The organism is Undibacterium sp. Jales W-56, from assembly GCF_025548535.1.
In the GTDB taxonomy this organism is placed as follows: Bacteria; Pseudomonadota; Gammaproteobacteria; order Burkholderiales; family Burkholderiaceae_D; genus Undibacterium.
In genome coordinates, this window is sequence record NZ_JAJLQW010000010.1 from 1 (window position 1) to 56673 (window position 56673).

General features: G+C 58.3%; 55 protein-coding genes and 1 pseudogene (1 of these 56 only partly in view). 26 read left to right on the plus strand and 30 right to left on the minus strand.

Annotated features, from left to right (window positions below):
• The coding region (locus tag LPB67_RS18620; RefSeq protein ID WP_262838823.1) for a hypothetical protein at nucleotides 1–181 on the plus strand (181 nt) is incomplete at its 5' end.
• A 59-nt stretch (nucleotides 182–240) separates the two neighbouring features.
• The gene (locus LPB67_RS18625; protein ID WP_262838825.1) at nucleotides 241–1209 is read left to right on the plus strand and encodes a DNA-binding protein; all 969 of its coding nucleotides are present in this window, start codon (nucleotides 241–243) and stop codon (nucleotides 1207–1209) included.
• Between the two features lie 46 nt (nucleotides 1210–1255).
• On the opposite strand, the gene LPB67_RS18630 is transcribed toward LPB67_RS18625, so the two are convergent.
• Entirely contained in the window at nucleotides 1256–1897 is a 642-nt protein-coding gene (locus LPB67_RS18630) for an ArsR/SmtB family transcription factor (protein ID WP_262838826.1), read from the minus strand.
• Between the two features lie 132 nt (nucleotides 1898–2029).
• Here LPB67_RS18630 and LPB67_RS18635 point away from each other — a divergent pair, with 132 nt between their 5' ends.
• From LPB67_RS18635 to LPB67_RS18675, 9 genes are all read left to right on the plus strand, one after another.
• Nucleotides 2030–2383 (plus strand): DsrE/DsrF/TusD sulfur relay family protein, encoded by a 354-nt coding sequence (locus tag LPB67_RS18635; RefSeq protein WP_262838827.1) that lies wholly within the window; start codon nucleotides 2030–2032, stop codon nucleotides 2381–2383.
• Nucleotides 2384–2392: 9 nt separating this feature from the next.
• Nucleotides 2393–3136: an MBL fold metallo-hydrolase gene (locus LPB67_RS18640; protein WP_262838828.1), complete on the plus strand. Its 744-nt coding sequence runs from the start codon at nucleotides 2393–2395 to the stop codon at nucleotides 3134–3136.
• Nucleotides 3133–4398 (plus strand): MFS transporter, encoded by a 1266-nt coding sequence (locus LPB67_RS18645; protein ID WP_262838829.1) that lies wholly within the window; start codon nucleotides 3133–3135, stop codon nucleotides 4396–4398. Before LPB67_RS18640 ends, LPB67_RS18645 begins: the two co-directional genes overlap by 4 nt.
• A gap of 374 nt (nucleotides 4399–4772) precedes the next feature.
• Nucleotides 4773–5591, plus strand: a complete 819-nt coding sequence (gene phnC / locus LPB67_RS18650) for a phosphonate ABC transporter ATP-binding protein (RefSeq protein WP_186886026.1) — start codon at nucleotides 4773–4775, stop codon at nucleotides 5589–5591.
• Nucleotides 5588–6445, plus strand: a complete 858-nt coding sequence (gene phnD, locus LPB67_RS18655; protein WP_262838831.1) for a phosphate/phosphite/phosphonate ABC transporter substrate-binding protein — start codon at nucleotides 5588–5590, stop codon at nucleotides 6443–6445. The genes phnC (LPB67_RS18650) and phnD overlap by 4 nt, the downstream gene beginning before the upstream one ends.
• Nucleotides 6446–6520: 75 nt before the next feature.
• Nucleotides 6521–7297: a phosphonate ABC transporter, permease protein PhnE gene (gene phnE / locus LPB67_RS18660; RefSeq protein WP_308925953.1), complete on the plus strand. Its 777-nt coding sequence runs from the start codon at nucleotides 6521–6523 to the stop codon at nucleotides 7295–7297.
• 19 nt (nucleotides 7298–7316) lie between these two features.
• Nucleotides 7317–8336 (plus strand): phosphonate dehydrogenase, encoded by a 1020-nt coding sequence (locus LPB67_RS18665; protein ID WP_262838832.1) that lies wholly within the window; start codon nucleotides 7317–7319, stop codon nucleotides 8334–8336.
• Nucleotides 8330–9205 (plus strand): LysR family transcriptional regulator, encoded by an 876-nt coding sequence (locus tag LPB67_RS18670; RefSeq protein WP_186886029.1) that lies wholly within the window; start codon nucleotides 8330–8332, stop codon nucleotides 9203–9205. The genes LPB67_RS18665 and LPB67_RS18670 overlap by 7 nt, the downstream gene beginning before the upstream one ends.
• Before the next feature lie 106 nt (nucleotides 9206–9311).
• A complete protein-coding gene (locus tag LPB67_RS18675) occupies nucleotides 9312–12278 on the plus strand; it encodes a Tn3 family transposase (RefSeq protein ID WP_262838833.1) in 2967 nt (988 codons plus the stop codon).
• Here the strand turns inward: LPB67_RS18675 and LPB67_RS18680 are convergent.
• The 5 genes from LPB67_RS18680 to LPB67_RS18700 all read right to left on the minus strand — a co-directional run bounded on the left by LPB67_RS18680 (nucleotide 12265) and on the right by LPB67_RS18700 (nucleotide 15737).
• Nucleotides 12265–12660: a PepSY-associated TM helix domain-containing protein gene (locus LPB67_RS18680; RefSeq protein ID WP_262838834.1), complete on the minus strand. Its 396-nt coding sequence runs from the start codon at nucleotides 12658–12660 to the stop codon at nucleotides 12265–12267. The genes LPB67_RS18675 and LPB67_RS18680 overlap by 14 nt on opposite strands.
• An 11-nt stretch (nucleotides 12661–12671) precedes the next feature.
• The gene (locus tag LPB67_RS18685; protein WP_262838835.1) at nucleotides 12672–13142 is read right to left on the minus strand and encodes a DUF2271 domain-containing protein; all 471 of its coding nucleotides are present in this window, start codon (nucleotides 13140–13142) and stop codon (nucleotides 12672–12674) included.
• A complete protein-coding gene (locus LPB67_RS18690; protein ID WP_262838836.1) occupies nucleotides 13139–13504 on the minus strand; it encodes a PepSY domain-containing protein in 366 nt (121 codons plus the stop codon). The genes LPB67_RS18685 and LPB67_RS18690 overlap by 4 nt, the downstream gene beginning before the upstream one ends.
• A gap of 182 nt (nucleotides 13505–13686) precedes the next feature.
• Nucleotides 13687–15063, minus strand: a complete 1377-nt coding sequence (locus LPB67_RS18695) for an ATP-binding protein (protein ID WP_262838837.1) — start codon at nucleotides 15061–15063, stop codon at nucleotides 13687–13689.
• The gene (locus tag LPB67_RS18700; RefSeq protein ID WP_262838838.1) at nucleotides 15060–15737 is read right to left on the minus strand and encodes a response regulator transcription factor; all 678 of its coding nucleotides are present in this window, start codon (nucleotides 15735–15737) and stop codon (nucleotides 15060–15062) included. Before LPB67_RS18700 ends, LPB67_RS18695 begins: the two co-directional genes overlap by 4 nt.
• Before the next feature lie 112 nt (nucleotides 15738–15849).
• Here LPB67_RS18700 and LPB67_RS18705 point away from each other — a divergent pair, with 112 nt between their 5' ends.
• The 8 genes from LPB67_RS18705 to LPB67_RS18740 all read left to right on the plus strand — a co-directional run bounded on the left by LPB67_RS18705 (nucleotide 15850) and on the right by LPB67_RS18740 (nucleotide 27512).
• The gene (locus tag LPB67_RS18705) at nucleotides 15850–17028 is read left to right on the plus strand and encodes an efflux RND transporter periplasmic adaptor subunit (protein ID WP_262838840.1); all 1179 of its coding nucleotides are present in this window, start codon (nucleotides 15850–15852) and stop codon (nucleotides 17026–17028) included.
• A complete protein-coding gene (locus LPB67_RS18710) occupies nucleotides 17028–20114 on the plus strand; it encodes an efflux RND transporter permease subunit (RefSeq protein WP_262838841.1) in 3087 nt (1028 codons plus the stop codon). The genes LPB67_RS18705 and LPB67_RS18710 overlap by 1 nt, the downstream gene beginning before the upstream one ends.
• Nucleotides 20108–20428 carry a DUF3240 family protein gene (locus LPB67_RS18715; protein WP_262838843.1) on the plus strand — a complete coding sequence of 107 codons (321 nt, stop codon included), beginning with the start codon at nucleotides 20108–20110 and terminating at the stop codon, nucleotides 20426–20428. Before LPB67_RS18710 ends, LPB67_RS18715 begins: the two co-directional genes overlap by 7 nt.
• The gene (locus LPB67_RS18720; protein WP_262838844.1) at nucleotides 20425–21687 is read left to right on the plus strand and encodes a TolC family protein; all 1263 of its coding nucleotides are present in this window, start codon (nucleotides 20425–20427) and stop codon (nucleotides 21685–21687) included. Before LPB67_RS18715 ends, LPB67_RS18720 begins: the two co-directional genes overlap by 4 nt.
• Before the next feature lie 730 nt (nucleotides 21688–22417).
• Complete coding sequence (locus LPB67_RS18725) at nucleotides 22418–23380, plus strand: cation diffusion facilitator family transporter (protein WP_262838846.1); 963 nt, start codon at nucleotides 22418–22420, stop codon at nucleotides 23378–23380.
• A 10-nt stretch (nucleotides 23381–23390) separates the two neighbouring features.
• Nucleotides 23391–25940, plus strand: coding sequence for a cation-translocating P-type ATPase (locus LPB67_RS18730; protein ID WP_262838847.1), 2550 nt, complete (start codon nucleotides 23391–23393; stop codon nucleotides 25938–25940).
• A 45-nt stretch (nucleotides 25941–25985) separates the two neighbouring features.
• Nucleotides 25986–26543, plus strand: a complete 558-nt coding sequence (locus tag LPB67_RS18735; protein ID WP_262838848.1) for a cytochrome b — start codon at nucleotides 25986–25988, stop codon at nucleotides 26541–26543.
• A gap of 204 nt (nucleotides 26544–26747) precedes the next feature.
• Nucleotides 26748–27512 (plus strand): histidine kinase dimerization/phospho-acceptor domain-containing protein, encoded by a 765-nt coding sequence (locus LPB67_RS18740; RefSeq protein ID WP_262838849.1) that lies wholly within the window; start codon nucleotides 26748–26750, stop codon nucleotides 27510–27512.
• 187 nt (nucleotides 27513–27699) lie between these two features.
• Here the strand turns inward: LPB67_RS18740 and istB (LPB67_RS18745) are convergent, their stop codons facing one another.
• The 16 genes from istB (LPB67_RS18745) to phnF form a co-directional block, all read right to left on the minus strand.
• Nucleotides 27700–28503: an IS21-like element helper ATPase IstB gene (gene istB, locus LPB67_RS18745; protein ID WP_262838851.1), complete on the minus strand. Its 804-nt coding sequence runs from the start codon at nucleotides 28501–28503 to the stop codon at nucleotides 27700–27702.
• Nucleotides 28496–30007, minus strand: a complete 1512-nt coding sequence (gene istA, locus LPB67_RS18750) for an IS21 family transposase (protein WP_262838852.1) — start codon at nucleotides 30005–30007, stop codon at nucleotides 28496–28498. Before istA ends, istB (LPB67_RS18745) begins: the two co-directional genes overlap by 8 nt.
• A gap of 145 nt (nucleotides 30008–30152) precedes the next feature.
• Entirely contained in the window at nucleotides 30153–31010 is an 858-nt protein-coding gene (locus LPB67_RS18755; RefSeq protein ID WP_262838853.1) for an EamA family transporter, read from the minus strand.
• Nucleotides 31010–31786, minus strand: a complete 777-nt coding sequence (gene phnP, locus LPB67_RS18760) for a phosphonate metabolism protein PhnP (protein ID WP_262838854.1) — start codon at nucleotides 31784–31786, stop codon at nucleotides 31010–31012. Before phnP ends, LPB67_RS18755 begins: the two co-directional genes overlap by 1 nt.
• Entirely contained in the window at nucleotides 31777–32349 is a 573-nt protein-coding gene (phnN, locus tag LPB67_RS18765; RefSeq protein WP_262838855.1) for a phosphonate metabolism protein/1,5-bisphosphokinase (PRPP-forming) PhnN, read from the minus strand. The genes phnP and phnN overlap by 10 nt, the downstream gene beginning before the upstream one ends.
• Before the next feature lie 10 nt (nucleotides 32350–32359).
• Nucleotides 32360–33514, minus strand: coding sequence for an alpha-D-ribose 1-methylphosphonate 5-triphosphate diphosphatase (locus LPB67_RS18770; protein ID WP_262838856.1), 1155 nt, complete (start codon nucleotides 33512–33514; stop codon nucleotides 32360–32362).
• Nucleotides 33511–34233: a phosphonate C-P lyase system protein PhnL gene (gene phnL / locus LPB67_RS18775; protein ID WP_262838858.1), complete on the minus strand. Its 723-nt coding sequence runs from the start codon at nucleotides 34231–34233 to the stop codon at nucleotides 33511–33513. Before phnL ends, LPB67_RS18770 begins: the two co-directional genes overlap by 4 nt.
• A gap of 11 nt (nucleotides 34234–34244) precedes the next feature.
• Nucleotides 34245–35084, minus strand: coding sequence for an ATP-binding cassette domain-containing protein (locus LPB67_RS18780; RefSeq protein WP_262838859.1), 840 nt, complete (start codon nucleotides 35082–35084; stop codon nucleotides 34245–34247).
• Nucleotides 35081–35998 carry an alpha-D-ribose 1-methylphosphonate 5-phosphate C-P-lyase PhnJ gene (locus LPB67_RS18785; protein ID WP_262838861.1) on the minus strand — a complete coding sequence of 306 codons (918 nt, stop codon included), beginning with the start codon at nucleotides 35996–35998 and terminating at the stop codon, nucleotides 35081–35083. Before LPB67_RS18785 ends, LPB67_RS18780 begins: the two co-directional genes overlap by 4 nt.
• The gene (locus LPB67_RS18790; protein WP_262838862.1) at nucleotides 35995–37122 is read right to left on the minus strand and encodes a carbon-phosphorus lyase complex subunit PhnI; all 1128 of its coding nucleotides are present in this window, start codon (nucleotides 37120–37122) and stop codon (nucleotides 35995–35997) included. Before LPB67_RS18790 ends, LPB67_RS18785 begins: the two co-directional genes overlap by 4 nt.
• Complete coding sequence (phnH, locus tag LPB67_RS18795; RefSeq protein WP_262838864.1) at nucleotides 37110–37691, minus strand: phosphonate C-P lyase system protein PhnH; 582 nt, start codon at nucleotides 37689–37691, stop codon at nucleotides 37110–37112. The genes LPB67_RS18790 and phnH overlap by 13 nt, the downstream gene beginning before the upstream one ends.
• A 4-nt stretch (nucleotides 37692–37695) precedes the next feature.
• Nucleotides 37696–38190, minus strand: a complete 495-nt coding sequence (phnG, locus tag LPB67_RS18800; protein ID WP_262838865.1) for a phosphonate C-P lyase system protein PhnG — start codon at nucleotides 38188–38190, stop codon at nucleotides 37696–37698.
• An 86-nt stretch (nucleotides 38191–38276) separates the two neighbouring features.
• Nucleotides 38277–39296, minus strand: a complete 1020-nt coding sequence (gene phnE / locus LPB67_RS18805; RefSeq protein ID WP_262838866.1) for a phosphonate ABC transporter, permease protein PhnE — start codon at nucleotides 39294–39296, stop codon at nucleotides 38277–38279.
• Between the two features lie 15 nt (nucleotides 39297–39311).
• Nucleotides 39312–40127: a phosphonate ABC transporter ATP-binding protein gene (phnC, locus tag LPB67_RS18810; protein WP_262838868.1), complete on the minus strand. Its 816-nt coding sequence runs from the start codon at nucleotides 40125–40127 to the stop codon at nucleotides 39312–39314.
• Nucleotides 40128–40193: 66 nt separating this feature from the next.
• Nucleotides 40194–41141, minus strand: coding sequence for a phosphate/phosphite/phosphonate ABC transporter substrate-binding protein (locus LPB67_RS18815; RefSeq protein ID WP_262838870.1), 948 nt, complete (start codon nucleotides 41139–41141; stop codon nucleotides 40194–40196).
• Nucleotides 41142–41189: 48 nt separating this feature from the next.
• Nucleotides 41190–41918 (minus strand): phosphonate metabolism transcriptional regulator PhnF, encoded by a 729-nt coding sequence (phnF, locus tag LPB67_RS18820; RefSeq protein WP_262838872.1) that lies wholly within the window; start codon nucleotides 41916–41918, stop codon nucleotides 41190–41192.
• Between the two features lie 457 nt (nucleotides 41919–42375).
• Here phnF and LPB67_RS18825 point away from each other — a divergent pair, with 457 nt between their 5' ends.
• From LPB67_RS18825 to istB (LPB67_RS18840), 5 genes and pseudogenes are all read left to right on the plus strand, one after another.
• A complete protein-coding gene (locus LPB67_RS18825) occupies nucleotides 42376–43170 on the plus strand; it encodes an EamA family transporter (RefSeq protein WP_262838873.1) in 795 nt (264 codons plus the stop codon).
• A 79-nt stretch (nucleotides 43171–43249) separates the two neighbouring features.
• Nucleotides 43250–44356, plus strand: a complete 1107-nt coding sequence (locus tag LPB67_RS19220; RefSeq protein WP_410482762.1) for a hypothetical protein — start codon at nucleotides 43250–43252, stop codon at nucleotides 44354–44356.
• A 47-nt stretch (nucleotides 44357–44403) separates the two neighbouring features.
• Nucleotides 44404–44583 carry a hypothetical protein gene (locus tag LPB67_RS18830; protein ID WP_262838874.1) on the plus strand — a complete coding sequence of 60 codons (180 nt, stop codon included), beginning with the start codon at nucleotides 44404–44406 and terminating at the stop codon, nucleotides 44581–44583.
• Nucleotides 44584–44639: 56 nt separating this feature from the next.
• On the plus strand, nucleotides 44640–47627 hold the full coding sequence (locus LPB67_RS18835; RefSeq protein ID WP_034396199.1) for a Tn3 family transposase: 2988 nt from the start codon (nucleotides 44640–44642) through the stop codon (nucleotides 47625–47627).
• 56 nt (nucleotides 47628–47683) lie between these two features.
• Nucleotides 47684–48316 (plus strand): annotated as a pseudogene (istB, locus tag LPB67_RS18840) (IS21-like element helper ATPase IstB); the annotation flags it as partial.
• Between the two features lie 43 nt (nucleotides 48317–48359).
• Here the strand turns inward: istB (LPB67_RS18840) and LPB67_RS18845 are convergent.
• From LPB67_RS18845 to LPB67_RS18870, 6 genes are all read right to left on the minus strand, one after another.
• Nucleotides 48360–48725: a LysR family transcriptional regulator gene (locus LPB67_RS18845; RefSeq protein WP_262838876.1), complete on the minus strand. Its 366-nt coding sequence runs from the start codon at nucleotides 48723–48725 to the stop codon at nucleotides 48360–48362.
• Nucleotides 48726–48729: 4 nt separating this feature from the next.
• The gene (locus LPB67_RS18850; RefSeq protein WP_026485313.1) at nucleotides 48730–49731 is read right to left on the minus strand and encodes a phosphonate dehydrogenase; all 1002 of its coding nucleotides are present in this window, start codon (nucleotides 49729–49731) and stop codon (nucleotides 48730–48732) included.
• Nucleotides 49732–49750: 19 nt separating this feature from the next.
• A complete protein-coding gene (phnC, locus tag LPB67_RS18855; RefSeq protein WP_041682765.1) occupies nucleotides 49751–50551 on the minus strand; it encodes a phosphonate ABC transporter ATP-binding protein in 801 nt (266 codons plus the stop codon).
• A 33-nt stretch (nucleotides 50552–50584) separates the two neighbouring features.
• Nucleotides 50585–51433 carry a phosphonate ABC transporter, permease protein PhnE gene (gene phnE, locus LPB67_RS18860; protein ID WP_013743895.1) on the minus strand — a complete coding sequence of 283 codons (849 nt, stop codon included), beginning with the start codon at nucleotides 51431–51433 and terminating at the stop codon, nucleotides 50585–50587.
• 123 nt (nucleotides 51434–51556) lie between these two features.
• Complete coding sequence (locus tag LPB67_RS18865) at nucleotides 51557–52453, minus strand: phosphate/phosphite/phosphonate ABC transporter substrate-binding protein (RefSeq protein WP_262838877.1); 897 nt, start codon at nucleotides 52451–52453, stop codon at nucleotides 51557–51559.
• Between the two features lie 24 nt (nucleotides 52454–52477).
• Complete coding sequence (locus LPB67_RS18870) at nucleotides 52478–53338, minus strand: phytanoyl-CoA dioxygenase family protein (protein ID WP_003118418.1); 861 nt, start codon at nucleotides 53336–53338, stop codon at nucleotides 52478–52480.
• 317 nt (nucleotides 53339–53655) lie between these two features.
• On the opposite strand from LPB67_RS18870, the gene LPB67_RS18875 reads away from it, so the two are divergent.
• Nucleotides 53656–53883, plus strand: a complete 228-nt coding sequence (locus tag LPB67_RS18875) for an SRPBCC domain-containing protein (protein ID WP_121739573.1) — start codon at nucleotides 53656–53658, stop codon at nucleotides 53881–53883.
• A 496-nt stretch (nucleotides 53884–54379) separates the two neighbouring features.
• On the opposite strand, the gene LPB67_RS18880 is transcribed toward LPB67_RS18875, so the two are convergent.
• Together LPB67_RS18880 and LPB67_RS18885 are read right to left on the minus strand one after the other, a co-directional pair.
• The gene (locus tag LPB67_RS18880; RefSeq protein WP_262838879.1) at nucleotides 54380–55108 is read right to left on the minus strand and encodes an ATP-binding cassette domain-containing protein; all 729 of its coding nucleotides are present in this window, start codon (nucleotides 55106–55108) and stop codon (nucleotides 54380–54382) included.
• 12 nt (nucleotides 55109–55120) lie between these two features.
• Nucleotides 55121–56287 carry a Bug family tripartite tricarboxylate transporter substrate binding protein gene (locus LPB67_RS18885; RefSeq protein WP_262838881.1) on the minus strand — a complete coding sequence of 389 codons (1167 nt, stop codon included), beginning with the start codon at nucleotides 56285–56287 and terminating at the stop codon, nucleotides 55121–55123.
• Nucleotides 56288–56329: 42 nt separating this feature from the next.
• Here LPB67_RS18885 and LPB67_RS18890 point away from each other — a divergent pair, with 42 nt between their 5' ends.
• Nucleotides 56330–56673: the 5' portion of a hypothetical protein gene (locus tag LPB67_RS18890; RefSeq protein ID WP_262838882.1), read on the plus strand. The gene runs 274 nt beyond the window's last position; 344 of the gene's 618 nt are visible here — the first part of the coding sequence; it begins with the start codon at nucleotides 56330–56332; the stop codon falls past the right edge of the window.

The following is a 56673-nucleotide window of genomic DNA, read 5'->3' on the forward strand; positions in this document are numbered from 1 at the left end:
TTGGGTGCGCATCGTGGATTTCGGCGCCGTTGTCGGCGGGTTCGGGGGTGGCCATGGCTGTGTCGCTCGCGGTCGGGCTTGTAACGGGGGTTACGGCAAGATAGCACGCTGCGGCCGGGCATGGCTGGCGATAAGCTCGATTATCGGCACTAAATGTGCATCCTTCATTGATCAGCTTTAACTGTAATTTAAGATACTATTACGTATTACATAGCACGTTATCTTATTTAAGGATCGATCATGGCCAGAGCCGGTGTCCTGTACTCTCATGTCGCGAAGGCGGCCGCCCAGCTGGCAGCCGCGGGCAAGAACCCCACCGTCGACACCGTGCGTGAGGCCATAGGCGGCACCGGCAGCAAAAGCACCATCGCGCCCATGCTCAAGCAATGGAAGGCGCAACATGGGGGCGAGGTCGCAGCTGCCGGCGCCGGCCTGCCGGCCGATCTGCTGGAGGCCGTCCAGGGGGTGTACGAGCGCGTGCAGGAGGGTGCGAAAGCCCAGGTCGAGCAACTGCGCGCCGAGCATCAGCAGGCGGCGCAAGAGGCCGCGCGCGTGTTAGAGGCGCTGTACGCCGAAGGGCGGAAACTTGGCGCCGAGCGCGAAGCGCTTGCGGACGAACTGGCAAACGTGAAGGCAATGCTCGCGCGCGAGCAGGTGGCACGGCAAAAAGACGCCGTGGCAATCGTCGCCCTCGAATCCGAAAAAGACGGGCAGGCCCAACGCTTGGCCGATCGCGCGGCGGAGATCAGATCGCTGGCGGACCAGCTGGCTCAGGCCCGGCGGCAGTTCGAGCACTTCCAGGATGCGAGCGCGACCCAGCGCCAGGAAGACAAGAGCGCGTATGAGGCGCGCATTGCCCGTACCGAGCAGGAGGCGGGCACGCTGCGCACCTACCTCCAGGACAGCCGCGAGGCGCTGGCCGTGCTGCGCAGCGAGAAGGTCCATCTTGAGCATACCTTGGCCGAACAGCTAGATGCAGCCAGAGAGCAGGCCCGGAAGCTGTACGAAGGGACGGAGGCAGTGAATGCCGCGCGCGAAATGGCAAGTAGCAGGCAGTTCGAGATGGAAATGGCCGAGGAGCGCCTGGACCACTCCCAGCAAGCAAATGCGCGGCTGGAGGCGCGCCTGGCTGAGCTGGAGGGCGAGAATGTGCTGTTGAAAGCGAAGGCGATGGTATCTGTACCCAAGGCCCGCGGGCGTAAAACGTAAGGCTACTTACCGATAAAAACAGCAATCTGGATGCAGCGAAATAGCATCAACTATTCCACTCAACAACGCCCTCTCGCATCTGTAGCGCGTCGATGCCTTGGTCGCGGAGCAGCCTGACTGCATCGGACGACATCAAGCAGAACGGACCGCGACAATATGCGATCACGGGCCTGTCCTTTGGCAATTCGGCCAGACGGTTCTTCAACTCGGCCAGTGGCATCGAACGTGCAAACGGCACGTGGCCAACCGCGTATTCCTCTCCCGGACGTACGTCGATCACGATCACTTCCCCGGATTTCGCCTTGTTCAGCAGTTCTTCGCGACTATTGCCGACCCACTCATGGGTGGCAGCAGAGAGCTGGCGCAGAGCGTCCTGCAATTCGAACAGCCGGTCCTCGGCCAGAACCCGGAGTGTCACCCATAGCTGGCCCACCTCTGCGCTGGCCAGCCGGTAAATGATGTACTTCCCCTGGCGTTCAGCCTCGACAAGGCGCGCGGACTTCAATTCTTTCAAGTGCGCGCTGACCAGCTTCGCACTAATGCCCGCTTCCAGCGCCAAGGCCTCAACGGTCTTGGGGGACTGCCCCAGCAATTCAATCAGCTCCAGCCGCTTCGGGCTGGCCGATGCCTTGGCGATACGTGCTACTTGCTCGTACAGGGCGTCCTTGATGGTTCTATTCGTTGTCATAGGAGGAGTGTCAGCATTTCGTAGTCTCAGGTCAAGGCCACCGGCAATTTAGTCTTGCAGGAAAAACAAAGATCCATTATATTCCAATGATCGTTAGATTGTTGGTTATTTTACTTTAAGAGGCAAATTCCCATGCAGGCACTGTTCATTCTGAACGCCGCGCCATACGGCAGCGAGCTGACCCACAACGGCTTACGGCTGGCCGCAGCACTGGCCAAGCGTGAACACAATACGGTGCGCATCTATCTGATGGGCGACGCGGTTGGCACCGCAAAAAGCGGTCAGAAGGTGACGGAAGGGCAGCCCAATCTGCAAACAATACTGGGGCGGATTAGCGCCACCAACCAAGACAACATCGGCGTATGCGGTGGCTGCATGGATTCACGCGCGCTACAGGACAGTGACCTGATCGAAGGGACATATCGCGGCACGCTTGAGCAACTGGCGGACTGGTCCGAATGGGCGGACAAGGTTTTCGTATTTTAGGAGGCTGCAATGTTTTTCAAGCAAAGAACAAATGACGATGCATCGATCTCGTACTTCTTCGGTTGCGGCGGGCAAGGCAAGGGAATCGCACTCGACGTGCTGGCCGGCGACGAAGCCTGGTATATGGACCAGGCACGCATGCTGGGTGTTGAGATTTCCTATGTGTTTGATTCACATATCCATGCCGACCACCTGTCCGGCGGCCGAACGCTTGCCGAACTTAGCGGCGCGGCTTACTCGCTACACGAAAGCAATATCGGCAAGGCCGCCTTCCCGTTCACCCCGGTGACCGACAAGCAGACCATAGATGCCGGCAATACTCGCATTCAGGTCATACATACGCCGGGTCACACAGAAGATAGCATTTGCCTGCTGGTCTCGGACCGCCGGCGCGCAGAAGCGCCATGGTTCATTCTGACTGGTGACACATTGTTCGTCGGTTCGGTCGGCCGACCGGACCTCGCGGGACGCGAACAAGAAATGGCGGCCCAGCTGTGGGACAGCCTGCAAGGCCGGCTGCTGAACTTGCCGGATGAGCTGGAAGTTTTTCCAGGGCACCAAGCTGGAAGCGCATGCGGCGCGGATATCTCTGGAAAGCCGTCGTCGACGATCGGTTTCGAAAAGCGCTGGAATTCTTTGCTATCCCTGGAGAAGGCGGCATTTATAACGGCCCTCACGACCACGATCCTACCGCGCCCCGCTGAGATGGAAAGGCTTGTCGCCGCCAATCTCGGCCAAGTTGAGGTTGCATGAGCAAGGAACGGGCTATGCCACCGGCGGCACATTCCCCGGCCACCCCCACTGGCCTACAACTTGGACTGCGCGCGAACTGGCGCCAATTTAGCTTGCTTGTTGTCGTCAATGCATTTGTTGGCGCCATGGTCGGGATGGAGCGCAGCATCTTGCCCGCCATTGCCGAACAGGAATTCAAGCTGGTCGCCCACACGGCGATTCTGGCTTTCATTGTTGTCTTCGGTGTTGCCAAGGCCATCACTAATTATTTTGCCGGCCGCTTTTCCGACGCCTACGGACGCAAGGTAGTGCTAGTGATTGGCTGGCTGATCGCCACGCCGGTCCCCTTTTTGCTGATGTGGGCGCCGTCATGGAACTGGATTTTGCTGGCCAACGTTTTTCTGGGCGTGAGCCAAGGGCTGACCTGGTCGACCACGGTAATCATGAAGATCGATCTTGCCGGTCCCAAAAATCGGGGCACGGCGATGGGCATCAATGAATTCGCGGGCTATTTCGCCGTCGGCGCAGCGGCGCTGGCGACCGGCTGGATTGCAACCAATTATGGCTTGCGACCGCAGCCGTTCTACCTTGGCGTGGCGTTTGCAGTGATCGGCTTGCTGCTATCGGTTTTGGTTGTGCGCGAGACGCGCGGCCACGCGCAAATGGAAGCCGCAATGACCGCCACGCGCGGCGCGGCCATCGTGCCGCCGCAGCGCGCGATTTTCTGGCAGACCAGCGTACGTGACCCCAACTTGTCGTCGATTAGTCAGGCCGGACTTGTGAATAATCTCAACGATGGCATGGCATGGGGGTTGTTCCCCTTTGTGTTCGCCGGCGCCGGCATGACCCTCACCCAAATCGGCACGCTTGCCGCGATCTACCCGACCGTATGGGGAGTATGCCAACTCTTCACCGGCGCGCTGTCGGATCGTATTGGTCGTAAGGGATTGATCGTGGCGGGGATGTGGGTTCAGGCAGCCGGCATTGCCATAATCGCCTTCCGGTCCTCGTTCGGATGGTATGCGACAGGCGCGATTCTCCTGGGAATCGGGACTGCCATGGTCTATCCGACGCTACTGGCGGCCATCGGCGACGTAGTCAACCCGGCCTGGCGCGCTTCGACCGTCGGCGTCTACCGTTTCTGGCGCGATCTAGGCTATGCCATCGGGGCCTTGCTGGCGGGCGTTGTGGCCGACCTGTACGGCGTGGTCAGCGCGGTATGGTTAGTCGCAGCAATCACGTTCCTCTCGGGTATGGTCGTTATAGTCCGTATGCGATATTAACGCTTCAGTCGCAGAAAAAAGCCGAACAACGAGCAATAAATGACTTGGCAAGCGGGACACTGAATCGAATGCCACGCCTTTAATTACCTTCTGGAACCCAACGTGCCGGTTTGCTGCTACCGCGCCAAACTCAGGAGAATCTGATTATCAACGGCTGGAGCAATTTCTGGACGAACGATTTGATGACGGGCGTCTCCTTCACAACAGTAATTTCCTCCATGCGAGCGAAGCCGAAATCAGGATCAAACCCGGCCCATTGACATCAAAATTTCATCAAGTTGTCACGCCTGAGTAACAATCCCTAGCTACGATGGCCTCATATTTGATTTGCGAATCAATATTCCATATTGATTACCTTATTGATCGGAGAGGCCATGATCCAACTTCACAAAGTATCGGTACAGTACGGCAGCTTCACAGCCTTGCATTCGACAACACTGGCGTTCGTACCTGGGCAATTCACGGTATTGCTTGGCGCTTCTGGTGCTGGCAAATCCACCCTGTTGCGCAGCCTGAACTTGCTCGCACGTCCCAGCGCAGGCCACATTACGGTTGATGGCGTGGGAGAGTTGGACCATGCCGGGCGTGTCCATGAACATCGCAAGCGCACAGGCATGATCTTTCAGCAGCACCAATTGATCGCACGCCAGAGCGTGCTGGCCAACGTACTGCTGGGCCGCATCGGTTACCACCCGGCCTGGCGCACAATGTTTCCGTTGCCGTACGGGGAACGCCGTATTGCGCTCGAATGTCTAGAGCGCGTCGGTCTATTGCACAAGGCGCTCGAACGCGTCGATTGCCTAAGCGGCGGCCAGCAGCAGCGCGTCGGAATCGCCCGGGCGCTCGCGCAACAACCCCGTCTGATGTTGGCGGACGAACCGGTAGCGAGCCTCGACCCGGCTTCGTCGCGTCAGGTGCTGGCCCAACTCAAACGTTTTTGCCACGAGGATGGAATCACCATCGTCGTCAGTCTGCACCAGGTAGATCTGGCCTGCGAATACGCTGACCGCATCATCGGCCTGTCGCATGGACATGTCGTCTTCGATTCCACACCGGATGCCTTGACGCCAGTCCAGGCTGCCGCGCTGTACGAGCAAAAGACAGCGCCGTCCGAAGCACCGGACCATCAAGCTAAGCCCATTGAACCCAAAGCCACTTTCGTACAACTTGCCACTGCAAAGGAACCAGCATGAAAAAACTGTTCGCCGTCATAGGCATCGCCGCCTTGACCCTGTTTGGCAATGTCGCCCTCGCTGCCGATCCGGATCCTGACACCCTTAAGGTCGCACTGCTGCCCGACGAGAATGCCTCCGAACTCATCAAGCGCAACAAGCCGCTCAAGGAGTACCTCGAAAAAGCGCTCGGCAAGAAGATCGAGCTGGTCGTGACCACAGACTATTCGTCGATGATTGAAGCGATGCGATTCGGTCGCCTGGACATGGCGTATTTCGGTCCGCTGTCCTACGTTCTAGCCAAGAGCAAGAGCGACATTGAGCCGTTCGCAGCAATGGTCAAAGGTGGCAAAGCGACGTATCGTTCAGTTTTGATCGCCAATGTCAATTCCGGCGTCAATTCGTACAAGGACATCAAGGGCAAGAAAGTGGCCTTCGGTGATCGCGTTTCCACGTCGAGCCATCTGATCCCGAAGACAGTGCTGGCCGACGCGGGTGCGAGGGTTGACCGCGACTATTCCGCCCACTTCGTCGGCACCCATGACGCGGTCGCCATAAACGTCGCCAACGGCAACGCCGATGTCGGGGGCCTGTCGGAAGACATCTGGGTCTACATGAATGACCGGAAGCTGATCGACGCGTCCAAGGTCAAGGTGCTGGGTTACAGCAAGGGCTACCCGCAATTTCCGTGGACCATGCGCTCCAATCTCAAGCCCGAGCTCAAGCAAAAGATCCGGCAAGCTTTCGTCGACCTGAAGGATCCGGAAGTGCTGAAGAATTTCAAGGCTGAAGGCTTCACTTCCGTGACCGACAAGGATTACGACGTCATTCGCGACATGGGTAAAATCTTGAAGCTAGACTTTTCAAAGATGTGATCGATTGCGCGACAGGGAATCATGATGACGACATCGAATGTGATGAATGGTGCCACCGGTGCCGAATACGACAAGATGCTTGAAGCTGACCGGCGCCAATGGTGGCGGGGCGCCTTGCAGTTGACCGCTGTCCTTGCCATTGCTCTGATTGCCGCAAGCTACGTAGGGCTGCTTGACTATCGCAAGCTGGCTGACGGCTTGCCGGCGATTGCGACGCTCATGGGTGAAACAATGCCGCCGAACTTCACTGAATGGCGAAACTGGATCAAGCCATTGGTGGACACACTGGCCATGAGCATTGCCGGGACTGCGCTAGCCGTCGCGTTTTCGCTGCCCTTGGCGATCCTGGCCGCACGCAATACCAGCCCTCACCCATTGGTGTACCAAGCGGCCCGCATCGTACTCAATGCATTGCGTTCGGTGCCGGAACTGATCATGGGCATTCTATTCGTTGCCGCCGTCGGTTTCGGCGCCTTGCCTGGGGTGCTGGCACTCGGCTTGCACTCGATCGGCATGGTCGGCAAGTTCTTCGCCGAAGCGATTGAACATGCCGACGAAGGGCCGATTGAAGCCGCGCGCGCGGCCGGCGGTAGCCGACTGCAAGTCATTCTGCACGGCGTGCTTCCACAGGTGTTGCCGCAGATGGCTGATACCGCGATCTACCGGTGGGAGTATAACTTCCGTGCTTCGACCGTGATGGGTATGGTGGGCGCTGGCGGAATTGGCTTCGAGCTGATGGGCTCGCTGCGCATCATGCTATACCAGGAAGTGTCGGCAATCCTGCTGGTGATTCTCGCGATGGTGACATTGGTTGATGCACTCAGCTCGCGCTTGCGTCACAAATTCAAATAAGGAAGGACCTGCAACAATCATGAAACCACAAGTAGTCGTCACCCACTGGGTACATCCGGAAATCCTCGAATTACTGGAAAGCGTTGCGGAAGTCATTCCCAACAATACGCGCGACACCTTGTCGCGCGAGGAAGTGCTGAGCCGAGCAAAAAACGCCGCCGCCATCATGGTGTTCATGCCAGATAGCATCGATGAGGATTTTTTGAATGCTTGCCCGAAGCTAAGGATGGTTGGGGCAGCCCTGAAGGGTTACGACAACTTCGATGTGGAAGCCTGCACGAGGCGCGGCATCTGGTTTTCCATCGTGCCGGATCTGTTGACGATTCCAACGGCTGAATTGACCATCGGATTGCTGCTGGGTCTAACGCGCCACATGCTTGAAGGCGATCGCCGCATTCGCACTGGGCAATTTCAAGGCTGGCGCCCGGAATTGTACGGCGCAGGATTGACTGGCCAAACGCTTGGCATTATTGGAATGGGCGCGGTCGGAACAGCAATCGCCAAGCGCTTGGCTGGTTTTGATATGCGACTGGTGTATTGCGACAGCGTTGCGCTCGATTCTGCACGGGAGCAAGCCTGGGGATTGGAGCGAGTCAGTCTGGATGCGCTTCTGCAGGAAAGCGATTTCGTGGTTCCCATGCTGCCGATGACGCCGGAGACCTTTCATTTGATCAATGACGATTCGATCGCCAGGATGAAACGCGGCGCTTACCTGATCAATGCATGCCGCGGCTCCGTGGTCGATGAACAAGCCGTGAGTACCGCATTAAAAGCCGGCCATTTATCAGGCTACGCCGCCGATGTATATGAAATGGAAGAATGGCGCCGCGCCGACCGGCCAGCAGGCATCCCGCAATCGCTGCTCGTTAATCAAGCGCAGACTTTATTTACACCCCATTTAGGCTCGGCGGTAAAGGAAGTACGCCTGGAGATCGAGCGACAAGCGGCGCTGAATATTGTTCAGGCACTCTCCGGGCAGAGACCTGTTGGCGCCATCAACAATCCGGTTGAGCCTACTTTGGTGACTGCAGGATGCTAGACCTGGGATGTGTCGCGACGTTTCTTGCGGTTGCATCGTGTAGTGGATTTCGGGAAGCCGCTAAGAAAACCGGGCTTTCCCAACCGGCTGTAACGCAACATATCAAGCGCTTGGAACAGTCGCTGAACGCCAGCCTGATTGAGCGAAAGAATGACGGTTGCATTCTGACCTTACAAGGAAGGGAGTTTCTGCCTTTTGCAGAACATTTGATTCAACTTAGCGAGCGTGCCCAGGCCTTGTTCCGCAAGAACGCCATTGTGATCGGCGCAAGTTCCAATGCCGGGATCTATCTGCTTCAACCGCATTTAAAGATGTATCAGGAATCAAGCTCTCGCGAGATGAAAATCGTAATCGGCAAGAACCCTGACATCGCCGACAAGCTGGAGCGTCTTGAAATAGACGTGGCGGTCATGGAGTGGTGGGACAACCGCCCTGGCTATGTCGCGCAATTTTGGCGCCATGAGGAGCTGGTATTAATCGTGCCGAACGATCACCGCTGGGCCGACAGGCAGAGTATTCCACGCGAATGGTTGATCGGCGAACGACTGTTGGGCGGGGAATCAGGCACCGGTACCAACAGAGTTCTGCAACAGTATTTTGGCAACAATGCTCAGTCCATTGGCGTGTCGATTCAATTAGGTAGCACCGAAGCGGTTAAGCGTGCCGTACAAGCAGGGCTAGGCATTTCTCTGGTCATGGCGTCGGCTGTGGAACTGGAAAGTCGCGAGGGCAGATTGAAAGCAATCGCGCTCGAAAATGATCCGCCGAAGAAAGAAATTTTCATTATTCGAAGGCAGACCGAGCCACATCACGTCCCGCCCGCTGCGGAATTCGCCAGTTTTCTGCTTAAACAGGAATGCCAAATCTGACAGCAAGCTCCAGTCAAAACGACACCGTCAGTTTGACCCACTTCCAGGAGGGCGAAAGCGACGGCGCACAAGGGCCAAAAAATAATCTGCCATTCCACTGAATTGAATGCCACGCCGCTCACTACTTTCTGAAACCGAACGCGCCAGTTTACTGATTCTGCCTCGAAGTCAGGATGACCTGATTCAGCAATACAGTTTTACGGACGCCGACTTGGCGTTGATCCGGCAACGCCGTGGTGCTGCCAACCGCCTCGGCTTCGCGGTGCAGATGTGTTTGCTGCGCTACCCTGGCTATGCGCTGGCAAGCGACACCGCGCTGCCCGACCCGGTGCTCCACTGGATCGCCAAGCAGGTGCGCAGCGACGCCGAGGCCTGGCCTGAATACGCAGAGCGGGAAAAGACGCGCAATGAACACCTGCACGAGCTGCGCGCCTACCTGGGCCTGTCGGTGTTCGGGCTGCCGGACTACCGCAAGCTAGTGCACAGCCTGGCCGACCTCGCGGTGCAGACGGACAAGGCAATGGTGCTCGGCGCTCACTCCCTTGAAACGCTGCGCCAAAAGCGGATTATCCTACCTGCGTTGACCGTCATCGAGCGGGCCTGTGCCGAGGCCGTGACGCGGGCCAACCGGCGTATCTATCGCGCGTTGCTCGACCCCCTGGAGCGGCACCACAAGCGCTCCCTGGACAACCTGCTCAACGTCGCGCCCGACATGAGCATTACTTGGCTGGTATGGTTGCGCCAGTCGCCGCTCAAGCCGAATTCCCGCTACATGCGCGAACATATCGAACGGCTCAAGGTATTTCAGTCGCTGGCACTACCTGAGGGGCTTGGCCGCGAGATCCACCAGAATCGGCTACTGAAAATGGCGCGCGAGGGTGCGCAGATGACGCCGCGTGACCTGGCGAAATTCGAGGATGAGCGCCGCTATGCGACATTGGCTGCACTGGCTATCGAGGGCATGGCCACCGTGACGGACGAACTGGTCGACCTCCACGACCGAATTATGATCAGGCTGTTCAGCGCGGCCAAGAACAAGCATCAGCAGGACTTCCAGAAGCAGGGCAAGGCCATCAACGACAAGGTTCGCCTGTACAGTCGAATCGGCCGCGCGCTTGTCGAGGCAAAGGAATCCGGGATGGACCCGTATGCCGCGATCGAGGCCGTGCTGCCGTGGACCGACTTCACCCAAAGCGTGACCGAGGCCGCGGAGCTGGCCCAGCCCGAGACCTTTGACCACCTGCATTTGGTGGGAGAGCAGTACAGCACCCTGAGGCGTTATACGCCCGAGTTTCTGGACGTGATCAGGCTGAAAGCCGCGCCGGCCGCGCAAGCGGTGCTCGATGCGATCGACGTCCTTCGCGAGATGAACATGACCGGGGCGAGCAAGGTACCGGACGACGCGCCAATCGCGTTCGTGAAGGCACGCTGGAAACCGCTTGTCATCACCGACGACGGGCTTGACCGTCGCTTCTACGAGATTTGCGTCTTGTCGGAACTGAAGAATTCGCTTCGATCAGGCGACATCTGGGTGCAGGGCTCGCGCCAGTTCCGCGACTTTGAGGAATACCTGCTGCCTACGGAAAGATTCGGAGCCATGAAAACGGCTCGCGAGTTGCCGATCGCCGTCAACCAGGACTGCGACCAGTACTTACAAGACCGCTTGCTGCTGCTCGAACAGCAGTTGGCCACCGTCAACCGGCTTGCACTGACGAACGAACTGCCCGATGCGATTATTACTGAGACTGGACTGAGGATCAGCCCGCAGGATGCCGTGGTGCCGGACGAGGCCCAAGCGTTGATCGACTTCGCCAGCGGCATGCTTCCCCGGATCAAGATCACCGAACTGCTGATGGACGTGGACGATTGGACCGGATTCACGCGCCACTTCGTTCACCTCAAGAGCGGGGAGCAGGCCAACGACAGGACGTTCCTCATGTCCGCGATTCTGGCCGACGCCATCAACCTCGGCCTGACCAAAATGGCGGAATCGAGTCCTGGCGCCACTTATGCGAAACTCTCCTGGTTGCAGGCTTGGCACATCCGGGACGAAACTTATTCGGCCGGCCTGGCTGAACTGGTCAACGCCCAGTTCAAGCACGCCTTCGCCGTGCACTGGGGGGATGGCACAACGTCGTCGTCGGACGGCCAACGCTTCCGCGCGGGCGGCCGGGCCGAGAGCACGGGCCACATCAACCCCAAGTACGGCGCCGAACCCGGCAAGCTGTTCTACACCCACATTTCCGACCAGTACGCGCCGTTCAGCACCAGGGTTGTCAACGTCGGCGTGCGCGACTCGACCTATGTGCTCGACGGTCTGCTGTACCATGAATCAGACCTGCGCATTGAGGAGCACTATACGGATACCGCCGGTTTCACCGACCATGTGTTCGCACTGATGCACCTCCTGGGCTTCCGCTTCGCGCCGCGAATCCGCGATCTAGGTGACACCAAGCTGTACGTGCCGGGCAAGGTGGGCGATCACCCGGCCTTGCGCTCAATGATTGGCGGTAGTCTAAACATCAAGCATCTACGCGCACACTGGGACGACGTGCTCCGCCTGGCCGCCTCGATCAAGCACGGCACAGTCACCGCATCGCTCATGCTGCGCAAGCTGGGCAGCTACCCTCGCCAGAACGGCCTGGCGATCGCGCTACGCGAGCTGGGGCGGATCGAGCGCACGCTGTTCATCTTGGACTGGCTCCAGAACGTCGAGCTACGCCGGCGCGTGCATGCAGGCCTGAACAAGGGAGAGGCGCGCAACGCACTGGCCAGGGCGGTCTTCATTCATCGGTTGGGTGAGATCCGCGACCGGACATTCGAGCAGCAGCGGTACCGCGCCAGCGGCCTGAATCTCGTGACCGCCGCAATCGTGCTGTGGAATACGGTGTACCTGGAGCGGGCAACCGAAGCGCTGCGCGAGTCCGGCAAACTGGCCGATGACGGCATGCTGCAATTCCTCTCGCCGTTAGGCTGGGAGCACATCAATCTGACAGGAGATTACGTCTGGCGCCAGAGCAGGAAGGTCGACGAGGGAAAATATCGGCCGCTGCGGGACTTCAAGAATCGGTAACAGGGCTTAGCGCCCGATTTTTTCCGTTTTCCCTATTCGCCCCGAGTAGCATGGAGCGATGTAGTTGCTTGATCCAGCGAAAAAGCGCCGACGGCGCATAGGCGGTCGCCGCGCCGCTCGCCGGATCGACGCGGACCACGCTGGCGCCGGCGACCGTGCTGTAGTAAACGATCAATGTTCCGGAAGGCGTGCGCTGGATCTGTTCGACGCCTGGGTATTGGCGTACGACGCGACTGGCCATCTCGGCCACGCTGACGCCGCTCGGCACGGTGGTGCCAAGCCGGTCCAGCGCCGGATAGAGCGACAACAGTGCGCCGGTCAACCCCAGCAATATAGCCAGAACACCGCAGAACAGGCCAAGCATGGAGTGTAGCCGACGCAACATGCAGTGCCTTACATGTCGTAACTGAAGGCTTTGATATAGCCGCGCCCCTGGACAGGTTTGCCAGCACCTGCCTTGGTCAGCGGCGCGCGCACATCGGCAGAATGATCGCGGCCGTCTTCCACCGCGCTGTCAACGCGGATTTCATAGCCCGCATCAATCAGCGCATCGGCCAGTTCAACCGTGACCTTCAGCGATTTACCGTTACCGACGCTCGCGCCGCTAATGCCATCGTATGTACGCGCGTCAAGCCCGCTGCCCCGCGCCCAGGCACTCAAGTGCTTATAATATTTCGACTTCTTACCGGCAACCCATAAGGTTTTTTTGTAAATGCCTGCGGCGTCTGTGATATAGAATGCCAAATAGGCACCGCTGCCGTTGTAATTTTGCAGTTGGGTGGTTAGCACGACTGGACGCGCCTGTGCCATTGAGGGGAGCGCCAATGTGCCAGCCAGCCAGGCCCCGGTAAGAATTTTTTTCATTGCTTATTTCCTTGAGTATGCGGGCTGGGCTCCCTGATTTGTTCAGCGGATGGTCGCGCCGGGGACAGGTAGTCGGAGGCATCGCCGTGTTCGCCGAATTCGATCTCAAGGCTGCGGATGCGCAACGTCGCTGGTCCATACTTCGCCTTCACTTTATTGCCTAGCCGATCGGTACCTCGCACCTCATAACAACCGTCGTCAACCTTGATGCGTTGAACAGTCCAACCGCGCAACTCGACCTGATGGCGCAACACTTCACGTGGTTTCCAATCTGCGATGGGATCGGTGCAATCGTTATCCGCCAGCGCCGTGCAACTGGCGCCAAGGGCAGCAAGCGCAGCGAGCATGTGAAACATTGTCATCGCTGGCTCCTTGGTTGAGATCGGCCTTATATCATCAGGACAGGCTTTGATGTAAGTGAACTAGGTCGATTGTAGAACCGCGATTCGCAAAAAAATTTGATACATATCAAATTTCCCCAAGTGCTTTGTTGCTATATGAGCGGCAAATAAGTGGCGAGGCCGTACGCCTACCTGCGCAAGCGCTATTCGTCCCGCTTTGCTAACACAGGAAAGCTGACGGTAACGCCAAGCCCACTATGATCTATTCCTGTGCCGAGTCGTATCTCGGCCCCGTGCATGTCGATGATCCTGCGCACAATGGACAGGCCCAGCCCGCTGCCCGGCACTTTCGCCCCGGCGAGGCGGAAGAACCGTTCGAAGACCCGGCCTTGCATCTGTGGAGCTATGCCTGGCCCCGAGTCCGCCACCCGCAGGTAACTGCGTCCTTCCGATTGACCGCAACTGACCACAATGCGGCCAGGCACGGGGGTGTAGCGTACAGCGTTGTCCACCAGGTTGCGCAACAACATACGCAGGCTTTCACGTTCGATCCGGCATGGGGCATGCGCAATGTCCACACGCAAGTGATGGCCGACCGCCAGGCTCTGCCAATATGATTGCTCCTCGGTCAACAACGTTGCCAGGTCGGCTTCCTCCAACGCCACTCCATGGCAGCCTTGCGGATCGAGCTGTGCCAGCGTCAGCAATTGATCGACCAGCCGGCCGGCGCGGTCGACGCTGGCGTTCAGGCCAGCGATGAACTCTTCTCGTTCTTCAACGCTGCGCGCCCGCTGCATGACCTGCAGGTTGGTCTTGATGGCGGCCAGCGGCGTACGTAGTTCGTGTGCGGCGTCCCCTGTGAAGCGCTGTTCGTATTCCATGCTTTGCCTGACTCGGCCAAAGAGTCGATTAATCGCCAGCAGCAGTGGAAACACCTCGCTCGGCGCCCCCCGCAACGGGACGTCCGCCAGGTCATTGGGGGTGCGCGCGCCGACTTCGTTGGCTGACACCTGCAACACCCGAAACACCCGGTCGATGCACCACCAGATCGCCAACCCGGCCAGCATCGCCAGCACAACGCCAAATCCAGTGACCTTGTAGAAGAATCTGCTGCTGATCTCCTCGCGATGGCTGCTCGGCTCGGCGACCTGGATTTGTAGCGTGCGGTCGGCGTTCCAGCTGGAATAAAGGCGGCTGCGATGCTCTTCGATTTGCACCCAGGAAAACCCATCCGGGGCGCGCTGCGAAAACGCTCTGGAGGGCGCGCCGCCGTTTTTGTACAGCAGGCGTTGCTGTGCATCGCGGATCTGAAACAGCAGGTAACGATGATAGTCCGGGCGCTCCGTTATCCTGAGGTTGGTCGCCAGCGCGGTGCCATGCTCCGTCGCCTCGTTTTCGGCCAGAGACAACAGCAGGTGAGCCGTTTCTGCCAGCGACTGGTCGAATAGTTCCTGGCTCTCCCGCTGCGCCTCGATGTAGACAATGAACGCGCTGCCGCCCCACAATGCCAGTGTCAACGCCAGCAGCACACCGAGCAGCAATCGCCGTAACGACCAGCGCGGTACGGTTTCAGTACTCATATGTCCACCCCATGTGTCGGCTTGTCGATGCAGTAGCCAACCGCGTGGACCGTGCGTATCAGCCCGCGACCCAGCTTCTTGCGCAGGTGGTGGATATGGACCTGTACCGCATTGCTTTCCACCTCCTCGCCCCAGCTATAGAGGTTATGCTCCAGCTGTTCACGGCTCAGTACCCTGCCGCAGTTCTCCAGCATCATCTGCAGGATGCGGAATTCCCGGCTGGTCAACGCGACATTCTTTCCCGCTTGGGTCGCCTGGCGTGCGGCGATGTCGAGCACCAGATCGCCGTGGACCAGCTCTTCACGCAGCCGACCGGCGGCCCGCCGCGACGCGCTGCGGATCCGGGCTGCCAGCTCATCCAGGTCAAACGGCTTGACGACGAAATCATCCGCGCCGCCATCCAGGCCGGCAATGCGCTCGGGAATCTTGTCGCGGGCGGTCACGATCAGGATGGCACCGCCATAACCGGCGTTGCGCAAGGCGCTCAACGCTTGCATGCCGTCCTGTCCCGGCAAACCCAGGTCCAGCAGGATGCAGCCATAGTCATGCAGCCGCACTGCCGTGTGCGCATGTTCGGCCGACTGGACCCAGTCGACGGCGTAGCCTGCCTGTTCCAACCCGATCTGGGTGGCACGCCCCAGTTGAGGGTCATCTTCAGTGAGCAATATGCGCATGGGTCGGATTCGTCGTTTATCTGCGCCTCATGGTAGGCGGCAGTTGTTAAGAACTTCTTAATATCTGATCACCACCATCATACCCACCGATCCCCTCCGAGGAAATTATTTCATGATGTTCCAGCCACACACCACCCTGGTGCCCCTGCTCCGCACTCTGCTCTTGCCTTTCCTGCTCATCGGACCAGCGAGCACTTTCGGCGCCGACGGCATTGAACAGTTGCCCATGAATGCAAAGCAGATCAGCCGGGCCGGCATAGTGACAGCGCCGGCCGTAGCCGCGCCGGCCACCGCCGCCACGGCCGTGGGCAATGCCGTCGTCCTATCGGGAACGGTGGTCACGCCAGCCGATTCGCTCATCCTCGCCGCCGCTGCCGCCAACGGGGTGGTGCAGCAGGTGCATACTAGTTCGCTGCAGCGTGTGCAGACAGGAACGGCACTGGTCACATTGTTCAGTCCCGCATGGATGGAGACGCAACGCGAATACGTTCAGCTGTCGACGCAGTCCCACTTGGCGGCCGATAAGTTGTTGCGTGATGAAAGCCTGTTTGCGGATGGGATCATCTCCCGTGCGCGGGTGGAGGAAAGCCGTGCCGCAGCGCATCTGGTCAGACTCGCGTGCGATCAGCGCGCCCAGACGCTGCATGCAGGCGGTTTGAATGCGTCAGCCATCAAGGCCTTATCAACTGGCGGTCAACCGACCCCGCTGCTCATCGTGCGCGCGCATAGCGCGGGGACATTGCTTGAGCTGCCGGTCACCATCGGGCAGCAGCTGGAGGCTGGCATGGCGGTGGCAAAGATAAGCCGCGATGGCCCGCTGTGGGTGGAATTGCAGGCGTCAGCCAAGCAGCTGCCGATGCTGGCGGTGGGGGCGTTGCTCGACGTCGCCCAGTGCGGGCAGCTACGGGTGATTGCGATCTCGCCGCAAATAAACGGCGCCAATCAGACAGCGCAGGTACGCGCACGCCAGGTCGAACCGAAGGCCTGTCTTAAGACAAATGCATTCGTGGAGGCGCGGTTGCTAACGCCACCGCGAGGAAGCGACGCTCTGCTCGTGCCAGCCGTAGCGATGGTGCGTCGCGGATCGGCCAACTATGTGTTTGTACGTAACGCCAGCGGCTTCCAGGCCGTTCCGGTGATCAGTGGAGCGGTTGCCGGTGATCAGCTTTGGGTAAGCGGAGCGATCGCCTCAGGAGCGCAAGTGGCCGTGCGCGGATTGGTGGCACTCAAGGGCGCATGGGCAGGGTTCGGTGAGCCCACCGGCGCACCTGCGGCTAAAGGGAGTCAGTGATGCTGGGCCGATTAATCGCGCTATCCCTGGCACAGCGCCTTCTGGTGCTGGTGTTGGCGGTGTTGATGATAGCGGCCGGCATCAAGGCCGCGGGCGAGCTATCCATCGACGCCTTCCCGGATGTCTCCAGCACGCAGGTCAAGTTGATACTCAAGGCGCCGGGCATGACGCCGGAAGAAGTCGAAGCCCGCATCGTCGCGCCGATTGAGCAGGAATTGTTAGGCATACCGCGCCAGGCCATTCTTCGCTCGCAATCCAAATATGCGATCGCCGACATTACGTTGGACTTCGACGATGGCACCGACGTCTATTGGGCGCGACAGCAGGTTAGCGAACGCCTCGCCTCGGCACTCAAGGACTTGCCGCCGTCGGTAAGCGGTGGGCTGGCGCCGATCACCACCCCTTTAGGGGAAATCTTCATGTTCACCATCGAAGGGCCGTTGTCGTTGATGGAAAAGCGCACGTTGCTGGAATGGACGATCCGTCCCCAGTTGCGCAACATCGCCGGCGTCGCCGATGTGAATTCGCTAGGTGGTCAGGTCAAGAGCTTTGAAGTAGTGCCCGATCTGGCTGCGCTGGCGGCACGGCGCATTTCGCTGGCGCAGTTACAGCAAGCGCTAGAGGCCAATAACCGGAGTGATGGCGCAGGTCGGCTCGGCAGCAACGAAGAATCTCTGCTCATCCGCAGCGACTCGAGTATCCGAACGCTTGCCGATGTCGGCGCCATCGCGATCGTCAAGCGCGGCGACGTCGCCATTACGGTGGGCCAGGTCGCAACCGTGCGAATCGGCCAACTGACAAGCTATGGCGCCGTCACGCAGAACGGAAAAGGCGAAGCGGTCGAAGCGCTGGTGCTAGCGGTACGCGGCGCCAACGCCCAAACCGTCGTTGATCAGGTAAGGGCCAGACTCGTCGAGATTGGCCGCTCGCTTCCGGCCGGCACCACTATCAGCACCTTTTACGATCGGGGCAATCTGGTCGAGCGGGCAGTCAAGACAGTCACCAAAGCTTTGCTGGAAGCGACCTTGCTGGTGGTGCTGTTGCTGTATATCTTTCTCGGCAACCTACGCGCGGCCCTCGTGGTGGCCTGCATTTTGCCGTTGTCGGCACTTGGCACCTTCCTGCTGATGCGCCAGTACGGACTCAGCGCAAACCTGATGTCGCTCGGCGGCTTGGCCATCGCCATCGGCATGCTGGTCGACGCAGCGGTGGTGGTGGTGGAAAACATTGAGGCTCACAGCAGCAAAGCCCAGCCAGGCATGTCGCGTCTGCATGTGATCTACCGCGCGGTGCGGGAAGTTGCGGTGCCAGTGACGGCGGGTATGGTGGTGATCATGATCGTCTTCCTGCCCCTTCTGACGCTGCAAGGGCTGGAGGGAAAATTATTCGCGCCAGTCGCGCTGACCATCATCTTCGCTTTGGCGGCATCGCTGCTGCTGTCGTTGACGGTGATTCCGGTGCTGTCCTCGCTGGTGCTCAAGGCACACCATGGTCCACCACCGCGTTTGGTGCAGCGCATGGAGGCGGGCTACCAGGCCTTGCTGAGTCGAGCGCTGCGGCACGAGCGCCTGGTGACCGGCGGCGCCGTCGCTGCCTTGCTCATCGCAATCGGCCTATTCACGGTTGTCGGGAAATCGTTCATGCCGGTGCTCGACGAGGGCGACATTATTATGCAAATCGAAAAGCTGCCATCCGTGAATCTGATCGAATCCGCACGTCTCGACATGGCGATACAACGCAGCATCCTTGCGCAAGTACCGGAGGTGCGACGCATCGTTGCGAGGCTCGGATCGGATGAGCTCGGCCTGGACCCAATGGGCTTGAACGAGACCGACACGTTCCTGGTGCTCAAGCCGCGCCCGGAGTGGCGAAGTCAGTACAAGGAAGACTTGATCAACGCCTTGCGCAAGGCGACGGCAGACTTCCCTGGTGTCAACATCAGCTTCACTCAGCCCATTGAAATGCGCACCTCGGAAATGCTTTCGGGCGTACGCGGCGATCTCGCGATCAAAGTGTATGGACCCGATGCCAAGGCGCTTGGCACGCTGGCTGCGCAAATTGTCAACGTGGTGCAGGCGATACCAGGCAGTGAGGATGTACTGACCGTGAAGAATGAAGGCGTGCAGTATCTACAGGTCGACATCGACCGGGTTGCCGCCGGCCGGCTGGCTCTGAGTTCCGAGCAGGTGCAGGCGGATCTGCGCACGCTCATCGAAGGACGCGTGGCCGGCGTCGTGATCGAGGGCGGCAAGCGCCTGCCCTTGCTGATACGCGGAAGTGAGCAACTTCAACTGTCATCCGAATTATTCGGGCAATTGCGCCTGCCGCTCGCAGACGGCGAGTCGGTACCGCTGAGCCAGCTGGCGACGCTGCGCCACGTGGACGGTCCCGTCAAAGTCGAGCGTGAGAATAGCAGTCGCCTGGCCGTCGTGCGCGCAAATGTCCGAGGCCGAGATCTGGTGGGATTTGTCGACGAAGCGAAGCGCGCCGTCGCCAGCAAAATCAAACTTCCCGGCGGATATCGCCTGAGCTGGGGCGGGCAGTTTGAAAATCAGCAGCGCGCCGCAGCAAGATTGGCGTTGGTCGTGCCGGTGGCGCTGGCGTTGATTTTCCTGCTGCTGTTTAGCACGCTGCACAGCATACGGCAGGCGCTGCTGGTATTCGTCAATATTCCGTTTGCATTGATAGGCGGCGTGGTAGCGCTCGCGATCACTGGCGAGTATCTGTCGGTGCCCGCGTCGGTCGGCTTTATCGCCTTGATGGGCATCGCTGTCCTCAATGGTCTGGTGATGATTACCTGCTTCAACCAACTGGTGGCGCGCGGCATGGCTCTGCCGGAGGTGGTAAGCCAGGGCGCGCTGCGGCGCTTCCGACCGGTGATGATGACCGCCTGCATTACCGGCCTGGGCCTCGTCCCTCTGCTGCTGGCCACCGGCCCCGGCTCCGAAATTCAGAAGCCGTTGGCGATCGTGGTGATCGGGGGGCTGCTCAGCGCGACCCTGTTGACATTAATACTTTTGCCCATGCTCTTCCGGCGCTTCGGTGTCAAGCGGGTGGCAATTTTTCAAGCAGACCAATCATGCTAAAAAATATCTCCAACGACAGCTTGCTCACGCTGGCCATTCCAGTCGGTCTGGAAGAGGATGTACTCGACTTTCTATTGTTGCACCCGCTCTGGGCTACGGGATTTTCCGTGCTCGCGGCGCAGGGAATGGGGCAAGGCGCCGTGCTGCAGTCGCCGATGGAATTGGTGCAGGGGCGCAGCGGCCGAAAGCTGGTTCTGGTCGCAGGTGTTGGCGATCATCTTTTGCTGTTGCTCGAGGCCTTGGCTTGCGAGATTCCGAGCCCCGAGGTGACGTATTGGCTCGGTCCATTAACCGCATGTGGGAGGCTCGCATGAAATTCCACCTTGCCAGACTGGCACTGGCCTTGGCGGCGCTAGTAAGTGCCGATGCCTGGGCTAGCGGCCCGGCCTTGCCGCTCGCCAGCGAGCAGTTATTTGGATTGCCTCCGGAGCAAACCGTCAGGCGCTTGCTGTCCCAATTACCGCAACTGCGTATCGGCGCCCTCAACAATGAGCTGGCTGGCGCCGAGCAAACAAAACTGGCCGCCGGTCCAGGGGAGTGGACGGTACGGGGTGGCATAAGCCAGCGCAGCGTGCTCGAAGGGGACCGCTATCGTGAGCAGGAACTGATGCTCGAAAGGAGCATACGCTGGTTTGGCAAAGCCGGGCAGGATCGAGCGCTAGGCGAAAAAGGGCTGGCGCTGGCACTGGCACAGCGGGCCGACGCCTGGCATGAAGCCGGCCGGTCGCTGATGCAGGAATGGTTCGATGCGCTGAAGGTGCAGGCCACGCTCGACCAACTAAAGGAACAGCACACGTTGATCAAGCAGCTCAGATCGATCGCCGAACTACGCGTGAAGGCCGGGGACGGAGCTCGTCTTGAATTGATGCAAGCCGATACCGAATTAAGACGGGCCGCTGCGTTGATTGAGCAGGCAGAGCAACAGGTCTACCAAGCGCTCACCTCGTTGTCCACCACCTATCCCGGTATTCCGACTCCGCAATTGGCCCAGGTCCCCGATCCGCGCCCCATGCAGTTACGGCGGCCAGATCAGCTCACTCGAATCCTGGATGACAACCATGAGCTTGAATTGGCACAGGTGGAGGCCCAATGGTACGGATTGAAAGCAAAACGTGCCGCTAGCGAGCGTATGCCAGACCCGACGATTGCGCTGCGTGCTGGCCGCGAACGCGCAGGTCAAGAACGCACCATCGGCATCAGCGTGTCAATTGCCTTGCCGGGCGGCGCACGCAACGCCGAGAGCTCTGCTGCGTACATTAGGGCACAGATGGCGAACGAAAGGGTGGCCCAAGTCAAGACCAAGGTAGCGCTTGCCGCGCAACGGGCAGTGACCGAACAAGAATACAACTATCAGGTCTGGACCAGCCTGCGCGCAGTCGAGCAGCAGAGCGCCAATCAGGCGCACTTGATGGAACTGGGCTATAGGGCGAACGAATATACTTTGGCCGAAGCCTTGCTTAGCCGCCGCTTGGCTCTTGAGGCATCATTGGCTTCCCAGTTGGCACGGATCGCGGCCGTCGCCGCCAGCGCAAGGGTGCAGCTTGACGCGCATGCTATGTGGGCGATCGATTGAGGCGCATAGTGATAATGGCCGTCAATGGTTCCCGCACGACTACCACGCAATTTCAAAATAGTGCGAATAAGCTCTCTCGGTGCTGTACCCTTGTATGGACGATGTTTTGCTGAAAAATAAACTGTAGGCTCGCAAAAAAGGATGTGCATTATGTCGGAACCTCCGGGTGCCGCAGTCTTAAACGAAAACCCGATTAGACAGAACTCAGTACACCCGTAACCGTCCAAAAAATGGAATTGTGAGCTCCGGATCCTCGTTCAAAGCGATCGCCCAAATCACTCAGGCGGTCGTATCAATTATTGTTCCAACGGGACCTGACGAAGCTTTTGGCTTTTCAATTTCAGCAACTTTACTTCCATCGTTGTCACCGTCACTGTCCTTGCCGCGAACTATCGCCGGTTGCGCACTAGCCTGGACCGGGGGGGGTGTAGGCTGCCTTTGTCGAACTACCAATTGCTGAGGTCATTTTGCTCTCCGATGAGAATTAGCTTTCAAGAACTGCTTCTCCTTTAACGGCAATCTTCAAAAAAACTTGACTTGCAATTGCATGCTGGTTCCGCGATACGCTATATGGAGTAAGGAGAAGCTACCGCATGTTCTCAATCGCTTGGTTCCCGGAAACGCGAATCATTGCGACTATGATTCGGAGCACCCACGCTCGCTTAGTATCACGTTGTCACTTAAGATAGTGATATTCGCTAGCTAATGCGCTCCCCCTTTGCCTGCCCATATGAATCCACTTGAATTCCAAGACGAGAACGAAATTTCCTCACATTCGTCAGTTGAACGAGCCGCCGCCGCATCGCGCAGCACCTGGGTCAGCGTAAGCGTGAACATTTGCTTGAGTGTCGCCCAAATCGGTATCGGTCTGTTGGCTAAATCACAGGGCTTGGTGGCAGACGGCATACACTCCTTATCCGATCTAGTTGCTGATTTCGTAGTACTTTTTGCCAGTCACCACAGCAAGAAGGACGCGGATGACGATCATCCATATGGACATCAACGATTCGAAAATGCGGCGTCGTTGGTCCTGGGGTTATTGCTGCTTGTGGTTGGTATTGGCATGGTCTGGACCGCAGTTCTGAAACTTGAGGCACCGGAGACCATTGCGAAGGTACAAAGTATTGCGTTGTGGATGGCGGTGATTGCGCTTTGCGCCAAAGAGCTGCTTTTTCGTTACATGCTTGGGATCGCCAAGCGCATCAAATCAAGCATGCTCATTGCCAATGCATGGCACGCGCGTTCAGATGCTGCGTCTTCGTTTGTCGTCGGCGTCGGCATCATCGGCAACTTGGCAGGATTTCCAATACTTGACCCCATTGCGGCGCTAATCGTTGGCATCATGATACTGAGGATGGGCTGGGGATTTGCTTGGGATGCCCTTCACGACTTGATGGATCGCGCGATTGACGAGATGGAGATTAGCGCAATTCGAGCAACATTACTGGAGACGCCTGGAGTCAGTGGCGTGCATGATTTGCGCACCCGGAAGATGGGCGACATGATCATCGCTGACGCGCATCTGGAAGTCGAGGCGACGCTGACGGTGGAAGCCGGCCACGATATTGCCGTCGATGCCAGGCGCCGCGTGCTGGAGCGCCACCGTGTACTCAATCTAATGACGCACGTTGATCCGTGGAAGCGGCCGGACTTGGACCATGAAAATCTAGTGCGACAAACCGCGCTTGGATAGGATGGATACCATGTCGACGCCAGAAAAGAGTGAGGGTCTGACAGCAGCCGAAGCTACAGAAAAACTGCGTACAAATGGTCCCAATGAGCTTTCCACTTCTCGTCCTTTGAGTGCAGGGCGTTTGCTGCTGGATGTGATTTCAGAGCCGATGTTCCTGCTGCTCGTAGCGTGCGGCGCCATCTATCTGGTACTCGGCGACCGGAACGAAGCGCTCATGCTCCTTGGTTTTGTTTGCATCGTCATCGGCATCACTTTTTTTCAGCAACGACGCACGGAGCGCTCACTGAACGCTTTGCGTGACCTATCGTGCCCACGTGCATTGATTATCCGGGACGGTCAGCAGAAGCGCGTCCCCGGTAGGGAACTGGTGGTTGGCGATCTGGTTCTGCTCGCCGAGGGCGATCGCGTACCCGCCGATATTGACCTGCTCAACGCATCGAATTTGACCGTGGATGAATCCATGCTCACTGGAGAGTCTGTTCCGGTAATGAAGCATGGCAAAGCCGATATTACTGTTGAAAAAGACAACCAGGTATATTCAGGGACTCTTATTACGCAAGGAACAGCGAGCGGCTTAGTGATCGCCACAGGGCCGAACAGCGCGCTGGGTCGCATTGGTGCCTCGCTTGCTGCTTTAGGTGGAGAGCTGACGCCGATTCAACTGGAGACGCGGGGTGTGGTCAAGACGGTAGCCATAGGGGGATTGGGCCTCGCTGCTGGCCTTGGTCTGATCTATTGGTGGCTGCGCGGAGATTGGTTGCATGGGTTACTTGCCGGAATCACGCTGGCTATGGCTATCTTGCCTGAAGAGTTGCCTGTTATTCTAACGTTGTTCTTAGCGCTGGGCGCATGGCGCCTGGGACGAGAAAAAATTCTGGCGCGCAGCATACCCGCTATTGAATTGCTCGGGGCAACCACCGTGCTGTGTGTTGACAAGACCGGCACCCTCACCGCCAATTGCATGGAAGTTGTCCAGCTTTGGTCGGAGAAGTCTTTCTACGACGGCAAAGCCCCGGCCGCTCCCGCTTTACAAGACGAACTGCACAGTTTGCTCGAATATGCGGTACTGGCAAGTCATCGACAAGCGTTCGATCCGATGGAGTCGGCTATAGGGAAGGCAGGCGTCCATCTGCTTGCCAGCACTGAACATCTACATTCCGATTGGGTTTTGATTGATGACTATCCGCTCTCGCGGAAAATGCTGGCCATGTCTCGGGTTTGGCAATCAACGGACCGGTCTGAATATCTGGTTGCGGCCAAGGGTGCGCCTGAGGCTATTGTAGATCTTTGCCACATTGAACCGGGCCGGGCTGCCACGATATTCGCACAAGTGACAGCGATGGCGAATAAGGGATTACGCGTGATCGGCGTCGCCCGCGCAACCTTTCCAGCAATGCCTCTGCCTGACAACCAGCATGTCTTTGAATTTGTGTTCTTGGGCCTCGTCGCACTGCAAGACCCGGTTCGGCCGGAGGTTCCAGAGGCTGTGGCGCAATGCCAAGCGGCAGGTATACGCGTTGTGATGATCACAGGTGATCATCCAGCAACGGCGTTGGCAATCGCGGAGCAGGCGGGGATCGGCAAACCACCGGTGGGCATATTATCCGGTATTGACCTAGCGTCACTGGACGATACGGCGCTGCTGAATCGTCTTCAAGACACAGATGTCTTTTGTCGGATTGCGCCTGAGCAGAAGCTACGCCTTGTGCAAGCCTTTCGTAGCCGTGGCGATATTGTTGCGATGACCGGCGACGGCGTCAATGACGCGCCCGCGCTGAAGGCGGCTAGCATTGGCGTCGCAATGGGCGCGCGAGGCACCGACGTCGCGCGGGAAGCCGCTGCCTTGGTTCTGCTCAAGGACGACTTCTCTTCGCTATTATCAGCTGTCAAGCACGGCCGCCGCCTGTTTGCCAATCTGCGCAAGGCAATCGTATTTATCGTCGCAGTGCACGTCCCCATCGTTGGCTTATCGATACTGCCGGTGCTGTTTGGCTGGCCCATGCTGTTGATGCCGGTGCACATCCTCTTTTTGCAACTAGTGATAGACCCAGCCTGCTCAGTCGTGTTCGAGGCGGAACCATTAGAAGCGGACGCCATGAAGCGCAAACCACGCAAACCTGATATGCATTTGTTTGACCGCGAGATATTGATACGCGGTCTACTGCAGGGCGGTGGCTTATTGGCCATGTTGGTCTGTTTTTATCTGCAGGTCAAATGGTCCGGTAAATCCGACGACATCGCACGCACTACGACATTCTTCACACTCGTGATGTCAAACCTGGGGCTCATATATACAAATCGCAGCTGGTCGCTGCCGTCCTGGATACGGAAGGAAACTCTGAATAGTCCGTTTTCCTGGATCAGCCTATGCACTGTACTTCTGTTGTTTTTGGTGCTGAGTCTGGGCGTGATACGAGATCTGTTCGCATTTTCGCTTCCTGGTCCTGTGCTGCTGTTCAAATGTTTGCTTGTTGCTGCGTTGAGCATCGCATGGTTCGAGTTGGTTAAGTTCGGGCAATCGAAATGGAGGCCAGCGGCCAATACGGCGGTGACAGCCTGAGCGACATAGATATTTGTAAGTAATAAAGTCAACCAAGGAAACGACATGGAGAAACACACTAACTATGGCCCAGTATCCGATCACGGCTGGAAATATCGACAACCAGCGATTTGGTTACATTGGATTTCTGCATTTCTGATCATCGGACTGCTATGCGTAGGCTGGTACATGATGTCAATCGAAGATGATCCCGGTAGCGGCTGGTATTTTGATCAACACAAATCCTTTGGTCTGTTGCTCCTGATACTGGTTCTATTTCGCCTCATTTGGCGACTCTCACACAAGCCTGAGCCGCTACCGGACACAGTTCCAGTGTGGCAGAGGAAAGTGGCGAGCTTTACGCAGTGGTTGCTTTATGGCTGCATGCTGGCAATGCCCGCTATCGGATTGATAGGGGCGTCTTATACCAAGCGAGGTGTCGCCCTCTTTGGAATAAAACTCCCCTCATGGACGGCTCCCAGTCATGATATTGCGGAACAGTTTTTTGCCGTGCATTCAATCTTGGCCTTTATCCTAATAGGCCTGATCGTCCTGCATGTGCTTGCTGGGTTCAAGCACATGCTCATGGACAAGGATCGAGTTTTTTATCGCATCTGGTTCTGAACTCGGTGAAACCACGACCTTGGCCCAAGCGCAGGTCGATCTTCTTCGAAAGTCATCATCGAACATAGGGTTCTGATAGCACGATAAAAGTCTGCGAATGACTGTGGCGTCAGGCATGATTCCAACACAAGCTGAATAGCTGGCTGAAGTTGCGCTCAGCCAGCACACTGTAGTATGGCGAGTTGAGCAATTTTGGATGCAATGATGAAAACTATACGCCAACAACTACTGCTAGGACTCTTAGGGACGGCTCTGATATGTATTCTAGCGTCAGCATATTTTCTTTATCAATCGCTACTTCATGAAGTCAATGAACTAGCTGATCTCCAACTACGCCAACTGGCGCTGGCGCTGCCCGATGAATTTTTGCCAGGCACCGGATCACGCGCTCCTGAGGATCCTGAAGAAGAGTACACACTACAGGCGTGGGATCAAGCCGGACAACCATTACGGCTTTCAGTTAGCCAGCAGCTAATGCCTCGCTACGTGCTCGATGGGTTTTTGACAGTAAGCCTGCGCGGCCAGGAATGGCGTATCTATGGGAAAACCCGGAATGCTCGTTACGTGCAAGTAGCACAAGCGGTCGCTGTGCGAGACCTGCTAGCCGTGCGCATGGCGCTGCGTGCCGGCGCACCGCTTCTAGTTCTGGCGTTCGTTCTGGCTGTAATGATCCTAGTCGTAGTAGAACACGCCCTGAAGCCCTTAGAGCGGCTCGCTCAGACCATGGCAGGTAAGTCTGCAGATGCACTTGTCCCTGTTGTGGAAGAGGATATGCCACCTGATCTGCGTCCAGTTGTAAAAGCAATTAATGGTCTGATGTATCGGTTTGACAATGCGCTGATTGCGCAACGCGCCTTTATTGCCGATGCCGCACACGAACTGCGCTCGCCGCTTACGGCAATGACGCTGCAGTTGCAGTTGGTCGAACGTGCGATTGGTGATCGGGTGTTGGCGCTGATTGAAAACTGACCCACCCTGCTGATTGAATTTTGACCCAGGTGCGGGGTGCCGCGTTTGAAGCAGCGGCTGTGGATAAGTGTACCAAATAACAAGGGGGATTCGCGTAGGGCGCAGCCCGTAGCGAATCCCCCTTGGGGTTGCAGATGTTAGATTAACGATATAAACGATTTATCTACTTAAATTCTGTTGTGGCATATCAGAACGGTTCGGCCTGCGGATCGGCCTTGCCGGCCTTGCGCTTCTGCTCACGCTCCTTGATTCTCCCTTTAGCCGCCATGCTGCTGTGCTGGAAGCGGTAGGAGTCATTGCCCGTCTCGACAATATGGCAATGGTGCGTCAGCCGGTCCAGTAGCGCCGTGGTCATCTTGGCGTCGCCGAACACGGCCGACCATTCCGCGAAACTGAGGTTGGTGGTGATGGCCACGCTGGTGTGCTCGTACAGTTTGGAGAGCAGGTGGAACAGCAGCGCACCGCCGGCCTGGCTGAACGGAAGGTAGCCCAGCTCGTCCAAAATAACGAGGTCAATGCGCAGCAGCGACTGGGCGATCCGCCCGGCCTTGCCTTCCCGTTTTTCCCGCTCCAGGGCGTTGACCAGGTCGACCGTCGAGTAGAAGCGCACCCGCTTGCCCATCGCCGCTATACCCGCCACTGCGATGGCCGTCGCCAGATGCGTCTTGCCTGTGCCGGGGCCACCGATGAACACGGCGTTCTGCGCCGTGTCGGTGAAGGCGAGCGTGGCCAACCGTCGCACCAACGCCTGGTCCACCTTGCTCGCCTCGAAGTCGAAGCCGGCCAAGTCGCGGTGCGCAGGGAACTTGGCCGCGCTCATCTGGTGGCTTACGGAACGCATGGCGCGGTCGGTGTGCTCGGCGCGCAGCAGGTGCTCGATCAGCCACTTGGACGACGAGACGGCGTTTTCGCCTTGGGCCAGCAGATCGGTCCATGCGCTGGCCATGCCGTGCAGGCGCAGCTCTTTGAGTTCGGCGGTCACATCATGCATGGTCCACCTCCAGCGCGCCGTTGGCGGCATCGCGCAGGCTGTCGTAGCGGCCGGTGTTGGCCAGCGGCGCCTCGCTCAGTTCCAGGCTGGTCTCCACGCGCTCGGGTTCTGGCGGGGCGTTGAGCCGCGCCAGCACGTTCTCGACATGTTCGGCGCTGAGCACGCCGGATTCGATCACCAGCTCCACCGCCACCAGCACCGCGGACAAGCCCGCCGTGGGGACCGCCGCCAGCACCTGCGCCATGACCCTGTCGCCGCCGGCGTGGCGCATCAGTCCCTGCTTGAGGCGCTGGAGCGGCGCTGGCATGTCGGCGAACGGGGCGCCGTTGCGCAGCGCGCCCGGCTTGCGTTCGAGCAGCGGGATGTAGTGCTGCCAGTCGTAGCGCACCTGCTTGCGGTCGACGATGCGTTCGTGATCTGCAACGATCGCGTCTCCGGCCACCACGCACACCCGCGTCGGGTACAGCCGCGTGCTGACCATCTTGCCGGCCAGCTCGCAGGGCACCGAATAGCGGTTGCGCTGCACCGTGACCAGGCAGGTCGACGACACGCGCGCCGGCTTTTCCACGTAGCCGTCGAACGGCGTCGGCATGGGCATCATCTGCGTCTGTTCCTGCTCCAGCATATCGGCCACGCTGAAGGCGGGATGGTCGGGATGGCGCAGTTGCCCCCACAGAGCCCGGCAGCGCTCTCCCAGCCATGCATTGAGTTCGGCGAAGGAACCGAACTGGCGTGCCTGGGCGTCGATCCAGATGCGGCGCCGGCTGTCCTGCACGTTCTTCTCGACCACACCTTTCTCCCAGCCTGACGCGACGTTGCAGAAATCGGGATCGAACAGGTAGTGCGCGCACATGACGGAAAAGCGCGCGTTGACGATACGGCCTTTTCTCTTCTGGACCTTGTCCACGGCGGTCTTCATGTTGTCGTAGATACCTCGGCGGGGGACCCCGCCGAGCGCCGCGAAAGAGCGGGTGTGGGCATCGAATAGCATCTCGTGTCCCTGACTGGGATAGGCCACCAGCCAGAACGCGCGGCTGGCGCACAGCTTCATGTGCGAGACCTGCATGCGCCGGTAGATCCCGCCGATGACCAGACCTTCCTCGCTCCAGTCGAACTGGAAGGCCTCACCCTGCTCGAAGCTGAGCGGAACGAAAGCATGCGGGGCCTTGCCTTCCGTCTCGCGCCAGCCCCGGATGTAGGCGGTGACCTGGCAGTAGGCGCCGGTGTAGCCGCTGGCCTTGATTTCGGCGAACAAGTCCTTGGCGGTGCGGCGGTTCTGCTTGATGCGGTGGGCGTCGGCCTTGAGCGCCAATTCCAGCGCGCTGTGAAACGGCGTCAACTTGCCAGGCCCCGCTTCGCGCCGGTACGCCGGCGCCGCGACCTCCTCTGATGTACGCAGCCATTTGCGTACCGTGTTGCGCGACAGACCGGTGCGCTTCGCAATTTCATGCAGCGACAACTTGTCGCGCAGGTACAGCCGTCGAATCTTCCCAAGCATTTCCATGGTGATCATCCTCTGTTGTCTCCCGCCCAAAAATTGGGCAGGACAAGTAGAACACCTGGGTCAGTTTTCGATCAGCAGAAGCCTTCAAAGTGGGTCAATTTTCGACCAGCGTCAACAATTGGGCCACCTAAACACGTAACCTGCATCAGTTTCTGAATGAAAGCATCAGCAGACCTGCGCAAATGATAAAGGCTGCTGATGCCCTTGCTTTCCAAGCGGCCCTTTCCTTGAAAACAAAGATGGATGCCAGGCTCGCCAGAACAATTCCTGCATTTGTAAACGCAACGACGATGGCGGCTGGCATCGAACGCATGGCGTGAATAACCAGCGCATAGGCCAGGCCAATGCACAGTCCCCCGACAACAGTCACGGGCATGCTGATTCGGGCCTGGGGTCGCCATCCCCCGGTGGTTCGACGCAGATCAATCGTCAGCGCCAGCCAGGATGCAAAATAGCCGATGGTGATGAATCCTACCAACCCGCCAAAGCCTGGAATGTGAGCGGTGGCGGCCCGATCTGTCAGTGAGTAGATGCTGGTCGCGAACATCGCCGCCATTGCCCATGGCAAGGCCCGGATATCGTGTGCATTGCCGCCCACGCGTGCCAGAACAAGCAACCCAAGAACGCTAACGAAAAGTCCTGTCCAGGCAAAACCGCCCATCGTCTCGCCCAGGAACAGCATGCTCCACAAAGCGATCAAGATAGGGGAACTGCGCACCAGCGGGTAAACGAAGGCCACAGGCGCATAGTCGTAGGCGCGGCGCAAACCCATGAAATAAACCACGTTGGCGCTCGCAGAAATCACGACCCATTTCACCAGGGTGGGCGTCCACTGCACCTCGGTGAAAAGTGAATACAGTCCCCACGGCCCTAATAACACCAGGTGGGCCAGCAGGACCCACCACAAGGGGTAAGCTTCCCGCGCCTGGTGCCGAGCAATCAAATTCCAGGTCACGTGCATGATGACCGAGGTCACCAAGGCAAGCGCTGCGCTGTTGTCCATCAGGAACTCGGACGATCCAAACCTGCTTGCAGGTCAACTCGATCACCATCCATGGCGATGGCAGCGCGAGGCGATGACGCGCCGGTTTCCAGCAACCAGGCATCCAGCGTGTGGCTGATGTGTGTGAGCCAGGCACGCTGGGGCTTGACCTTGTCGATGACCCCAGCAGCCGTGGTCCAGTCGTTGTGATTTTTGGGGCCATCCCGTGGCGGGTAGCTGCAATCGAGGGCCAGGCCGTGTGGACGCCAGTCGGTCAGAAAGGTTTCAGTATGGGGCGGCAGGCCCAGCGTATCGGTCAGGTAGGCAAAGCGGCTACCGCTAGAGGATTCGATAGCGTAGCCAAATGTCACTTTAGAGTGAATCAGGGGCACTGGTGTCAGTGTCAATGCCCCAATGCTTAGCGGCTCAAACTTGGCTAATGCATGGAATTCCAATACACCAGGGTGTTTGTACAGGTCGGCGCAACCCTCCGAGTCGGGTGGCCCGTAAACGGCAAGGCGCGCACCGACACCCCAGCGCAGATGAAACAGGCCCTGCACATGGTCGGGGTGAAAATGCGTCAGCACAATGGCATCCAAATCACCTGGGGCAAACCGTTCATGAAGATCCGTCAATCCGGCATCCAGCAAGATGCGCGTGTTACCTGACTCAATCAGTGCCGAGCAAGGTCGGCGTACAAACGCTGGCCCCAATCGGGCACGCTCGCAGGCCACACAGCCGCAACCAAACAATGGCACACCACCGGCAGCACCAGTGCCTAAGAAAGTTACGCGCACGAAACTGCCTCGCTGCCACTGCCATGGCGAATCAAGTTCACCAGCGTGTCACCGGCCAAGCGGAGTTCGCCATCGTTGCGGATCAGCTCGCCACGGCGACCCAAAACCTGATTTTTTGGCGCACGCGCCAGGCGCTTCTCGATCTCTTCTGCACCCTCGCGGCCACGCGCTTGCAATCGCGCACGCCGCACCTCGGGCGATACCTCAACCCACACCGGCACAAGCTCTGGATAGCGCTGTGCCGCCGTCTCAAGATATTCCCGCGACCCATTCACCACCACAGTGATGCCTTTGGCCAGCCATTGGTTGACCTCAATCCCGAGGCCATAGGCGTGGCCATGGCTCTCCCAATGCATGGCCATCAAACCCGCCCTGCGCCGGGAGTCGAACTCCTCTTGCGTCAAGGCCACATGGTTTTCCCCACCTGCGTCGGCAGAGCGGGTGATGTAGCGGTGGGCAAACACCACCTGGCTTTCATTAGCCAGACGACTTCTCGCATAGCTCATCAAACTGTCCTTGCCACTGCCCGAGGCACCGACGACATAGATCAGACGTGCAGTCATTGCCGCACCTTCACACATGATCAAAATGTGCTGACAACGCAGCCACCCCAGCCACCCACACCCGATCGGCCTGTGGCAAGCCGCCCAGGTATTTGACGGCCACCAGATCGGCTCGTTTGCCAACGACGATTTCGCCCCGGTCCGTGAATCCTGCAGCACGCGCCGGGTTGCGCGTCACCAGGCTGATGGCATCCGCCAGACCAATGCCAGCCAGTTCTGGCAATTTCAACACCGACGGCAGTAAGGCAGCCGCCGAGTAGTCGCCGCACAGGCAATCGACCACACCTTCGAGCACCGCGTCCAGCGCGCGCATGTTGCCCGACTGTGATTTGCCACGCAGGATGTTGGGGGCACCAAAAAGCGTTGCCATGCCACGGCTACGCGCGGCCTGGGCGGCTGCCAGGTTCGTTGGAAATTCGGAGATCACGGCACCCAGACTTGCCAGTGCATCGACCTTTTCGGCACTGTCGTCATCATGACTAGCAATCGATACGCCATGCGCGCGTGCAACGACCGCCAGCGCGGACATGCGTGCCATGGCGCCAGCGGCTGCGGCCTGTTTACCGGCCAGCAGGGTCTCAAACTCGGTATCAGATGTTTTGTACGTGCGCGCAAGGTAGGCGCGATAAGCTGCCACGTCCTGAAATTGGCCTTGCCCGGGGCTGTGGTCCATGAAGGACAGCAGGTGTGCATGGCCGTGCCTCAAAAGCTCTGACAACACCGGTGGCGCGGTGTCGTCCGTGACCTCGTAACGCACATGCACCCGGTTGTCCACCAGCGCGTGGGCCTGCCAGGCATGGACTGCGCGTGCAATCTCGGCGGCAAAACCGTTGTTGCGCACGCCGAGTTCATGGTTGGCAAAAGACAATGCGTGAAACACCGTGGTGATGCCCGCCATGGCATTGCGCTTGTCGGCTTGTGCACAGGCAAAGTCCAGCGGAAAATGAACGCCTGGGCGGGGTTCAACTTCCTTTTCCAGCGCATCACAGTGCAGGTCAATCATGCCGGGGATCAACAAGTGTCCGGCTAGGTCCAGGGTGCGGGTGTTGCCCACCGTTTCGGGGTCGAGTGCCGCAATGATGCCGTTGTCGATCAGGATGGCTACATCGTCACGCACCTCGTCGGCAAAAACGACACGGGCGTGGGTCAAAAGTAAACGGCTCATGATGCACAGGTCTCCAGAATGTCAGATACCGCCACCGGCGGTGTGAGTTCCACCACGCGGTCAGCCAGGCGCTGCACTAGATCAGGGTGGTGAAAAATGGCGAGCATGGCCACGCCTTCGGCCTTGATGCTGTTGATCAGCCCGATGACGCGCTCGGTGGTCGTCGGGTCCAAGCTGGCCGTGGGTTCGTCCAGCAGCAGCAGCCGGGGCCGCGCAATCAGACCCCGCGCCAGGTTGACGCGCTGTTTTTCGCCGCCAGAAAAGGTGGCAGGTGGCACGCCCCACAGGCGCTCGGGCACATTCAGCAGGCCCAGCAGTTCACTGGCGCGCGCGCGGGCCGCTTCCCGCTCTACACCTTGCGCCACCAGAGGCTCACACACCACGTCCAGCGCGCTGCGCCGTGGCAGGCAGTGCAAAAACTGGGTGACAAAGCCGATGTCGCGCTGGCGAAGTTCCAGCATGCGATGCTCACTGGCTTGTGCCAGGTCGGTGCGGTGGCCTTCTGCATCCCGGTAAACCATGCGCCCGCCCGAGGGCAAGTAGGTGCGGTAAACGCACTTCAGCACCGACGACTTGCCAGCGCCTGTGGGGCCAATCAAAGCGGTCAATTGCCCGGTGTAAACCTGCAGATGAACGTTGGCGCAGGAGGGAATCAGCTTGTTTTGCTCGTGCAATTGGAAGTGTTTGCTCAAGCCGTCGATTTCAAGAATAGGTTGCATCACAGTGTTCCTTACAAGGCTGAGGCGACCAGCCGCTGGGTGTAAGCGTGCTGCGGGTCTTCCAGAATTTGATCGGTCAGGCCTGACTCAATCACGCGCCCATACTTCATGACCAGGGTTCGCCCGGCCAGCAAACGGATCACACCCAGGTCGTGGGTGACGACGATCATGGCGGTGCGCAGCTCTTGCTGGATTTCAAGAATCAAATCCAGAATGCGTGCCTGTACTGACAAGTCCAGGCCAGTGGTCACTTCGTCAAGGTAGAGCAGCGGTGGCCTTGTTGCCAGCGCCTTGGCAATTTGCACGCGTTGCTGCATACCGCCAGAGAACTTTTTGGGTGATTCGTCCATGCGGTCAATCAGCACCTCGGTGCGTGCCAGCAACTGCCGGGCCCGCTCGCGGATGTCGCCGTAGTGGCTGATGTCACTCATGAGCAAACGCTCGGCAATGTTGCCGCCGGCCGACACGTTGAAGTTCAGACCCAGATGCGGGTTTTGGTACACCATGCCAAAGCGGTGGTTGCGCAGCCAGCGCTGGCGGGCAGCGTTGAGGGCAAACATGTCCCATTGCTGTCCACCCTGCGCAGTGTCGAAAAACAAGGCTTCGCCAGCCGTGGGGGCTTCGTCAAAAAACAAGTTTTTGACCACGGTGGATTTTCCACTGCCTGATTCGCCCATGATGCCGAGAATCTCGCCTTCGTGCAGGTCCAGGCTCACGTTGTGTGCTGCCACTACCGAGCCGCAGTGGGGACAGATGTTGGTATCCAACTCGGGGCCGGTGGACTCAAAACACTGTGGGCAGCCGCGACCGTAGATTTTGGACAGGCCACGGACTTCAAGAATTTTCTTCATGCGTTTTCCTCCGCAGTGAGCCGCTTGCGCTGGGCCAGTTGCTGATTGCAGTAATCAGAATCAGAGCATTGCCAGGTCTTTTGCGCACCGCTGGCTTCCTCTGACGGGATGATCTCGTCCAAAAACGAGTCCGCAGCACCACAGCGCGCACAGGTGTGGCGCTGGCCCTTCGTATCGGTGAAGTCTTCGGTGCGAAACGGAACATCGTCAAACACCAGTGGCTCGGCCTTGGTGTAGGGCGGCACGGCGTAGATTTTCTTTTCGCGCCCGGCCCCCAATAACACCAGTGCTTTGGACTGGTGCAGTAGTGGCACGTCATAGCGCGGGATCGGGCTGGGGTCGATCACATAGTGGCCGTTGATGCGTGTGGGGTAACGGTGTGAGATGGTGATCTCATCGAAATGCACGAGGTCCTCGTACAGCTTGGTCAACAGCCGCGAGTAATCGCCCTCACCATGCATCACCTTGCGCCGGGCTTCTGAAGGTTCGACCAGCACCAATGGATCAGGGTACGGCACTTGCAGCACCAGCACTTGGGCTTCTGTTAATGGTGTTTCTGGAATGCGGTGGCGCGACTGAATCAGCGTGGCTTGCTGTGTGGACTCGGTGGTGTCGATGCCGGGGCAAGTGAGCTCCACAAACTGGCGCAGGCTGACCGCGTTGACCGAATCGTCTGAGCCCTGGTCAATCACCTTCAGGGCGTCATCCGGGCCAATCAGCGACAAGGTCACTTGCAGGCCACCCGTACCAAAGCCGCGCCCCATGGGCATCTCGCGCGAGGCGTAAGGCGTTTGGTAACCGGGGATGCTGATGGCCTTGAGAATGCAACGACGCACCTCGCGCTTGGCGTATTCATCCAGAAAACCGAAGCTGTAGGCCGCTTCATCTTGTGGCAATTCATAACCGGGGTTCATGCCTTGATTCCTTTCAACGACGTGTTTGTGGTTGGCGTGGCCTTGCTTTGTGTCGTGCGCAGGCGGTCCATGTCAGATTGGAAGGTCACGTAGTGCGGCATCTTGTAGTGGCTGGCGAAACCCATTGAGTCCACGCCATCCACATGCAACAGCACAAACTCGGGGTCTTCCGAGGGGTTGCTGGGGCCGTCGCGCATGCCTTTTTGCAGCGCGCGGTCGAGAATCGCCATCGCAATGGCTTTGACCTCGTTGTGTCCGAAACACGCGCCATAGCCCAGGGTGAACACCGGCGGGCCGTCGTTATCGCCGCCCTCGTACATGGCGACCACTTCGCATTCGGTCATCAAGACCTCACCGGCCTCGATCAACTCACCCGTTACCGGGTGCGGCAGCATCACCGGCAGGTAGCCTACGCGCAGTTCGGCAATGGTGGGATGCACGTCGCCATAGCCGCGCATGTTGGAGTACGCAATGGCCAGCAGTGAACCGGTTTCAGCCCGTGCCATGGTGGCGAGCGCCGCCGAGCGCGGCACCGGGAACACCAGCGGCTCGCGCGTGATGTCAAAAGCTTCCACACTGCGGCTTGCCAGCGGTGGTAGCAAGCCATCGGCGCGCAGGGCATCAAGCACCTTGGGAAAGGTGTCGGGCAAATCCGTCTCGGGCTGCGCTTGCCGAAAGCGCTTGGCCACATCGCGAAATGCCTGTGGGGACTCATCGGCCAGATCCATGCGCATCAGACGCAGCGCGTAATCGTAAGTGGCACCCAGCATCTGACCACCAGGGATATCCTTGAAGGCTGACGAGATGCGCCGGATCAGCCGCATGTTGGAGGTGTCTTGCACCGGCATCTCCAGCAGCCGTGGCTTGGTGGAACGGTAAGCGCGCAGGGCAAACGCCGCTTCCAGCGTGTCACCTTGCATTTGCTTGATGGCGAGTGCTGCCAGACGCGGGTGGTACAAGCCGCCCTCGGACACCACGCGCGAGGTCAGCAGGCGCAACTGGTGCTCGATGGTCGACAAAGTCAGTGGCGATCCGGCATCGCCCTCGGCGGTGCGCAAGGCTTCTGCAGCTGCGTGCGAGCCTTCAATGGCCCGACCGCCACCCTTGATGGCTACATAACCCATGCTGTTTCTCCTTGTGATGCGATTGCTGCGGTGCTGCCAATGGCTAAGGTGGTTCTGGGTAATGCGACGACGCGGGTTTCATCCATCAGAATCAGGTCCACACCCAGCGGGAAACCTTCGTTCCAGGCTTGGCGGCGCACCAGCCAGGCCGGATCCAGACCGGCGATGGCCAGTGTTTGGGTGGTGGCGATGCCGGGGCCGGTGAGTTGCCAGCACGCGCCTTTGCCAAGGAATGCCACTTTCAGCAAAATCGTTGCACCCTGTTCAGGTGACTCCAGCGTGCCCAGGGTCGGCTCGAAGATCGGGGGCAAGCCGCCAGCAGCCACAATGAATTGCGCACGCTCGGGCCCGGTCATACGGGCTTGCAGGCGTTGGCGTGTCAAGTCATTCAGAAGGTTTTGCGGGTCAGCCAGCGTGGCCTCCCGGTCGACCAGCGTGGCCAGGGTTTGCGTCAAGGCGTCACCTTCGGTCAGAGTTTCAATACGACCAGGGAAGCTGAAGGCGCTTAGCAACTGGCGAAATACGGTTTGTTGGCGGGGTGCGCTCCAGGCCTGAAGGTCTGCACTCATGCGTTCATTCATCATCGTTTTCCTCCTCGGTGGTGCCCAGCAGCGCAAAGTCAACCCGCGTGCTGGCCATCAAGGCGCGCCGCTGCGCAGTTTGTTCGGCCAGAAGTGCTGCGCCGGTTGTCAGCAAAGCCTGCGCTTCTGCATGACCAGACAGTTGCGCTGCCAATACGGCATCCAGCACGGCAATGGCGCGTGCCAGGCTGGTACGGTCATCCAGCAATTGCGCGGCACCTTCAACGCAGGCACCGTCAGAGCTGGTCACGCGAACGTGCGCAATGGCCAGTGGCACCTCCCCGGGGTAATAGGCATCGCCTTGGGCGCTGTCGCGCAGTTTGAGCAAGGCCAGGCCGGATTGAGGCAACTGGATGTCTTGCACCTGGTGCTGTTCGCACAGGCTGCGGGCCAGCGCACGCACAGACTCAGCAGGGCAAGCCAAGAATAGCCGGGGCCATTGGGCGCGTGCATACGTCACATCAAGTGGTGGCGGGGAAGGCCTCATACAGGGGCTCCTTGTTTTATTAAATTTATAGAGACATCTAGACAACAAGGTGTCGGGAGTTGGGTCGTGATAGACATGGGCAGCCCTCAGATCAACTTGGCGCGCAGCCGGGCCGAAAACTGGTCCAGCAAGAACACCGCAATGAAGATGGCCAGCAAGATAGTGGCGACATGCCCGTACTGAAACATGTCAAAGCGGCCTTTGAGCTCCTGCCCGATGCCGCCCGCTCCCACCAGGCCAATGACCGTTGCCATGCGCAGGTTTCGGTCCAGGATGTACATGGAGTACGCGATGTACTGCGGCATGACCTGAGGAATGACGCCGTACCACAACGTTTTGAGCTTGCCCGCGCCAATGGCTTCGAGTGCTTCCTGGGGTTTTTTGTCGGCATTCTCGATGTCCTCGGCGTAAAACTTGCCCAGAAAACCTGCGGCATGCAAACCTAGCGCCAACACCCCCGCAATGGGGCCAAAGCCATAGGCCAGCACCAAAAACAGCGCCACGATTAGCTCGGGTGCCGAGCGCAACAGGCTGATGGTGCCGCGCGCCAGGGTGTAGGTCGTTCCGTTTGGGCTGTAGTTACGCGCCGCATAGTAGGCCAACGGGGCAGAGACCAGGATCGACAGCAAGGTACCCCAAATCGCTATTTCAAAGGTCTCGATCATCTTGATGAACACTGTCCAGAGGTACCCCACGGGCTGGACAAGGTACTCAAGCCGCTCGGTCTCTGTTTCCATTTGAAGCGTTTGCGGGTTGAGTCGCTGTTCGGTGCGCTCCTGCACTTCAATGTAGGAAAACCAGGGCAAATGATTCTTGTCCAGATTGGGCAAGCGGGCCACTTCTTCCTTTTCACCCGCAACCGGGGGCCACATGGATTGGCCAACGCGAGACAGCCCGCGCACCACCTGGGAGTCATCCACCACGCCCACCAGGTTGCCCACAGCCTGTGCGCTCATGACCACCATCTTGTCCATTTCAGTGCGGTGGCCGGTGAAGAGAATGACGACCAGCAAGGCCAGAACGATGAGCACATGGCGCGCGGTGTAGGGTGCGTCCAGCTGCCAATGCAGCGCAGTGCCCGCTGCAGGCACGGGTATCGGTTTCATGTTCATATGGGGTTCTCAGGCCAGGGCCGGCTCCATGACTGGGTGTGTGTGCGCGGTGTTGGACGATTCGTCAGTCACCTGCGTTGGCTGGTCTTCCCATTGCGCACCGTGGTAGAGAGCCCGTACACGCTCATCCGTAAATTCGGCGGGCGTGCCGTCAAACACCACCTGGCCGTCGCGCATGCCAACGATGCGGTCGCCAAACTCGCGCGCCAGGTCAATCTGGTGCAGGCTGCACAGCACGGTCGTACCACGCTCACGGGCTGCATCGCGGATCAGTGTGAGGATGTCTCGTGAAATTTTGGGATCCAGGCTGGCCACGGGCTCGTCCGCCAACACCACTTCGGGGTCAAGCATGAAGGCGCGGGCAATACCTACGCGTTGTTGTTGTCCGCCAGACAGGTCGCCCGCGCGGCGTTGCAAATGGGCGGGGCTCAGGCCCACACCGTTCAGCAATTGGCAGGCTTTGGCCCGGTGCTCAGGCCGGAACCAGCCCAGCAGCGCACGCACCGTGGGCACCACCGGCAACAGGCCCGCCAACACATTACCGGCCACACTCATGCGGTTGGTCAGGTTGAAGTGCTGATGAATCATGGCCACGCGCTGGCGCAGGGCCCGTTCGCTGGACGCAGACAATTCCACACCATCAATACTGACGCTACCGTGCGTGGGCTTCATCAAACCATTGACGGCGCGCAACAGCGTCGATTTGCCAGCGCCCGAGGGGCCCAGAATGACGCAGAACTGGCCGTGCGGGATATCCAGCGACACATTGGTGACCGCCTGGGTGCCGTCAGGCCAAGTTTTAGAAAGAGCTTTGAATCGGATCATGACCGTTCTCCGGTTGAGAACCATGCGGGGCCGTAACCCCGCACAGTCAAGTTGTGAAAACGGGGCTTAGCGCGTGCTAGCTTTTTTCATGATGTCGGTCTTGACCTGGTCGGTGACCAGATCAAACATCTTGCCAGCGTTAGCCATGTCCTGCTCGCTGACCTTGGCGGTGTAACCGTCAACCTTGCCACCGCCGTAGCCACGAATCTGGTCTTTGGTGATGCCGGGCAATTTGTCTACGTTGTTGAAGGCATCGCGCAGCTTGGCCTTGATGGCATCGGACACCTTGGGGTGAACGGCAATCGGCGGATACGGAATGGGTGCGCTCTTGACCACGACCTTGACTTTCGCCGGGTCGATGGCCTTGGCGTTGACTGCTTTCTCGAAGGAGTCAAATGAAGCACCGCCAGCATCAACCAGGCCTTCGGCCAACGCCTTGAGTACGTTGGCATGGCTACCTGCCATATTGATACTGCTCGCATCGCGTGCCGGGCTGACGCCTGCGGCCAGCATCATGGCGACGGGCACGTTGAAGCTTGAGGTGGAGTTGACATCACCCAGCGCAATCTTCTTGCCCTTCAGGTCGCTGATGCTGTTGATACCGGCATCGTTGCGGGCGAAGATTCCGGAGTAATACACAGACTCACCATGGCGCACTGCAAGCGCCAACAACTCGGCGCAACCACGGCCTTTGGCCTGCAAGTAGCTGGCTGGACCGTACCAGGCAATGTCGGCAGCGCCGCTGCACATGGCCTCGACAACGGTGGCATAACTCTGGCCGACTTTGATGTCAAACACCAGTCCAGTAGACTTGCCAATGGCCGAGAAAATGGGTTCAAAGTCTTTTTTGGTGCCATCTTCGGTGCCACCATCAGCAGGTACCAGCACGACGCGTAACGGCTTGGCAGCACTGCCGTCGTGTTGGGTTTGTGCGTTCACACTCAAGGATGCGAGTGTGACGGCGCTCAGGCCAAGCGCCAAAAGGGCGCGACGGGCAAATTGTTTCGGGTACATTAAAAAGGCTCCTGTAAGGTAGAAAAACGAGGTTGTCAGACGGCTAGGTCAAGGGTTGATTCGCAGTTGGATCCGGTCGGCGCGAAACCGGGTAATGGCGTATTCGACTGGGGTTCCATCCCGCTCGTCTACGTTGACACTCTTTACGCGCAGCACCGGTCGGTTCTGCGGCATACCCAGCAACTTCGCGTCATCTCCTTGCGGGAGCACCGCTGTCACCAGGCTTTCAGTTCGTTTTAACTTGCAGCCATAGTTGGCTGCAAGGAATTGGTGAAGTGACTCACCGCTATAGCGCGTATCCAGATCAGGAAATCTGTTCACCGGAATAAAGTGCGAAATCACACACAGTTGCCGGTCAGATGCGGTGCGCAAAGTTTCAATCCAAAACACTCGGTCACCTAAGTTGAGCGCCAGGCGTTGTGCGACACGCTCGGTTGCGGCCAATGTCTGGAGGCACAGAATGCGGTTCTCCGATTGCATGCCGAGGGCGGCGAGATTTTCTGTAAAACGTGTGCCGGTGCCAATCTGGTAGTCGATCTGGCTATCCAACACAAATACGCCGCGACCGTGACGACGCTCCAGCAGTCCCGCTTCGACCAACTCGTCAATCGCCCGGCGCAGAGTGTGGCGGTTGACGCCAAATCGAACCGCAAGCAAGCCTTCAGCTGGTAGGCAATCGCCAGGTCCATAGCCAGTGGCGACTTCCTGTTCAAGCTGACGGGCGATCTGGATATAAAGCGATTCACCGTTATCCCGGCTGACTGCGTAAAGACTCATGTGTGGTTATCTAGACATGTTTGTGTACCGAGACAATAACCAGCCTATGTGACACCTTCGTGACGATGCAGAATCAATAAATTGGTTCTTGATGTGAGACTCGCGGAATGGGCTGATGGAGGAATCACCGCGTTCCAACCTCCGGTTGAGGTTGAAAGGCTTGTCTGTAGCATCGGCATGTCTTGGGGTCTAGCAAATTTCCCCATACAAAAAAGCGCGTTGGAACTGTAAGCCGATGGAGCGCATTGATACCGCCCAACTGTCTGAATACTGTGTTACCTTGAGCAGGCGTGGACACTCCAATTTCGGATTGGTGTGCAAAACGGTTGAAACGTATTCAGCAGTCAATCACCCGTTTCTAGAGAAATACGGGGTCACCATGATGCCAATGACGGCAATCTGCTAGGCAGATCAAAATTCTCTACTACCGCTATGGGCACGTTAAAGGCCGCCACGAATGGCTTCTGACAGGCCTGAATTGGGCAACCCAAAGCTGACTGTCGTGACCGAAGGCAATGGGCCTGATACCGGTATAAGTTTTGGCCTCAAATCCTCTGTTTCAGGGGGAAAATCCGCTCGTTTTACCTTTTCGAGGGGTTGGGCTCATTTAGCCAATGTGGTTTATTTCTCCGGTCTGGCCAGGGCCTACGAGCACGCACCGGTCGCACTGGTCTATCCTCTGGTGCGCAGTTCACCTCTTTTCATTGCGATCTGGGGCACGCTGTTCTTCGGTCAAAATCTCCCGCCCATTGCCTGGCTGGGCATTGGCATCAGCGTGCTGGGCTTGCTCGTCATGGCATCGAGTGCTCAACAGGGGTCGGATCGACGAGCATTCCGATGGGCCATGCTGGCCATGTTGGCGACAAGCGTTTATTCCCTGAGTGACAAGGCGGCCACCGAACACATCCCAAGCTTCATGGGGCTCGTGGGTTTTCTGTCCGTCGGCTACCTGGCATCCTGGATCAGCATGACCTTGCGCATGCATCGGCACACCCGCAGTTGGGTGCCGGCACAGCGCATTGATCTCGCGTCGCTGGCTCTTGGCGGAACCTGTATCGGTCTCGCCTACGCCTTGGTTATCCACGCCATGCGCCAGTTGCCTGCGGCGGAGGTCGTGTCGTACACCAACGCCGGTATCGTGCTCGCTGCAGTTCTCTCCATTTTTTTGTTCAATGACAAAGTCGGATGGCAAAAGAGAATCATGGGGGTCGTGATCATCACGAGTGGTTTGGGGGTGCTTGCCATGAGGTGAGCGACACAATACCAACCATCGCACACCAGCATTCCAACCCGGCTCGCGACCTGCCGGTGAAGTAAAAGCGACTTCCGATATGTCCCAAATTTCCCGATACGTCGAGGCCGCCGAGCGTGACAACACGCGTCGAAGCTATGCCGCAGCCATTCGCCATTTCGAGGTGGAGTGGAAAGGCTTGCTGCCAACGACCGCTGATGCAACCTCCCGTTACCTGGCTGACCACGCGGCCACGCTGGCGATCAGCACCCTCCGTCAGCGGCTCGCCGCGCTCTCGCGCTGGCACATCGACCATGGTTTTGCAGACCCGACCAAGGCACCCTTGGTGCGCCAGGTTCTCAAAGGCATTCGCTCCATTCACTCGGTTGCAGAAAAGCGGGCACGCCCCCTTGAAATCGATGTCGTCCAGCAGATCGATCAATGGCTGGGGGTGGCCATCGGCAACGCAGAACGCAGCGATGACCGATTGGCGCTGCTTCGCCACACCCGCAACCGCAGTTTGCTGCTGCTGGGTTTCTGGCGGGGATTTCGATCGGACGAGTTGGTCAACCTGCGGGTGGAGAACGTGGAAGTCTCGCCTGGCGAAGGGCTGTCGTGCTACCTGAGCCGCAGCAAGGGCGATCGGCAGATGCTGGGCCGCGTATACAAATGTCCGGCGCTGTCCCGCCTGTGTCCTGTGACGGCTTTCACGGCATGGGTCAGTCTGGTCGGCCTGACCCAAGGCCCGGTGTTTCGCAAGATCGACCGCTGGGGGCGAATCGGTCAAGAAGGGCTGCATGCCAACAGCCTGATCCCATTGTTGCGCAGCCTTTTGGCTGAGGCCGGGGTCGCCGCTTCCGAGGCATACAGCACCACTCCCTGCGTCGCGGATTTGCCGGTTGGGCTCGCGCCAGCGGTTGGGACATCAAGGAACTCATGGAGTACGTGGGCTGGAAGGATGTCAAATCGGCCATGCGTTATCTGGATGCCTCCGGCAGCGCACTTCAGGCCCGGTTTGAGGCGGGTCTCGCAACACTGGCCCCAGCAGATCGAGCGGATCGGTCACCACCGCCTTCGATGCACGCGCCGGCCGAGCAAACCAAGGAACAGGCCCAGAGGCCCCGTCTGCCTGAGCTCGCAACACCATCGGCAATCCTGCGCGTCACAGTGTTGCTGGCCCGGTTCAGCCCACAATCGCGCGGGCTGACGAGAGGCCGGCGGCTGATCGAGCAGACCTGCTTCGAGCGCTACGCCATGCAGCGCTTGAATACCGAGGGCACACAGTACGAACTGACAGTGCCCTACGAATCCAGGGATTCACTGGAAGAGGCGATTGCCGCTTTGCTCGATGACATGTACCGCATCGCCGAGGACAACCAGTGCCTGCTGGAGGCTGCGTTTCACGAGCCGGCCACCGACTCGTATTGGGACTGAAGGGCTGGGATGATGACGGCGGATGGCACGACGCACCAGCGGGGGAGGCCTCACGAATGACTACGCTTCATGAGACGGCCTATCCCCATCTGAAGCCCGACCCCACTGAGAGGGAGCTGGCAGAACTCTTCACACCCACCGAGGCGGAACGGGCGCTGGTGGCGGGAGTCGGCAAACGGCCTTTACCTCGCGTGGCCGCCCTCATTCACCTGAAGGTTTTCCAGCGCCTGGGGTATTTTCTGACACTGTCCGATGTGCCGCAGGTGATCAGGGAACACGTTGCACAGCACGCGGGTGTTCCGCGGGCGCCAGCGCTGGCGGACCTCAAGCGCTTTGAGGCCTCGGGCTCGCGCATGGTGGTCTTCACAGCATTGCGTCGCTATCTGAACGTCAAACCACTCAACCCGGCGGGGTACGCCTGGCTGGGCGTTGTGGCGGACACCGCGGCCGAGACGAAACACGCCGTGGCCGACATCATCAACGTGATGCTGGAGGAGTTGGTCCACCATCGCTGCGAATTGCCCGCCTTCTCGACGCTGGATCGGATGGCGTTTCGTGCCCGGGAAAAGAGCAACAACCAGCATTTCTCCGCCATCGCTGGGCAACTGACGTCACAGACGAAGACATTGATCGATGGCTTGCTCAAGACGGCCACGGGCGAGTCGGCGTCACCCTGGCAAATGCTCAAGCGCGAGCCCAAGCGGCCCACCAACAAAGAAACACGGACCTACATCCAGCACATCCGGCGTCTGCAGCACCTGGTGGAGCAACTTCCCAAGCCCGACGTGCCCGTGCCCAAGCTCAAGCAGTTCCGGCTGCTGGCGCGCGCGCTCAATGCCACTGAGATGGCTGAACTCAAGCCACAAAAGCGCTATGCGCTGGTGGTGATCTTCATTCGGGCGCAGCATGCCCAATCGCTGGACGACGCTGCCGACCTGTTCATCCGTCTCATGCAGAACCTGGAGAACAATGCCCGGCAGAAACTGTTGTCCTTCCAGCAGGAGCGCGTCCACAAGACCGACATGCTGGTCGGGCAGCTCAAGGACATCCTGGGTGCCTACCAGTTGGTTGGGACCGACACCCAACGCGTCGAAGCCATCAGCACGACCCTGGTGGCCGAAGTGGACGAGCTGCTGAACGAATGCGAACAGCATCTGGCCTATGCCGGGCGCAACCACCTGCCGTTCCTGCTGCAGCCGTACAAGATGGTGCGAGCGCAGCTGCTCAACTGCATCGACATCGCGTCGCCCAAGGCCAGCAGCGAGGACCTGGTGGTGGAGCGGCTGATGGAAGCCCTCTCCAAACTGCGCGACAACCGTGCCGACACCGTACCGCTGGACATGCTGGGCCTGAGTGAAGACACGGATTTGCGCTGGATGTCGGCCCAGTGGAGAAAGCTTGTGCTGGTCAAACCGGCAGGCAAGGGCCGCGCGGAGTCCGTCCGCCGCCGGTATTTTGAGCTGGCCGTCATGCACGCCGTCAAGGACGATCTGAAGTCCGGAGACCTCTTCATCAAGTTCGGGGAGCGCTACGACGACTACCGCGAGCAGTTGGTCGATGACGAAACCTTTGAACGCGAGCTGGGCGACTATGGGCAGGTCACGGGCATCGAGACGGAGCCCGGCGCCTTCGTGTCGAAGCTGAAATCGTCCATGGCGCTGCGAGCCATGGAAATCGATGCCGGATTTCCAGAAAACGCCCATGCTGAAATCGTCGATGGACGCCTGATCCTCAGAAAACCGCCTCGCTCAGACATTGTCGAGGCCGCCGCGCGCATCGACGGCATGATCACCGAGCGGATGGAGGCGGCCAGCATTGTGGACGTGATGATCGACACCGAGCGGTGGCTGGACCTTCACAAGCTGTTTCGTCCGCTGGCGGGGACCGACAGTCGCCTTGAGGACTTGCGCATGCGCGTGATCACGACCTTGTTCTGCTATGGCTGCAACCTGGGACCCGTTCAGACCGCCAAATCGATCAAAGGTCTGAGTCGGCGTCAGATTTCCTGGCTGAACCTGAAATACGTCAGCGAAGACCTTCTGGACAAGGCCATCGTCAAGGTGATTAACGCCTACAACAAGTTCGAACTGCCCGGTTACTGGGGCACCGGCAAACACGCATCGGCCGATGGCACCAAGTGGAACCTGTACGAGCAGAACCTACTGTCCGAGCACCACATCCGCTATGGCGGCTACGGCGGCATCGGCTACTACCATGTCTCCGACAAGTTCATCGCACTGTTCAGTCACTTCATTTCTTGTGGCACCTATGAGGGGATCCACATCCTGGATGGGCTGATGAGCAACGAGTCCGACATTCGGCCCGACACGATCCACGGTGACACGCAGGCACAGAGCTACCCGGTTTTTGCGCTGGCTCACTTGCTTGGCATCCAGCTCATGCCGCGCATCCGAGGCATCCAGGACCTGAAATTCCATCGCCCGCAGGCGGGCACCGTGTACCAGAACATCAATACGCTGTTCAGCGACGTGATCGACTGGCAGTTGATTGAACTGCATCTGCCGGCGATGCTGCGGGTGGCTGTGTCTATCAAGACGGGAAAGATCACGCCATCGGCCATCCTGCGCCGACTTGGCACTTACAGCCGCAAGAACAAGCTGTACTTCGCCTTCGTCGAACTCGGCAAAGTGATCCGGACCATGTTTCTGCTGAGCTACATCGGGGACGTCGGACTGCGCAAGGTGATCCACGCCGAAACCAACAAGAGCGAACAATTCAACGGCTTTGCCGGCTGGTCGTTTTTCGGGGGAGAGGGGATCATTGCCGAAAACATCCGGCACGAGCAGCGCAAGGTCATCAAGTACAACCACCTCGTGGCCAACATGATCATCCTGCACAACGTGGTGGGCATGACACGTGTACTGCGAGAGCTTCGCGACGAAGGCACCGAGATCACGCCGGAGATATTGGGCGGCCTTGCGCCGTTCCGCACGGCCCATATCAACCGATTTGGAGACTACACACTCGACTTCCGCCGGAAGATCGGTCCGCTGGATTTCGAAGTCACCATTATTCCAATATAATCATAAGGTTAGGTTCGTTTCTGCGGTTTTTTACATGAATCCCTGCCGACCCTCTTGAGCGCGACACCCGCCAAGTACGTTCTCGCCAGACACTGGTGCGTATGGCTGGATTTCCGGCTATCAAGACCCTGGATCAGTACGATTACAGCTTTGCCGTGGGTGCGCCTAAGAAGCAGCTCGATGAACTGGCAAGCCTGCGGTTTATCGATCGGGGAGAGAACGTCATCCTGCTAGGGCCGTCTGGCGTCGGTAAAACCCATGTCGCCATCGCCTTGGGATACGCCGCAACCCAAGCGGGCATAAAAACGAAGTTCATCACCGCAGCAGATCTGATGTTGCAACTGGAGGCTGCCATGCGTCAAGAACGCTATAACGCCGTGCTGCGCCATAACGTGTTGGGGCCGCGCTTGCTCATCGTCGATGAAATCGGATACTTGCCGTTGACCGGCGACCAGGCAAGCCACTTCTTCCAGATCGTTGCCAAGCGCTATGAAAAAGGAGGATCCATGATACTGACCAGCAACCTGCCATTTACGCAATGGGATCAGACGTTTGGGGGCAACACCACGCTGACGGCAGCCATGCTTGATCGCATCTTGCATCACTCACATATCGTCCAAATAAAAGGAGACAGCTACCGACTCAAACAGCAACGCAAGGCCGGACACTTCCCGTCCACAGCCAAATAATCATTGGTTCAGATTTACTTTGCGCAATACCGCGCGAAGTGGCTCAAATTTCAAATGCGTTTGACAATGGCGTTCGCTCTTCAAACTCTTTTATATATGGCTGAAGCAAGTATATGCCCGTGTTAGAACTCGCACCAATCGTGATTTCATCTTTCTTTTCAAATAGAGTTCCGGCTTTACACGCCAGGTTGACGAGCTGTTGCGCATACGGCAAAAAAGTTTCACCCTCGGCTGTCAAGCTGCAACCGGCATTGCTTCGCACGATCACTTCCATCTTAAGCGACTCTTCAAGCTTCTTGATATGCTGCGTCACCGTCGACTGCGAAATGTCGAGTTGTTTTGCGGCGTCGCGGAAGCCCCCGGCTGCGACTACGGCCAGAAAACTCTCAACGTGATCGAGATTAATCACTCAGTCATCTCCCCGCTCCAACATGGTTGACCGCTCCGCGTGGAATGCGCCCTTGCAACGCTTCGAGGATACTGAGGGCGGCTTCACGCTCGATTTCCATCCGTACCGATTTGACCGCCGAACCCAGGTGAGGCGTAAAGAATGTGGGTAAAGCAGGATCAAGCAATTCGTCAGGAATAGAATGCGGCCTGTCGGGACGCGCCCATTCCTCCATCTCGAAGACGTCTGCGGCGTAACCGCCCAGATGCCCCGTCCGAAGCGCATGCACCACGGCCCGCTCATCTACGATGGAGCCGCGACAGGCATTGACGAGGTACGCACCGGGCTTCATGCGGTCTAATGCCCGAGCATTTATGGTGTGGTGGGTATCTGACGACATCGGCAGCATGGGAATGATGAAATCGCTTGTCGCCAATAGCTGGTCCAGCGATGTTCTGCTCGCATTCCATGCCCTTTCCGACTCTTGCGGCAAAGGCTGCGGATCCGTGTACTGAATTTGCATATCGAAGGCGGCCAGCCGCTTTGCGACCGCCCGCCCGACCGCTCCCGTCCCAATGATGCCGGCGGTTTTACCCGTCAAACCTGTGCCATAAAACCGCGGGGTCCAACCATTGAACTGGCGTGATCGAATGTAATTATCACCTTGCAGCATATTCCGTGTGATGCTCAGCAACAGGCCAATCGTTAGTTCAGCTGTGGGACTCGTAAGCAAATCAGGAACAATCGTAAACCAAATCCCATGGCGGGTACATGCCTCGACATCAAAGTTGTCATATCCTTTAAGCGCGGCGCCGATGACCTTCAGATTGGGGCACGCGGATAGAAAATCCGCATCTATGCTATCCGGCATAAACACCATCATCCCGTCCGCATCATTGGTGCGCAACAGTACCTCTTCCCGCGACATGGTTGAATCGGACTGATTGGAAATTACTTCAGCGGCGGTCTCAAGGAGGGCCAGCGTGTCAGGGTGGATTCGATGCGTTGTTACGATTCTTGGTTTCATGGGACCTCTGAGGAACGAACTACGCGACATGCCGCTGCAACGGCTCGTCTCTGTCGCTGTGTACGGCACGCTGCTGATAAATGGATCGTATCTTTTGCATCATGCCTTGATCATTAGGTTGGTTAGCCATATTCAAACTGATTCGCCCATCCCGCAATCCCACGACTCGATCAGACACTTCAAGTGCCAGGTCTACCTGGTGCAGGCTGCACAGGACCGCGACATTAAGATCTGTAGCCGCGGCTTTCAGCGTTTGCAGAACCGAGCGCGCCGTCAGCGGATCGAGGCTGGAGACGGGTTCGTCCGCAATAATAATCTTGGGCTTCTGCGCCAAGGCTCGCGCTATCGCAATACGCTGTTGCTGACCGCCTGACAGCAGTTGCGTAGGCGTGTTTGCATAATCGAGCATGCCGACCCGGTCCAGACATTCGAACGCGAGCACTTTGTCAGCCCGGCTGAAGCTTTTCAATGTGACGCGCCAAATGGGCATCTCTGCCAGACGCGCACCCAATACATTCTCGAGTGCTGAGAACCTTTTCACCAGGTGCAGTTGTTGGAACACGAACCCGATCTGGCCACGTACTGCCCGCAGACGCGCCGGAGACAGTTCATGTATGGATTCTCCGAGCGCCACGATAGAACCGGAGTCAATCGGCTCAAGGCCAGTGAGACATCGGAAAAGCGTCGACTTCCCTGCCCCGCTTGTGCCGAGCAAGGCAACCATTGAGCCGTGACGTACTTCGAAGTCAATCGATTCCAGGACAACTTTATTGCCGTATGACTTACCGACATTCTTTAACTGCAACGCTACATCTTTCATTGCGAACCGCCCTTCCAGTAATACGTGAAGCAATCAGTTATTCGCAGGGAGAGTTTCGAATCCCTCGCGTTTTGTGTCCAATATCAAGTACCTGAGCCGGTCACTGATGAAATCGATTGCCGACACCATCAGCAATACAACCGCCAGTACCGTAATCATCTTGTTGAATTCCAACAAGTCCACAGTATCTTTCAGGGTCTGCCCAATTCCACCTGCGCCTACGATGCCCAGTACTGTGGACGTTCTGACACTGAATTCCCAAATGTATAGAACGCTCGCGATCAGGTGCGGCATAACATCCGGGATCAGACCGTAGCGGATAATCTTTGCCCTGCTGGCACCGGTCAAGGCGAGCGCATCCAATGGCCCTTGGTCAACGGGCTCGATGGCTTCAGCAAACATTTTGCCGATTGCCCCTACCATGTGGAAAGTAATGGCCAGTACGCCGGAGAACGGACCGAAGCCCACTGCTGCTACAAATACAAGTGCATAGACAAATGTCTCCGTGCCGCGGCTGGCGTTCAGGATGGCGCGGGATACCCGATAGGTCCACTTGTTCGGACAGGTATTACGCGCAGCCATGAGTGCCAGCGGAAATGCCATGATTGTGGCGAATATCGTGCCAATCGTCGCCATGGCGAGCGTCTCGCCAGCCCCTTTTAGAATGACGTCCAGGTCGCTCAGGTCGGGTGGAAACATCTGCACGACGAATGACCATAGTCTCGGTAAACCGGCGCCTAGCTTCTGGAATTCTATCTGACACACGTACCAGGCCACTGCCAGCAAACTGAGTACTACGACCGACGTTGCAAAATGCCGCTTTCTCCTGGCTACGTCCCTCTTGACATTAGCCAGCATGACTTCTTCGATTCGCTGATTCATTGGTTCATCCTCTGTGGTATCGCGATGCGCGCCCGTATGTTCGTGCAGCGGAGACAAGGAGCTGGCGTGCGTCAGTCCACCTTGTCGTCCGCTGCCCTCATCCAAGAACGGACCCCTCGTGCTTTATAGTTTTCCCAGGATGCGGCCGGCGTCTTCGATTACCTTGTAATCGCTGTGCTTTGCCTTCACGAAGCCGTTATAGCCCGAGCCCATCAGCGACTGTGCTTTCTCTTCGGACAAGGACGTCAGTATTTCCGTGATGCGCGCTTTCAGAGCAGGATCAAAATCCTTCGGCACGGATATCGCGTCGTTCGGCAGCTTGCTGGATTCCCACACGATCTTGGACTTCGAAGGATCGATTTGACCCGCTTCGATCATCCCGTTCCGGCCCCGATCCATATCGGATCCGAGGTCGATCAGTCCGTGCTGAATCTGTGATTCGTTCTGGCCAAACGAGGCACCTTCACGATATTCAAAATAGCTCGCAGGGTCGATGCCGATGCTCTTGAAGTACGCCATCGGGATGAGCCAGCCAGAAGTGTTGCCCTGATCACCGAGTGACAGCTTCAAACCCTTCGCGTCCTCGGGCCATTTTTTGATCGGCAGATCGGCGCGACCGACAATGAGGGCTTTGTAGAACGGCTTCCCGCGGTACTTGGCCATTGCAAGCACTTCGGTGCCGGCCTTTTTATTCGACAAGACATAGCCCCAGGGTCCGAGCCAGCCCACATCGACATGGCCATTTGTCATTGCCACAGATATTGCCGCCCAGCTTTCCGGGGAGACGATTTCATAGGTCGCGCCGAGCTGGTCGGCGAGATACTTGAATATCGGCTCAAACTCTTTGATGGTCTGGCTAGGCGTTGGACGCATCGGCGCAATTGCAAAACGCAGGTGAAGTTTACCATTGACAACCTCAGCTGCCTGCGCGGGTGTGCACACTATGATTGTGGCGATAAAGGCAAGAATGGCGCGCGTTAACGCCTTCTTGAATTTCGAAAACAGAGTAAAAACTTGCATTATGACCTCAGTGAGTTAAAGACTTCAGTAGTACTTTTGAGTCAAAGCTCGTTGACTTTCAAAGATGCGATCACCGTACATCGACAACGGATACGGGACAGTCAAAGGGAGTTCCACCATGCGCGGGAATACGGTGGATCGGCCAGAGACCATGAGGCTTTCATAATCCCCATAGTTGCCACAGCCCAGAAGTGGCCAGGCATCAGCCGCGGCATAGCCGATGAGCAGAAAACGCCGCCTGATCGTTGAGTGGTTTGGGCCTGAACCATGAAGGGTCCGGACGTGATGCAACGTGACAGTTCCTACGGGTCCCGTCAGTAACTCCCCTTCTGTCGGGTCGAGCGCTTCGTCCCAGTTGGAGCGAGAGATCGCGTGGCAAAACTCGCCCGTCTCGACGTTCCGGTGGTCGTACACTTTTCCTTTGTGGGAGCCTGGCAAGCATGCCATCGCGCCATTTTTCTCACTTGTCTCGTCGAGGAAAATTCCGAGAGTAAGAAAATCATCGTTTGTGTGGGGATAGAATGCCCAGTCCTGATGCCACTGGACTGGCGCGCCTGATGGCGGCTTGAAGTTGATTTTGCTATTGTGCAAACGGATGTTTTCGCCCAGGAAATGCCGAAGCAAATCGACGATTTTTTCCGACCTGACCAAAGAATCTATTGCATCGAAATAAAGGTGAGGATTCTCGACGCGACGCAGTAGCTTCGTCGTCTCGCCATTCTTCTTTTCGAACTGGTAAGTCTCATTGTCCGAAGCTACGCCAATAGCTCCCAATTCAATTTGCTTGACGTCTTCAAGAATCTTCGCTACTTCCTCCGCGGAGAAAAAGCTTTCAATCTTCGTATATCCCTTGTCGAGATATTCGCGTTGCTGCTCTGCAAACATGGTGATGCTCCAAGGTCTTCCAACGAATAATCGGGAGGGCAAACTGCGGCTCCTTCCGGCATGCTGATTCGATCATGTAATCAATAAGTAACTTTGATCTACAGATCGATCATGAAAGGATGGTAGATCGTCGGTATGACATAGGCATGACAGCGGGACGCGGAATGCAACACAGAAGGATGGTCGCAGCGCCTGGCAAGCGCCGCCCGTGTCGCTTTCTGCCTACGTCACAATAGGCCTTTGCACGATAATATCTGCTGTTCACCCCCGCAAATGGCAGTGAACAACCCGCTGCCACCAAACTGGAGAGAGCCGCTATGCAACTCACCGTCGAGACGAACGTACGAGCCCCGATTGAACGGGTGTGGGAGGCGTACACCACACCCGACGAGATAATTCGCTGGAATGCGGCCTCAGATGACTGGCACACCACCAGGGCCATTGTGGAGGAGTGCATGCGGTGCCATCAGTGGCGGTCGCTCAGAGGACGGCGCCGAGTATGTGACAGAGGCCATCCTTTACTTGGAGGATTCCAATCCGCATGACAATCGAGCCGTTCGAGTGACTATTGAAGGACAGAGAGTAGGGTATCTGTCGCGACAGAATGCGCGCCTTTATCGAAAGCAATTAAAACAATTGGGCCATGCGCAGATCGTCTGTAAGTGTGATGCAATGATAGTCGGCGGGTGGCACCGTTCACCTGCGGATGCGGGGCACTTCGGTGTCAAGCTTGATCTGCCAGTTGTATAGTTCCTGCCTGTCCATTCAAGCCTATACGCTTCACGGGTTCGTGGAGGACTGTAAACAACCTCGTTGGTCGGTCGGCATTTGTTTACATAAACTTTTTCTCAGTGCTCTCCCTATTGAGAAAAGCCCCATTGTTGCTGGGGAAATTTAGAAGTTTACAAACTTAGGTATACATAACCCTTCTAAACAGGACGTTTTGACACCCCATAGCGCTTCAAGCGCGTTAAAAACCCCGGCCAGCCAAGCGCTGTCGGGGTTTTGCTTTGTGGGCGCGGTGCTTGCCCCGTCGGTCACTCAGCCTTTGAGTTGTTTGAGCACTTCTTCATGCAGGTCATCGCCGTCGGCCTGCGCCATGAACGTGTCAATGCTGCCGTCAAAGCGCACGGCACCGCGGTGCAACAGCAGTAGCCGGTCGGCCACCTTGATTTCTTCAATCAGGTGCGTGGCCCACAGCACGCCGACTTGCCGTTGGGCTGTGAGGCTGCGCACGGCGGTCAACAGCTGTTGCCGGGAGGCGGGGTCCAGTCCCACGGTGGCTTCGTCCATCAGCAGCACGCGGGGCTGGTGCAGCAGGGCACGCACCAGCTCCACCTTGCGTCGCGTACCACCAGACAGCCCGCGGGTGACGGCATCGATTTGTTCGGTCAAACCCATCAAGGCCAGACCGTCCTGAATGCGCTCACGCGCCACGGCACGCGGCAAACCGTGCAAATCAGTGTGGAACAGCAGGTTGGCGCGCACGCTCAGGTCCAGGTCCAGCGCGCTTTGCTGAAACACCACCCCCAGCCCGGCCAGCGCGCGGCTGGCGTGTTGCCGCAGGTCGTGCCCCAGCACCTCGATGCGGCCCTGGTCTGGGCTGAACAGGCCGGTCAGCAGTTGCAGCAGGGTTGACTTGCCGGCGCCGTTAGGGCCCAGCAGCGCCACCATTTCGCCCGCCCGCAATTGCAGGCTGACGCCTTGCAGGGCGTGGGTCTTGCCATACGATTTGTGCAGGTTTTCGGCGTTCAACAGGGTGTCGGTCATTGCGTTCGGCGTTCAGTTGGCGGGGGCGGCCAGCAGTTTCATGCGCCGCAGCAGCGCTTTTTCACGCTCCACGGTTTGCACAATGGCGAGCTGGTAGGCATGGGTGTCCAGGTAGTCCAGGGACTGATCGTAGCGGGCCAGTGCCGCTTTGTGGCGTTCGCTGAGCATGGCTTTGTGAAAGGCATCATGCAGCTTCTTGATGATGGCGTCTGGCGTGCCACGGGGTGCGGCCAGGCCCCAGGGCGAGGTGTAAACCGAGCGCGGGTAGCCGAGTTCGCGCAGGGTGGGCACTTGGGGCCAGCGCGGGCTGCGTTCGGCACTGAAGATGGCCAGCAGGCGCATCTTGCCCTGGTCGATCCAGGGGGCAAAGCCGGTAGAGTTCACGCCCGCCATGAGTTGTTCGGCCGCAACGGCCAGCATTTGGTCGGCAGTGCCTTTGTAGGGCACGTGCACATACTTGATGTTGTGTTCCAGCAAGATTTCTTCCATGGCCAGATGAGCGGTCGTGCCCACGCCAGTGGAGCCCATGAGCAGCTCGCCCGGGTGCTGGCGGGCCCAGTTCAGCAGGTCGGCCAGGCTTTTCCAGGGGCTGGCTGCGGGCACCAGCAATCCAAATGTCACGCCTGATACCTGCACGATGGGCGCCAGGTCTTGCACCGGGTCCCAGGTCACGCGGTTCATGAGCGCGTGGCGGTAGACCGTGAGGGGCACTTGGCCAATCGTGTAGCCATCGGGTTCGGCCGCTTTCAAGGCCGGGGCGACCAGGCTGCCGGCGGCACCCGGGCGGTTGGCCACGATCACGCGTTGGCCCAGCAGCGGCTCCACTTCTTCGCAGAGCAAACGCAAAGTCAGATCGGTGGCGCCGCCAGCAGGCCAGGGCACGATGAGTTGCAGGGGACGCTGCGGCCAGGTGGCGGCAGTTTGTGCCTTTGCATGGCGGGGTGTGAGCCCCACGCTGGCCCCCAACACGCCAGCCGCTCCGGTGCTTAAACTCCAGCGTAACCAGTCGCGACGGTTGACCGGTTCGTGCAGGTCGGGGAGCAGTTGGGGTTGCGTTGTGTGGGTCATAGGATGTCGGCCATGCAATGTTTTGACGGGTGGCATGTCAAAAAAGCAAGATAAAGCAAATTTCGAGCCTGAAAATTCGGCATTGTTTTTGCTTTGTTGCTTGCCGAGCAAGCTAGTAGCTCAATTCAATTCATAACGACAGGAGATTGACCGATGACTTTCCAAACACTGCGGCGCACCAAGACAGTTTCGCCACGCAACACGCGCTCCCTGTTGCGCCCTTGGGCGCTGGGCATTTTGGCCTTGGGGGCTCAGTTGGCCATGGCGCAAGCGCCTGCCGACCGGGTCTATGTGTCGAGTGAAAAAGACAACAAGATATATGTTTTTGACACCCAGGGTGCGTCAAAGTCGGCCATAGAGGTGTGTCAGCGCCCGCGCGACATGAAGTTCAACAGCAACGGCAGCCAGATCTACGTGGTGTGTGGCGACAGCAACCAGCTTGGCCTGGTGGATACGGCCAGCGGCAAGATGACGGGTACCGTGCCCTTGGGCGATAG

Excerpts from the sequence above, each read along its gene's own strand:
- LPB67_RS18625 (WP_262838825.1), top strand. The coding sequence starts at position 241 with ATGGCCAGAGCCGGTGTCCTGTACTCTCATGTCGCGAAGGCGGCCGCC.
- LPB67_RS18630 (WP_262838826.1), bottom strand. The coding sequence starts at position 1,897 with ATGACAACGAATAGAACCATCAAGGACGCCCTGTACGAGCAAGTAGCA.
- LPB67_RS18635 (WP_262838827.1), top strand. The coding sequence starts at position 2,030 with ATGCAGGCACTGTTCATTCTGAACGCCGCGCCATACGGCAGCGAGCTG.
- LPB67_RS18640 (WP_262838828.1), top strand. The coding sequence starts at position 2,393 with ATGTTTTTCAAGCAAAGAACAAATGACGATGCATCGATCTCGTACTTC.
- LPB67_RS18645 (WP_262838829.1), top strand. The coding sequence starts at position 3,133 with ATGAGCAAGGAACGGGCTATGCCACCGGCGGCACATTCCCCGGCCACC.
- phnC (WP_186886026.1), top strand. The coding sequence starts at position 4,773 with ATGATCCAACTTCACAAAGTATCGGTACAGTACGGCAGCTTCACAGCC.
- phnD (WP_262838831.1), top strand. The coding sequence starts at position 5,588 with ATGAAAAAACTGTTCGCCGTCATAGGCATCGCCGCCTTGACCCTGTTT.
- phnE (WP_308925953.1), top strand. The coding sequence starts at position 6,521 with ATGCTTGAAGCTGACCGGCGCCAATGGTGGCGGGGCGCCTTGCAGTTG.
- LPB67_RS18665 (WP_262838832.1), top strand. The coding sequence starts at position 7,317 with ATGAAACCACAAGTAGTCGTCACCCACTGGGTACATCCGGAAATCCTC.
- LPB67_RS18670 (WP_186886029.1), top strand. The coding sequence starts at position 8,330 with ATGCTAGACCTGGGATGTGTCGCGACGTTTCTTGCGGTTGCATCGTGT.
- LPB67_RS18675 (WP_262838833.1), top strand. The coding sequence starts at position 9,312 with ATGCCACGCCGCTCACTACTTTCTGAAACCGAACGCGCCAGTTTACTG.
- LPB67_RS18685 (WP_262838835.1), bottom strand. The coding sequence starts at position 13,142 with ATGAAAAAAATTCTTACCGGGGCCTGGCTGGCTGGCACATTGGCGCTC.
- LPB67_RS18690 (WP_262838836.1), bottom strand. The coding sequence starts at position 13,504 with ATGACAATGTTTCACATGCTCGCTGCGCTTGCTGCCCTTGGCGCCAGT.
- LPB67_RS18695 (WP_262838837.1), bottom strand. The coding sequence starts at position 15,063 with ATGAGTACTGAAACCGTACCGCGCTGGTCGTTACGGCGATTGCTGCTC.
- LPB67_RS18700 (WP_262838838.1), bottom strand. The coding sequence starts at position 15,737 with ATGCGCATATTGCTCACTGAAGATGACCCTCAACTGGGGCGTGCCACC.
- LPB67_RS18705 (WP_262838840.1), top strand. The coding sequence starts at position 15,850 with ATGATGTTCCAGCCACACACCACCCTGGTGCCCCTGCTCCGCACTCTG.
- LPB67_RS18710 (WP_262838841.1), top strand. The coding sequence starts at position 17,028 with ATGCTGGGCCGATTAATCGCGCTATCCCTGGCACAGCGCCTTCTGGTG.
- LPB67_RS18715 (WP_262838843.1), top strand. The coding sequence starts at position 20,108 with ATGCTAAAAAATATCTCCAACGACAGCTTGCTCACGCTGGCCATTCCA.
- LPB67_RS18720 (WP_262838844.1), top strand. The coding sequence starts at position 20,425 with ATGAAATTCCACCTTGCCAGACTGGCACTGGCCTTGGCGGCGCTAGTA.
- LPB67_RS18725 (WP_262838846.1), top strand. The coding sequence starts at position 22,418 with ATGAATCCACTTGAATTCCAAGACGAGAACGAAATTTCCTCACATTCG.
- LPB67_RS18730 (WP_262838847.1), top strand. The coding sequence starts at position 23,391 with ATGTCGACGCCAGAAAAGAGTGAGGGTCTGACAGCAGCCGAAGCTACA.
- LPB67_RS18735 (WP_262838848.1), top strand. The coding sequence starts at position 25,986 with ATGGAGAAACACACTAACTATGGCCCAGTATCCGATCACGGCTGGAAA.
- LPB67_RS18740 (WP_262838849.1), top strand. The coding sequence starts at position 26,748 with ATGAAAACTATACGCCAACAACTACTGCTAGGACTCTTAGGGACGGCT.
- istB (WP_262838851.1), bottom strand. The coding sequence starts at position 28,503 with ATGCATGATGTGACCGCCGAACTCAAAGAGCTGCGCCTGCACGGCATG.
- istA (WP_262838852.1), bottom strand. The coding sequence starts at position 30,007 with ATGGAAATGCTTGGGAAGATTCGACGGCTGTACCTGCGCGACAAGTTG.
- LPB67_RS18755 (WP_262838853.1), bottom strand. The coding sequence starts at position 31,010 with ATGGACAACAGCGCAGCGCTTGCCTTGGTGACCTCGGTCATCATGCAC.
- phnN (WP_262838855.1), bottom strand. The coding sequence starts at position 32,349 with ATGACTGCACGTCTGATCTATGTCGTCGGTGCCTCGGGCAGTGGCAAG.
- LPB67_RS18770 (WP_262838856.1), bottom strand. The coding sequence starts at position 33,514 with ATGAGCCGTTTACTTTTGACCCACGCCCGTGTCGTTTTTGCCGACGAG.
- phnL (WP_262838858.1), bottom strand. The coding sequence starts at position 34,233 with ATGCAACCTATTCTTGAAATCGACGGCTTGAGCAAACACTTCCAATTG.
- LPB67_RS18780 (WP_262838859.1), bottom strand. The coding sequence starts at position 35,084 with ATGAAGAAAATTCTTGAAGTCCGTGGCCTGTCCAAAATCTACGGTCGC.
- LPB67_RS18785 (WP_262838861.1), bottom strand. The coding sequence starts at position 35,998 with ATGAACCCCGGTTATGAATTGCCACAAGATGAAGCGGCCTACAGCTTC.
- LPB67_RS18790 (WP_262838862.1), bottom strand. The coding sequence starts at position 37,122 with ATGGGTTATGTAGCCATCAAGGGTGGCGGTCGGGCCATTGAAGGCTCG.
- phnH (WP_262838864.1), bottom strand. The coding sequence starts at position 37,691 with ATGAGTGCAGACCTTCAGGCCTGGAGCGCACCCCGCCAACAAACCGTA.
- phnG (WP_262838865.1), bottom strand. The coding sequence starts at position 38,190 with ATGAGGCCTTCCCCGCCACCACTTGATGTGACGTATGCACGCGCCCAA.
- phnE (WP_262838866.1), bottom strand. The coding sequence starts at position 39,296 with ATGAAACCGATACCCGTGCCTGCAGCGGGCACTGCGCTGCATTGGCAG.
- phnC (WP_262838868.1), bottom strand. The coding sequence starts at position 40,127 with ATGATCCGATTCAAAGCTCTTTCTAAAACTTGGCCTGACGGCACCCAG.
- LPB67_RS18815 (WP_262838870.1), bottom strand. The coding sequence starts at position 41,141 with ATGTACCCGAAACAATTTGCCCGTCGCGCCCTTTTGGCGCTTGGCCTG.
- phnF (WP_262838872.1), bottom strand. The coding sequence starts at position 41,918 with ATGAGTCTTTACGCAGTCAGCCGGGATAACGGTGAATCGCTTTATATC.
- LPB67_RS18825 (WP_262838873.1), top strand. The coding sequence starts at position 42,376 with ATGGCTTCTGACAGGCCTGAATTGGGCAACCCAAAGCTGACTGTCGTG.
- LPB67_RS19220 (WP_410482762.1), top strand. The coding sequence starts at position 43,250 with ATGTCCCAAATTTCCCGATACGTCGAGGCCGCCGAGCGTGACAACACG.
- LPB67_RS18830 (WP_262838874.1), top strand. The coding sequence starts at position 44,404 with ATGCAGCGCTTGAATACCGAGGGCACACAGTACGAACTGACAGTGCCC.
- LPB67_RS18835 (WP_034396199.1), top strand. The coding sequence starts at position 44,640 with ATGACTACGCTTCATGAGACGGCCTATCCCCATCTGAAGCCCGACCCC.
- LPB67_RS18850 (WP_026485313.1), bottom strand. The coding sequence starts at position 49,731 with ATGAAACCAAGAATCGTAACAACGCATCGAATCCACCCTGACACGCTG.
- phnC (WP_041682765.1), bottom strand. The coding sequence starts at position 50,551 with ATGAAAGATGTAGCGTTGCAGTTAAAGAATGTCGGTAAGTCATACGGC.
- phnE (WP_013743895.1), bottom strand. The coding sequence starts at position 51,433 with ATGAATCAGCGAATCGAAGAAGTCATGCTGGCTAATGTCAAGAGGGAC.
- LPB67_RS18865 (WP_262838877.1), bottom strand. The coding sequence starts at position 52,453 with ATGCAAGTTTTTACTCTGTTTTCGAAATTCAAGAAGGCGTTAACGCGC.
- LPB67_RS18870 (WP_003118418.1), bottom strand. The coding sequence starts at position 53,338 with ATGTTTGCAGAGCAGCAACGCGAATATCTCGACAAGGGATATACGAAG.
- LPB67_RS18875 (WP_121739573.1), top strand. The coding sequence starts at position 53,656 with ATGCAACTCACCGTCGAGACGAACGTACGAGCCCCGATTGAACGGGTG.
- LPB67_RS18880 (WP_262838879.1), bottom strand. The coding sequence starts at position 55,108 with ATGACCGACACCCTGTTGAACGCCGAAAACCTGCACAAATCGTATGGC.